The 57,671-nt window shown below is 56.8% G+C and carries 40 protein-coding genes (2 of these 40 only partly in view); 33 read left to right on the forward strand and 7 right to left on the reverse strand.

Going from position 1 to position 57,671, the window contains the following annotated elements:
• The 3 genes in view from FLT43_RS19355 to FLT43_RS19365 are tightly spaced (at most 16 nt apart) and all read right to left on the reverse strand, a layout consistent with a single transcriptional unit that may run on beyond the window.
• Positions 1-1,010: the 5' portion of a Ger(x)C family spore germination protein gene (locus FLT43_RS19355; protein WP_087444036.1), read on the reverse strand. 148 nt of this gene lie to the left of the window's left edge; the window shows 1,010 of its 1,158 coding nt (coding positions 1-1,010); it begins with the start codon at positions 1,008-1,010; its stop codon lies beyond the left edge, outside the window.
• A gap of 1 nt (position 1,011) precedes the next feature.
• Complete coding sequence (locus FLT43_RS19360) at positions 1,012-2,490, reverse strand: spore germination protein (RefSeq protein WP_087444035.1); 1,479 nt, start codon at positions 2,488-2,490, stop codon at positions 1,012-1,014.
• A 16-nt stretch (positions 2,491-2,506) separates the two neighbouring features.
• The gene (locus tag FLT43_RS19365; RefSeq protein ID WP_244194315.1) at positions 2,507-3,613 is read right to left on the reverse strand and encodes a GerAB/ArcD/ProY family transporter; all 1,107 of its coding nucleotides are present in this window, start codon (positions 3,611-3,613) and stop codon (positions 2,507-2,509) included.
• 246 nt (positions 3,614-3,859) lie between these two features.
• Between FLT43_RS19365 and FLT43_RS19370 the strand changes: the two genes are divergently transcribed.
• The 16 genes from FLT43_RS19370 to FLT43_RS19445 all read left to right on the forward strand — a co-directional run bounded on the left by FLT43_RS19370 (position 3,860) and on the right by FLT43_RS19445 (position 28,923).
• Complete coding sequence (locus tag FLT43_RS19370; protein ID WP_087444033.1) at positions 3,860-5,635, forward strand: glycoside hydrolase family 13 protein; 1,776 nt, start codon at positions 3,860-3,862, stop codon at positions 5,633-5,635.
• Positions 5,636-6,166: 531 nt separating this feature from the next.
• Entirely contained in the window at positions 6,167-7,489 is a 1,323-nt protein-coding gene (locus FLT43_RS19375) for a sugar ABC transporter substrate-binding protein (RefSeq protein ID WP_244194314.1), read from the forward strand.
• Positions 7,490-7,569: 80 nt separating this feature from the next.
• Positions 7,570-8,883, forward strand: a complete 1,314-nt coding sequence (locus FLT43_RS19380; protein ID WP_087444031.1) for a sugar ABC transporter permease — start codon at positions 7,570-7,572, stop codon at positions 8,881-8,883.
• Positions 8,880-9,710 (forward strand): sugar ABC transporter permease, encoded by an 831-nt coding sequence (locus FLT43_RS19385; protein WP_087444030.1) that lies wholly within the window; start codon positions 8,880-8,882, stop codon positions 9,708-9,710. The genes FLT43_RS19380 and FLT43_RS19385 overlap by 4 nt, the downstream gene beginning before the upstream one ends.
• Positions 9,711-9,766: 56 nt before the next feature.
• Entirely contained in the window at positions 9,767-11,401 is a 1,635-nt protein-coding gene (locus FLT43_RS19390; protein ID WP_087444187.1) for an alpha-amylase family glycosyl hydrolase, read from the forward strand.
• Positions 11,402-11,496: 95 nt separating this feature from the next.
• Complete coding sequence (locus FLT43_RS19395) at positions 11,497-12,519, forward strand: LacI family DNA-binding transcriptional regulator (RefSeq protein ID WP_087444029.1); 1,023 nt, start codon at positions 11,497-11,499, stop codon at positions 12,517-12,519.
• A gap of 196 nt (positions 12,520-12,715) precedes the next feature.
• Complete coding sequence (locus tag FLT43_RS19400; RefSeq protein WP_087444028.1) at positions 12,716-14,365, forward strand: spore germination protein; 1,650 nt, start codon at positions 12,716-12,718, stop codon at positions 14,363-14,365.
• A gap of 12 nt (positions 14,366-14,377) precedes the next feature.
• Positions 14,378-15,478, forward strand: a complete 1,101-nt coding sequence (locus tag FLT43_RS19405) for a GerAB/ArcD/ProY family transporter (protein ID WP_115057769.1) — start codon at positions 14,378-14,380, stop codon at positions 15,476-15,478.
• Positions 15,459-16,673, forward strand: a complete 1,215-nt coding sequence (locus tag FLT43_RS19410; protein ID WP_244194312.1) for a Ger(x)C family spore germination protein — start codon at positions 15,459-15,461, stop codon at positions 16,671-16,673. Before FLT43_RS19405 ends, FLT43_RS19410 begins: the two co-directional genes overlap by 20 nt.
• A 217-nt stretch (positions 16,674-16,890) precedes the next feature.
• Positions 16,891-18,543, forward strand: coding sequence for an SWIM zinc finger family protein (locus FLT43_RS19415; protein ID WP_244194311.1), 1,653 nt, complete (start codon positions 16,891-16,893; stop codon positions 18,541-18,543).
• Positions 18,540-21,452 carry a DEAD/DEAH box helicase gene (locus FLT43_RS19420; RefSeq protein ID WP_087444024.1) on the forward strand — a complete coding sequence of 971 codons (2,913 nt, stop codon included), beginning with the start codon at positions 18,540-18,542 and terminating at the stop codon, positions 21,450-21,452. Before FLT43_RS19415 ends, FLT43_RS19420 begins: the two co-directional genes overlap by 4 nt.
• A 1,079-nt stretch (positions 21,453-22,531) precedes the next feature.
• The gene (locus FLT43_RS19425; RefSeq protein WP_087444023.1) at positions 22,532-23,209 is read left to right on the forward strand and encodes an SOS response-associated peptidase; all 678 of its coding nucleotides are present in this window, start codon (positions 22,532-22,534) and stop codon (positions 23,207-23,209) included.
• Between the two features lie 287 nt (positions 23,210-23,496).
• Entirely contained in the window at positions 23,497-24,225 is a 729-nt protein-coding gene (locus FLT43_RS19430) for a DNA-3-methyladenine glycosylase (RefSeq protein WP_087444022.1), read from the forward strand.
• 459 nt (positions 24,226-24,684) lie between these two features.
• Positions 24,685-25,131: an ArsR/SmtB family transcription factor gene (locus FLT43_RS19435; RefSeq protein WP_244194310.1), complete on the forward strand. Its 447-nt coding sequence runs from the start codon at positions 24,685-24,687 to the stop codon at positions 25,129-25,131.
• Complete coding sequence (locus FLT43_RS19440; protein ID WP_087444021.1) at positions 25,097-27,373, forward strand: heavy metal translocating P-type ATPase; 2,277 nt, start codon at positions 25,097-25,099, stop codon at positions 27,371-27,373. The genes FLT43_RS19435 and FLT43_RS19440 overlap by 35 nt, the downstream gene beginning before the upstream one ends.
• Positions 27,374-27,606: 233 nt before the next feature.
• Positions 27,607-28,923, forward strand: coding sequence for an ArsR family transcriptional regulator (locus tag FLT43_RS19445; protein WP_087444020.1), 1,317 nt, complete (start codon positions 27,607-27,609; stop codon positions 28,921-28,923).
• Positions 28,924-29,034: 111 nt separating this feature from the next.
• Here FLT43_RS19445 and FLT43_RS19450 read toward each other — a convergent pair whose 3' ends face one another.
• Positions 29,035-29,814 carry a class I SAM-dependent methyltransferase gene (locus tag FLT43_RS19450; RefSeq protein WP_087444019.1) on the reverse strand — a complete coding sequence of 260 codons (780 nt, stop codon included), beginning with the start codon at positions 29,812-29,814 and terminating at the stop codon, positions 29,035-29,037.
• 237 nt (positions 29,815-30,051) lie between these two features.
• On the opposite strand from FLT43_RS19450, the gene FLT43_RS19455 reads away from it, so the two are divergent.
• The 5 genes from FLT43_RS19455 (at position 30,052) to FLT43_RS19475 (ending at position 36,301) form a co-directional block, all read left to right on the forward strand.
• The gene (locus tag FLT43_RS19455) at positions 30,052-30,780 is read left to right on the forward strand and encodes a DsbA family protein (RefSeq protein WP_244194309.1); all 729 of its coding nucleotides are present in this window, start codon (positions 30,052-30,054) and stop codon (positions 30,778-30,780) included.
• Positions 30,781-30,800: 20 nt separating this feature from the next.
• Positions 30,801-31,223, forward strand: coding sequence for a disulfide oxidoreductase (locus tag FLT43_RS19460; RefSeq protein WP_087444017.1), 423 nt, complete (start codon positions 30,801-30,803; stop codon positions 31,221-31,223).
• Between the two features lie 41 nt (positions 31,224-31,264).
• On the forward strand, positions 31,265-32,536 hold the full coding sequence (locus tag FLT43_RS19465) for a methyl-accepting chemotaxis protein (RefSeq protein ID WP_087444016.1): 1,272 nt from the start codon (positions 31,265-31,267) through the stop codon (positions 32,534-32,536).
• 204 nt (positions 32,537-32,740) lie between these two features.
• Entirely contained in the window at positions 32,741-34,492 is a 1,752-nt protein-coding gene (locus tag FLT43_RS19470; protein ID WP_087444185.1) for a glycoside hydrolase family 35 protein, read from the forward strand.
• Positions 34,493-34,555: 63 nt separating this feature from the next.
• Positions 34,556-36,301 (forward strand): DUF4091 domain-containing protein, encoded by a 1,746-nt coding sequence (locus tag FLT43_RS19475; RefSeq protein WP_087444015.1) that lies wholly within the window; start codon positions 34,556-34,558, stop codon positions 36,299-36,301.
• Positions 36,302-37,250: 949 nt separating this feature from the next.
• On the opposite strand, the gene FLT43_RS19480 is transcribed toward FLT43_RS19475, so the two are convergent.
• Complete coding sequence (locus FLT43_RS19480; RefSeq protein WP_087444012.1) at positions 37,251-38,297, reverse strand: alpha/beta hydrolase; 1,047 nt, start codon at positions 38,295-38,297, stop codon at positions 37,251-37,253.
• A gap of 177 nt (positions 38,298-38,474) precedes the next feature.
• Here FLT43_RS19480 and FLT43_RS19485 point away from each other — a divergent pair, with 177 nt between their 5' ends.
• Positions 38,475-40,007, forward strand: coding sequence for a cobyrinic acid a,c-diamide synthase CobB (locus FLT43_RS19485; RefSeq protein WP_087444011.1), 1,533 nt, complete (start codon positions 38,475-38,477; stop codon positions 40,005-40,007).
• A 148-nt stretch (positions 40,008-40,155) separates the two neighbouring features.
• A complete protein-coding gene (gene asnB / locus FLT43_RS19490) occupies positions 40,156-42,006 on the forward strand; it encodes an asparagine synthase (glutamine-hydrolyzing) (RefSeq protein WP_087444010.1) in 1,851 nt (616 codons plus the stop codon).
• Positions 42,007-42,435: 429 nt separating this feature from the next.
• Here asnB and FLT43_RS19495 read toward each other — a convergent pair whose 3' ends face one another.
• Positions 42,436-44,052 (reverse strand): MDR family MFS transporter, encoded by a 1,617-nt coding sequence (locus tag FLT43_RS19495; protein WP_087444008.1) that lies wholly within the window; start codon positions 44,050-44,052, stop codon positions 42,436-42,438.
• 247 nt (positions 44,053-44,299) lie between these two features.
• Here FLT43_RS19495 and FLT43_RS19500 point away from each other — a divergent pair, with 247 nt between their 5' ends.
• The 7 genes from FLT43_RS19500 to FLT43_RS19530 all read left to right on the forward strand — a co-directional run bounded on the left by FLT43_RS19500 (position 44,300) and on the right by FLT43_RS19530 (position 54,921).
• Complete coding sequence (locus FLT43_RS19500; protein WP_087444007.1) at positions 44,300-45,031, forward strand: energy-coupling factor transporter transmembrane component T family protein; 732 nt, start codon at positions 44,300-44,302, stop codon at positions 45,029-45,031.
• Between the two features lie 171 nt (positions 45,032-45,202).
• Positions 45,203-45,805: an ECF transporter S component gene (locus FLT43_RS19505; RefSeq protein WP_087444006.1), complete on the forward strand. Its 603-nt coding sequence runs from the start codon at positions 45,203-45,205 to the stop codon at positions 45,803-45,805.
• A gap of 12 nt (positions 45,806-45,817) precedes the next feature.
• The gene (locus tag FLT43_RS19510) at positions 45,818-47,428 is read left to right on the forward strand and encodes an ABC transporter ATP-binding protein (RefSeq protein WP_087444005.1); all 1,611 of its coding nucleotides are present in this window, start codon (positions 45,818-45,820) and stop codon (positions 47,426-47,428) included.
• A gap of 125 nt (positions 47,429-47,553) precedes the next feature.
• Entirely contained in the window at positions 47,554-49,056 is a 1,503-nt protein-coding gene (locus tag FLT43_RS19515) for an MDR family MFS transporter (protein ID WP_087444004.1), read from the forward strand.
• Between the two features lie 244 nt (positions 49,057-49,300).
• A complete protein-coding gene (locus FLT43_RS19520; RefSeq protein WP_087444003.1) occupies positions 49,301-51,124 on the forward strand; it encodes a S41 family peptidase in 1,824 nt (607 codons plus the stop codon).
• A gap of 66 nt (positions 51,125-51,190) precedes the next feature.
• Positions 51,191-52,039, forward strand: coding sequence for an alpha/beta fold hydrolase (locus FLT43_RS19525; RefSeq protein WP_087444002.1), 849 nt, complete (start codon positions 51,191-51,193; stop codon positions 52,037-52,039).
• 128 nt (positions 52,040-52,167) lie between these two features.
• Positions 52,168-54,921, forward strand: coding sequence for a putative bifunctional diguanylate cyclase/phosphodiesterase (locus FLT43_RS19530; RefSeq protein ID WP_087444001.1), 2,754 nt, complete (start codon positions 52,168-52,170; stop codon positions 54,919-54,921).
• Positions 54,922-54,978: 57 nt separating this feature from the next.
• Here FLT43_RS19530 and FLT43_RS19535 read toward each other — a convergent pair whose 3' ends face one another.
• On the reverse strand, positions 54,979-55,452 hold the full coding sequence (locus tag FLT43_RS19535; RefSeq protein WP_087444000.1) for a MarR family winged helix-turn-helix transcriptional regulator: 474 nt from the start codon (positions 55,450-55,452) through the stop codon (positions 54,979-54,981).
• Between the two features lie 185 nt (positions 55,453-55,637).
• On the opposite strand from FLT43_RS19535, the gene FLT43_RS19540 reads away from it, so the two are divergent.
• The 3 genes in view from FLT43_RS19540 to FLT43_RS19550 are tightly spaced (at most 38 nt apart) and all read left to right on the forward strand, a layout consistent with a single transcriptional unit that may run on beyond the window.
• The gene (locus FLT43_RS19540; protein ID WP_174818151.1) at positions 55,638-56,627 is read left to right on the forward strand and encodes an NAD(P)H-quinone oxidoreductase; all 990 of its coding nucleotides are present in this window, start codon (positions 55,638-55,640) and stop codon (positions 56,625-56,627) included.
• A gap of 38 nt (positions 56,628-56,665) precedes the next feature.
• Positions 56,666-57,364: an ABC transporter ATP-binding protein gene (locus tag FLT43_RS19545; protein ID WP_087443999.1), complete on the forward strand. Its 699-nt coding sequence runs from the start codon at positions 56,666-56,668 to the stop codon at positions 57,362-57,364.
• A protein-coding gene (locus FLT43_RS19550; protein WP_087443998.1) for an ABC transporter permease crosses the window boundary here: on the forward strand, positions 57,361-57,671 show its 5' portion. It continues 991 nt past the right edge of the window; 311 of the gene's 1,302 nt are visible here — the first part of the coding sequence; the start codon lies at positions 57,361-57,363; the stop codon falls past the right edge of the window. The genes FLT43_RS19545 and FLT43_RS19550 overlap by 4 nt, the downstream gene beginning before the upstream one ends.

The raw sequence follows: 57,671 nt of genomic DNA on the forward strand, positions 1-57,671 counted from the left end.
TTCAAGTTATAAATATCAATGCCATCCTCTAATCCCTTCTCGAATGTTTTCCGGATATCCTTTTCGATTTTGTCGTTCAGCATACGGCGGAGCTTCGCAAGCGGCACATTTTCCAGCATTTCATCGAGATGTCCGGACACTTTCAGTTTGATGTGAAAGACGGGCTGATTGTTTTTCATCGATACTTGGATCCGGCTCTTCGGATAATACATCGACAGGACAGCGTCTGGCTTGCGTTTATTGCCGACGACGACGGGCGTGCGCGCCGTTGTCCTTGTCAGCCAGCGCAGGCCCATCAGATCTCTCCATGACAACCATTTTTTATGCTTGCCGTTCACGAGGATATAAGCCCCGTTGAGTAAGTACTGTCCGCTCGGCTTCCCATTCTTGACCCATTGCGTGTCTTGCGTGATCAGGGACGGGAGGATAATGGCAGAGTTGGGCTCTCCCAGCTCCGCCGCCATCTTCTGTAATTGAATCGGGGCGATGAAGGAGCTCTGTTGATACACCTCCTCCGGGTGATGAAGCAGAGATGTGATCGGCGATATATTGAACACATTCGTAACCGACAACAGCTTGTCCAGGGGCTCCTTCGTCCCGAATACCCACGGCGTATACCGGACTTCCCGGTATCTCCGCAGCGCGTCCAACATATGATTGACATTATGCTTCATCGCTCTCTCCGTAATAATAACGGCGGATGTGTGCTCGAACAGGACGCGCAGCGGGGAGGCGTTGTAGATGGCATTAATGGCCATCTCCAACGTGTAGCCCGTCGCGCGTCCAACCCAGATCGGAGCGGGCTCAGCCGATTTGGTCTCTTGCTTGGCGACGTTCATGAAGTCGAGCGATTGCGTGTAGATGACGTATTTCCCGCCCTCGTAGTCGATCCCGATGGCCGCGATATAGTTCATGTCCTGAATATTTTTGGCATCCCAGCAGCCGGGCAGACCGACAAGAATCACTGCCGCGAGCGGGAGGATGATAACCTGTTTCCATCTAGCGTTCATCTCAAGAATCGTCCCCTTTTCTCGTGTTGTCCTGCTCTCTCGTCAGATAAGAGGGACGGTACTTGTCCATATTGAGCGGCACGCGGAGCAGCGCCTTCCACATGTCTCTCCATTGGGGCGGCGATACGGGGGCAAGATACGGAATGCCGTAAGACATTATCGATGATAAATAGAGCAAAATGGTCATTACGGCCAGGAAGAAGCCGAACATGCCCAGCAGCGAGCTGGCCAGCAGCACGCCCAGCCGCAGCACGCTAACCGTTCCGCTCAGAGATTGGTTGATAAGCGTGAATGTTGCGACGGCTGTGACCGCCGCGACGACCAGCGTCGTCGGAGAAGCCAGCCCCGCACGAATCGAGGCGTCTCCCACGATGAGGCCGCCGACAACTGCCAAGGTTTGGCCTACCGCCTTCGGCAAGCGAATGCCGGCTTCACGGAATAATTCGAACATGCCCAGCATGAACAGCAATTCCATCGTCGCCGACAACGGGAGGCCAGTCCGGGTATTCGACACGGTCGCCAGGAGCGGGAACGGAAGCTGCTCCACATTGTAGGCGGTAAGGGCAAGCCAGAAGCCGGGAGTGAAGAGAGAGATGATCAGACCGCTTAAGCGGATGATGCGCTGGAGCACCACGAAGAACACCGGGAAATGGATATCCTCCGGCGACTTCAGCAGCAGCCACAGGCTGGAAGGACCGATAAGCGCCATAGGCGATCCGTCGACGAGAATGACGAATCGGCCTCTGCTTAACGATTCGACCACATAATCGGGGCGTCCGATGTAATCCATCAGCGGGAACATGGAATAATTGGAGTTCAGCATCAATTCACCCAGTTGGGAGCTGCCGACGATGATATCGGTGTCAATCGAGTAGAGCTGCTTCCTTACGGTATCGACCAGATGTGGCCGAATGACATCCTGCATGTAGAGCAGTCCGACCTCGGTCTGCGAGCGCCTGCCGATAATAAACGTTTCGTAGTTCACTGACTGGGTGCGAAGGCGCTTGCGGACGAGCGCCACATTCGTGGCCAGATTCTCCGTAAATCCATCCTTTGGACCTTTGATGGAAACTTCCGTATTGGATTCTTCCGGCTGCCGCTCTGGCCGCTCGCAAATATCGATGAAGTAGACTTCATTGTCGCCATGCACATAGACAAGCAGCTCTCCAGCGAACAGCTTCCGTTCCATCTCTATCAATCCTGCCCCCGGAGGCAAAGGAAGCAGAGGGATGAGCCGGTTGCGGCTCACCGCTTGGGAGACGGAGGAGGCCTCTTGCAGCATGCGATGCAGCGCCGGAACGACAGCCTGGTTCAACTGCTTCATATCGGTGAGCCCGGAGCAGTAGATTAAGGTGATCTGGAACGTCCTTTCCGCTGAACCGAATTCGTAGTTTTCTGACTTGATATCGGAGCATTCCGCGAAATAATCGTGAATGACTTTGAGCGTAAGCGGAGTAGGGGATGACGAATTGGCGCCCATAGTTGCAGCCTCCTTGCTATAAATCTTTGGGGCGCGGCTTCGTGCCGCGCCGGGAACGGAACCAGCTCATCAGGAACAGGAACAGGGACAACAGGAGAAAGATTGCTGTCGTTCCAGGCAAAAAGAAGATTTCGAGAAATTTGAAAAACAGCATATCGTTTAGGTGCAAATTGACGGCAATCAGCAAGGTCACTCCCGAAAATATGCACATGAGCAGCCGGTGGTACAGTGACTTGAGCGGAAGCAGCTCCACGATCAGAAAGACCATGAACGAAATGCGGATAAACGCGCCCGACATCCATTGATAAATGGACAGAAAATCGATATGTTCGATATATTTGCTGACCGTAACCAATCTCCACTGCTCGAATGCCGGGTAACGGATGTTGGCCGCTTCCTTGATGCCGAAATTCGTAATCGAGCCAATAAGCGGCCCTATTGTCAACCCGCATAAAATAAGAGCAAGCACAGCGAGTCCCCGGAAGCGGGGCGTCTTGGAAATCCGGTGCTGGATAAGAAGCAGGAGGAACAGTTCGGCCAAACCCGCTCCGATGTACACCGTTCCGCGAACCACCGGCATATACCCGTGCTCGAACAGCGGGAACATTAAGGAGTAGTCTTTGTATCTGGCATTGGCGAACATGATGAAGTATCCGAACAGGACGACAAACGGAAGCAGGATCCCCGAACAAATGGCAATGGATCGAAGCCCGGCTAGTGCCCCGAAAATACAGAGAAGCAAGAGCGATACCGTAATAAGGAAAAAGGGGGTCTGCGGCAAATACGATGTTTTGGCCCAGTTCGCGGTATCCTTCACCGTGACAAACGCGCTGATCCATAGGTACAGCCCAACAATGGCCGTGACGCACCAGGCAACCGCCGGGCCGAAGGTAGCCTTCATCCAAGGGAACAAGGCCTGCTGTCCCTTGGCCTTCATCAGCCTCTGGAGCAAGGGTATCCAAGCCAGAACGATAAGCGCCAGCATAATAACGCTCAACCATCCGTCACGGCCGGCTTGCTGAAGCATGAGCGGAATAATGATGACATGATTCAGTAAGCCTGTTGACAGCATCATGATGAAGCAAAGCTGCAGATAGGTGATAAACTCAGATCCGCGGTTCATGGAGATCATCCTTTTTGGGTCTGATTGACATCCTTAGAATGAGCAGGCAAGGAAAAAATTAATCATAAAGCGGAAAAAGCTATAGCCAAACCGGACGGTTCCGGCTATAATACAGCTAAATAACTTAAAGGCAATGCTACCGGACAGGTACAACCTCGTGATTTATCGCGCTGGCTGTGCCTTTTTTTGTTGTCCGGCGACGCCTCGGTTATGGCATATTGAGATGATGTACAAGGGAGTGGGCACATGTTAAGGGAAGCGGTGTATCATCGTTCCAAGCAAAATTGGTCGTATGCCTATGATTGCGAGACGATTCATCTCCGGCTCCGCACGAAGCGGGATGATGCCGTCAAGGTGGAAGCGATCGTGGTGGACAAATATGCGTTCAAAGATTCGACAGAGTTCATTCCGATGCATATTTTTGCTTCGGATGCCTTGTTCGATTATTGGGAGGCTGCGTACCGTCCGCCATACCGGCGGCTGCGCTACGCGTTCCGAATTCAGGGCAAGGACGAGCAGGTGTATTTGACGGAACGCGGCTTTTTCGAGGACCTGCCTTGGGATTACTTCGAATCGTTCGAGTATCCGTTCCTCCATCCGCACGATATGTTCGAAGCGCCTGCGTGGGTGAAGGAGGCCGTCTTCTATCAGATTTTCCCGGAGCGGTTCGCGAACGGCGATCCAGCCAACGATCCGGAGAAGACCGAGGAATGGGGCGGGGAACCGAAGCCGGGGAATTTCTTCGGCGGCGACCTGCAAGGGGTTCTGGATCATCTGGATTATTTATCGGAGTTGGGCATTAATGCCATTTACTTCACGCCGGTCTTCGAAGCGACGACGAACCATAAGTATGACACGCGGGATTATTTGAAGGTGGACAGGCATTTCGGCACGAATGAAAAGCTGAAGGAATTGGTCGAGGCGTGCCATGAACGGGGAATCCGGGTTCTGCTGGATGCCGTGTTCAATCATGCCGGCCGGACGTTTCCTCCATTCGTCGATGTGATGGAGAAGGGGAGCGAATCTCCGTACGCGGACTGGTTCTATGTGAAAGACTATCCGCTCCGCGTCGTGGACGGCAAGCCGACCTATGAGACGTTCTCCTTCGAGCCGCTGATGCCGAAGCTCAATACGAGTCATCCAGAGGTGAAGCGGTATTTGCTGGAGGTGGCGAGATATTGGGTAGAGGAGATCGGCATTGACGGCTGGAGGCTGGATGTGGCCAACGAGGTCGATCATCAATTCTGGCGCGAATTCCGGCAAGTCGTCAAGCAAGCAAATCGTGACGCCTATATATTGGGAGAAATATGGCATGATTCGATGGCGTGGCTGCAGGGGGACCAGTTCGATGCCGTCATGAATTACCCGTTCACGGATGCGGTGTTGAACTTCTTCGCCCGGCAGACGACAGATGCCCGCGTATTCGCGGATTCCATCGGGTCGATACTGGCCAGCTATCCGCAGCCAGTGACCGAAGTGTCCTTCAATCTGCTCGACAGCCACGATACGCCGCGCCTGCTGACGCTCTGTGAGAGAGACGTTCGTCCGATGAAGCTGGCGGCGCTGTTCCAGTTCACTTATCCGGGCACGCCTTGCATCTACTATGGAGACGAGATCGGCCTGGAGGGCGGACCGGATCCGGGCTGCCGCAAATGCATGGTATGGGATGAAGCGGAACAAGACCGCGATCTGTTCGCCTTCTATCAGCGCATTATCGCGCTTCGCCGCAAGCATGAGGCGCTCCGCTCCGCGCGCATTCGCTTCCTGCATGCCGAAGCGGATGGAAGGACTCTGATGTATGAATTAACAGGAGCCGATGGCAGCTTCTTAATCGCGATGAATGCAGGCGATGCTCCGGCAGAGCTTCGGCTGGAGACGGGAACGGAAGCAGAGCGTTCATGGTCGCTGGAATATGGAGAAGGCATTCGCATCGATGCCCAGCCAGACATGCTGGAGTTGGCCTTGGATGGCTTCGGTTTTGCGGTCCTTCATATGAAAAGCGATATTGACAATGCTCAATGAAAACGTATATAATGCAACTAAGCCAGACGACAATTTAAGGGCAATGCTTTCGGCAGCTTAGCCGAACAACCCCGGTATTCTCTTTGAAGCTTGATTAAAGAGATACCGGGGTTATTTTGTATAACGATGTGCCAGCGAAGCTATTGCCGGATAAGGGGATGATGCGGACGGCAGGGTGTCTTTTGTCCATTTGTGCAAGCGTTTGAATGAATCGGGTAGTGAGGCCGTCTGATGCGGCGCCGAAGAAGACCCTCCCGGCTCGCGATATGGACAACCGACGAAGCGGACAATGTGCACAAGAAATAAAGCTGTTGTTTTCACAAGGGGATTTTTTCGATTGTATAGGGGGGGTTGCCATTTTCATCAAATGAATAAATGTTCATTTTATCCGATCTTTCATTTTTTTCTTTAAATGGATCTTATTTGGAATTTGAAGGATTCAAGCGAAAAAGAAGAGATAGTACATCGAGGAAGACAAACGTTTGCATTAAAAAGACGTCATCCGAACTAACCAGGGAGAGGGGTATGAACATGAAGGGAAGAAAGCTTGGAAGCATGTTCATCGTAATGGTCATGATGTTGTTGATGATTTCGGCGTGCGGACCGCGGGATAGCGGGGCGCCTGCAGCAGAGGAGCCGGCGGCACAGGGCGAGACCAATGAGACGGCGCCGGGCGGCGAAGCGGCTGGCGACGAGGAGCTTGTTCCTGAGCCGGGAGCGAAGCTGGTCATCTGGGAAGGTCCGGAGCAGATGGAGTTCCTGGAGACGATGGCCCAGGAGTTCACGGCGAAGTATGACATTCCGGTCGAGATACAGGAGATCGGATCCGGCGAGCAGATGGCCAAGGTGAAGACAGACGGGCCGGCCGGGCTTGGCGCTGATATTATGGTGATGCCGCATGATCATTTGGGGGAGGCGGTAGCTGCGGGTCTCGTCATGCCGAATGATTTCTATGCGGAAGATACGATGAACAATTTCGCGCCGGCTGCTGTGGAAGCGGTATCATTGGACGGTATCATCTACGGCTATCCGCGCAATATGGAGACGTACTTGCTGTATTACAACAAAGACTTAGTGAAGGAAGAAGAGCTGGCCTCATGGGACAGCATCATCGCTTTTGCGAAAAAATACAACGATGCGAAGAACAATAAATTCGGGTTCTTGTATGAAGTCAATAACTTCTACTACAACTATGCCTTTATGGCCGGCAACGGCGCTTATGTCTTCGGCAAGAACGGCACCGATCCGGCCGATATCGGCCTGGCGACGCCGGAAGCGATAGAAGCGTTCCAATTTTTCCAGAGCTTGAACGAAGCGATTCCGATCAAGGCAGCGGACGCGAGCGGAGATGTCAAAACAAGTCTGTTCCAGACCGGCAAGCTGCCGATCAATATGGACGGCATCTGGCAGCTGAGCAACTTCACGAAGGAGAAGCTCGGCTTCGAGGTCGGCGCAGTGCCGATGCCGGCGATGCCGAACGGCAAGGCGCCGAAGCCGTTCCTGGGGGTCAAAGCCTACTTCGTGAGCACCTTCTCCGAATATCCGAATGCGGCGAAGCTGTTCATCCATCATGTCACCTCTCAGGAAGCGATGGTGAAGAACTACGAGCTGTCAGGCATTATCCCGGCGCGCAACGGCATGGAGAACGAGCCGGCCATCCAGGCGAATCCGAACGCGCTGGCGTTCCTGGAGCAGTTCAAACACGTGGAGGCGATGCCGTACATTATTGAAATGCGTTCTGTGTGGGGACCGCTGACCGCCACGCTGGAGCCGATCTGGGATGGCGGCAACGTAGAGGCCATTCTAAAAAAAGCGGTGGAGGACGTCAAAACCGCGATTGCCCAACAGGGCTGATAAGATCGGTCATCACTTCGAGCGCCGTCACCTCCCCTTTGCGGGCAGGTGACGGTCTCATTCATCGGGGGGATTGAATCATGAACAGACACCGCGGCATCGCCGCCGTGCTATCCGCCGTTATTATGGGCGCTGGTCAGATCTACAATCGGCAGTTGGGTAAAGGCCTCGTTCTCCTGGCCATGTATGCCGGAGGCTTGTATTTCGCCGTTATGAATCTCGGGCATGCATTATGGGGTCTGGCTACGCTTGGGGAACGGAAGCAGGAGCTGAAGCTGGTCGGCAAAGTGTATCAACGGGTTGCCGGCGATCACTCGATCTTTCTGCTGATTGAGGGACTCATTATCGTATTCGTCGTCATCGTCTTCATCATGCTCTATATTTACAACATTCGGGATGCCTACCGGAACGGGGCCCTGAGGGAAGCCGGCGGACGCCCGCATACGTTCGTGGAATCGTTGAAGCATGTGTTCGAGAAAAATTTTGCGCAGCTGATTTTGTTCCCGCCGCTCTTGTTCGTGTTTTTCTTCAGCGTGCTGCCGCTTATATTCAATATCTTGATTGCCTTCACGAACTATTCTTCGCCGAAAAATCTGCCCCCCGCGAATCTGGTGGATTGGGTCGGGTTATCGACCTTCAAAGATTTGTTCGCGCTCAGCGCCTGGGCCAAAACGTTCTACGGCGTCTTCTCCTGGACGGTCGTATGGGCCATTCTGTCCACCGTGACGACGTTCTTCGGCGGCTTCGCGGTCGCCTTGCTCGTGCAGCAGCCAATTACGCGCTTCAAGGCGATGTGGCGCACGCTGTATATGCTGCCGTTCGCGATTCCGGGCTTCGTCTCCCTGCTCATTATGCGTAATATGTTCAACGCGCAGTTCGGGCCGGTGAACCAGTATTTGCGCTGGCTCGGGCTGGAGGGCCCGAATTGGCTCTCTGATCCGGTCTGGGCGAAGGTGACGATTCTGCTCGTCAATCTATGGCTCGGGTTCCCGGTGTCCATGCTGCTCATCATCGGGATACTGACGACGATTCCGCGGGATTTGTACGAGGCGGCCGAAGTCGACGGGGCATCGCCGTTCCAGAAGTTCCGCAAGATTACGTTCCCGAGCGTCATGTTCTCGCTTGCGCCGATTCTGATCGGCCAGTTCGCCGGGAACTTCAACAACTTCAATGTCATCTATTTGATGACGAACGGGCGGCCGGCCAATAGCGACTACCAATTTGCCGGCGAGACGGATATTTTGATTACATGGCTGTACAATTTGTCGATTAACAACGGCAAGTACAATTTCGCTGCGGTCGTCAGCATTATCATCTTTGTCATTCTCGCTACGATCTCATTGTGGAATTTCCGGCGCACGCGCTCGTTCCGAGAGGAGGATGTTTACCGATGAACCGATGGAGAAAAAAGACTTGGTCCGTCATTACCCATATCCTGCTTGTGCTTATCGCCCTGTTCGCCCTGTATCCGGCAATTTGGGTGATTCTGTCCTCCTTCCGGCCAGGGACATCCTTGTTCAGCGAGTCGCTGATCCCGGATCGGTTCACGCTCGAGCATTACCGTCAGCTGTTCATTAAGTTCCCGTTCGCCGACTGGTACGTTAACACGATCAAAATCGCCGTCGTCTCGATGGTCTTCAGCACCTTGTTCGTCCTGTTGACGGGGTATGCCTTCTCGCGCTTCCGCTTCTACGGACGCAAAGGAATCATGAGCTTTCTGTTCATACTCGGCATGTTCCCTTCCTTCATGAGCATGATTGCCGTGTACATTTTACTGCTGAACATGAACCTGCTGAACAAGCACTCGGCCTTGATGCTCGTCTACTCAGCAGGCGCAGCGATGGGGTATTTGCTGGTCAAGGGCTACTTCGACACGATTCCCAAAAGCTTGGAAGAAGCGGCGCGGATCGATGGAGCGAACCATCTTACCGTGTTCTTCCGCATCTTCCTGCCCTTGTCGCGCCCGCTGATCGTCTTCCTCAGCGTGACCTCGTTCGCTGGCGCCTTCAATGACTTCATCTTCGCGCAGATGGTGCTGCGCACGAAGGAGAAGCAGACGCTGGCAGTCGGACTGTACAGCATGGTCAGCGATCAGTTCGCGACGCAGTTCACCATCTTCGCCGCGGGCTGCGTGCTCGTCGCGCTGCCGATCACGATCCTGTTCATGTCGATGCAGCGTTTCCTGGTCGAAGGTCTGACGGCGGGAGCGGATAAGGGATGAGGACATGGAACACCTCATGCCGGAATCGGCAGGGTACGGCCGTCTTCATCCGGCGGATGCTGGGCGCCTTGGCTGCGTTCTGTCTGGCGGCGGTGTTAGCCGCGGGATGCGCGTCTACCGAGCCGGGACCGGGACCTGCTCCGACGGATAGCGCGGCGGGCCAACGGGCGGACAGCGCAGCAGGCGCAGCCGCCTTTGCCCTGGACCGCGCTCAGCCGGCGATGGGGAAGAGCCGGGGCGTCTATTACGAGATCTTCGTCCGCTCCTTCCACGATTCGGACGGTGACGGCATCGGCGATCTGCGCGGTGTGATCGAACGGCTCGATTATTTGCAGGATCTCGGCATTAAGGGCATCTGGCTGATGCCGATCCATCCGTCACCGAGCTATCACGGATATGATGTCACGGACTACTATGAGGTGAATCCGGAATACGGGACGCTGGATGATTTCCGGGCGTTGACGGAAGCGGCGCATGAGCGCGGCATCGAAGTCATTATCGATCTGGTCGTGAACCATTCGAGCAGCGAGCACCCGTGGTTCAAGTCCGCACTTGGGGACAAGAACAGCCCGTACCGGGAGTGGTATATTTTTGCCGACGGCACCCGCCCGGAGGAATCCCAATTGGGGGCCTGGGGACAGCAGGCATGGCACGGAACGGGCGCCAACAAATATGTCGGGGTTTTCTGGGAAGGAATGCCGGATCTGAATCTGGATCATCCCGCTGTGCGCGCCGAGATGATCAAGATCGGACAATTCTGGCTGAAGCAGGGCGCGGACGGATTCCGTCTCGATGCGGCGAAGCATATCTATGAGGACTTCCAATCGTCTGTCAACAATCCGGACGTGGTGAAGAAGAACCAGGCCTGGTGGCAGGAATTCCGCCGCGGTCTCAATGAGATCAATCCCGATGCATATCTGATCGGGGAGATATGGGATTCCGCGAGCGTCGTCGGGCCATATCTGAATCACGCGCTCGATTCGGGATTCAACTTCGATCTGGCGAAGATGCTGGTCAACGCCGCCAAGCTGGAGCGCGCCTCCACGATCCCGTCAGTGCTAAGCAAGACATACTCCTTCTTCAGCAAGCAATCGGACGGCGCCTTCGTCGACGCCCCGTTCCTGACCAATCATGATCAGAACCGGGTGATGAGCGAACTGGACGGCCATGGGGAACGGGCGAAGATGGCGGCCTCGCTCTTATTAACGATGCCGGGCACTCCATACATCTATTATGGAGAAGAGATCGGGATGCGCGGAGTGAAGCCGGATGAGCAGATTCGCGAGCCGATGCTCTGGTCTTCGGACAGCAAGGCCGCGGGACAGACCCGATGGCAGCCGCCGAAGCATGCGGATGGCGTCGTGCCGGTCGAGGAGCAGCTGAAGGATCCGTCCTCGCTGCTGCGGCATTATCAGACAATGATCGCGTGGCGCAACGAGGAACCGCTGTTGGCCGATGGGGCGATCCTGCCGTATGCAGGCGTGCCGAATGAAGTGCTGGCCTTCATTCGGCTGAATGAGAACGATCAAGTGCTCGTCCTTCATAACTTGTCCGTCCGTGAGCAGACCGTCGACCTCGGTGCCCGCCCGGATCTGCCGTTCGGGGAGATGGTCCGGTCGACGAAGGAGATGGCGGCGCTGCGCGACGGCGTCGTGACGCTGCCGCCTTATAGCTCCGTGCTGTTGAAGTAGAGGGGGCATGGTCTGGGCAGGGAGGAACATGTCTTATTTCTTATAATGGTTTACGATAATATCAAGATAGATACAAGACGAAGGAGGAAGCAGTTATGTCCGTAACAATCATCGATGTCGCCAAGCAAGCGGGAGTCTCTCCTTCGACGGTATCGCGAGTATTATCCAACCACCCCCGTATCAGTGCCAAAACGGCACAGCGGGTGCGCGAAGTGATGGCTGATCTCGGCTATCATCCGAACGTGATGGCGAAGAGCCTGGTCTCCAAAGTAAGCAATACGATCGCCGTGCTGCTTCACCGGCCGGCGGAGGAATTATTTCTGAACCTGTTCTTCTCCGAAGTGATGCGCGGCTTGGTCACGCAAGCGAGCCGCGCGGGCTTCGATCTGCTGATGACGACGGGAGCGACGGAGCAGGAGGAGCTTGAAGCCATAACCCGGCTGGTCAAGGGCAAGCGGGTTGACGGGGTCATCCTGCTCTATTCCCGGCGCAACGACCCGATCGTGTCGTTCCTGGAGGAGCTGCAATTTCCATTCGTCCTTATCGGGCGGAGCGAGGAGCACCCGGATATTTTGTCCGTCAATAATGATAATGTGCAGGCCGCCTATGACGCGACCCGCCATCTAATCGATCAGGGGCACCGCCGCATCGGCTTCGTAAGCGGTCCTTCCAATCTGATGATTTCGAAGGATCGGATGGCAGGATATCAAGCCGCGCTTAAGGAGGCGGGCATGGAAGGCCGGCCGGAATGGATTGTGGAAGGCGAGTTCCTGCAGGAGAGCGGTTACCGGGCCATGTCGTTCTTCATGAGCCTGCCGGAGCGCCCAACCGCTCTGGTCGCTATCGACGATGTGGTCGCCTTCGGCGTGCTGCGGGGGTTGATGGAGCTTGGCTACCGCGTGCCGGATGATCTGAGCCTCGTCAGCTTCAACAATATCCCGCTGTCCGAGCTGGCGACGCCGCCGATTACCTCGGTAGATATCGGCATCTACCAGTTAGGCTATACTGCATCCCAGACGCTTATCCGGTCGATCAAGGGCGAACCGATGCAGCAGCGGCTCATCATTCCCCATCGGTTGATTGTGCGCGAATCCTCTTTGCGGATGATTAAGGAATAAGAGCCGCTCCGGGCTGGATTCGGCATGGGACACATCCAAGCGAATTCGGCTATTACCACATTATAGCTTGCATGGAAGGCTGACAACGGCATAGTGCCGGTGTCGGCTTTTTTGGCATGGGAGAGGGACGGATTCCGCCCGCGCCGGATGAATAGGATGATTAGCAACGATGCATAGTACTGACAGGTGATCATGAATGTGGAATGCGATAGTGTCCTATTTTCCAAGCTGGGAAATATGGCTGCAGGCCGTAATCGGGCTGTGCGTGCCCTATGGAATCTCCCTGGCCGTAAGCAAGAGCAGGCATCCGAATCGGGATCAATCAGAGCAGGAGGACGGAATAACAGACCAGCCTGCACAGTTTGCCGGGGATCTGCGTGCCGATATGGCGCTGGTTCAGAATCAATTCAGTCATCAGAGCGATGTTTCCATGCGCGCATTTTGTCTCGGCAAGACAAGCCAGCAGGCGGCGGTTTTTTTCGTCAACGGCATTTCTGATAAGGATTTAATTGAAACTCATATATTGAAATCGCTCATGGGCGATTTGGCGCAGATGGAGAGCGGATCGGAAGCCTCCGGCCCGCCGTACTCCAAGACCTTTATTGTGGAGCATGTGCTGGCAGTCAGTACGGTGAAGGAAGCAGACACCTTGGACCAGGCCGCCTCCGAGCTGCTGCGGGGCAATACCGTGCTGCTGATCGAACATTATCCGGGCGCCCTCATTCTGTCGACGAAAAAAGAAATTACGCGGGGCATAGAGGAGCCGCCGTCCGAATTAATGGTGCGGGGACCCCGTCTTGGCTTCAATGAGAGTATTGACGAGAATTCCGCTCTGCTGCGGCAGCATGGCGACAACGAGAATCTGGTTCTTGCCCGGATCCGCGTCGGCAAGCGAATTCAGAAGGACCTGCTAATCACCTATATTTCCGATATTGCCGATCCCGATCTTGTGCGCGAGGTGATGGCAAGAATCAAGCGTCTGGATATGGGTGATATTCAGGATACCGGCTATATCGAGCAGATCGTGGAGGACAACTTCCTGTCTCCGTTCCCGCAGGTGCAGAGCACGGAGCGGGTTGACCGCGTGCTCGCCGCCCTGCTGGAAGGGCGTGTGGCGCTTATGTTGGACGGAACCCCGTTCGCCCTCATCGTCCCGGTCACCTTCCATATGCTGCTGCAGAGCCCGGAGGATTATTATGAACGCTGGATGCCCGCCACGCTGCTTCGCATCCTTCGTTATTTCGCGGCATTCATTTCAATGTTCGCTCCATCGTTATATATTTCCTTCATCTCCTTCCACCAGGGCTTGATTCCGACGAAGCTCGCGCTGTCCATTGCCGAGACGCGGTCGGGGGTGCCGTTCCCGGCGCTGATCGAAGCATTGATAATGGAAGTGGCCTTGGAAATCTTGCGGGAAGCCGGTCTCAGGCTGCCGAAGCCGATCGGCCAGACGATCGGCATTGTCGGCGGCCTGGTCATTGGCGAAGCAGCAGTCCGAGCCGGCATCATCAGCCCGATTATGATTATCGTCGTTGGCCTTACCGCGATATCCTCCTTTGCGATCCCGCAGTACAACGCCGGCATCACATTGAGGATGCTTCGCTTCGCGGCCATGTTCTTCGCCGCCGTCTTCGGCCTGTATGGCGTCGTGCTGTTCTTCCTGGCGCTGTGCAGCCATATGGTGAAGCTGAAGAGCTTCGGCATCCCTTATGTGAGCCCTGCGGCGCCCTATCAGATTCAAGATTGGAAGGACTTTCTCGTGCGGGCGCCGCTGCGGTGGATGACCCGCCGGCCGAAGATGTTGCACGTCTTGGATAAGAAACGCAAAAAGCAGCAGGAGGAATGAAGAAACGTGGAGATGGGCAGAGAGCAGGGCATCACGACGCGGCAAGCGGCCGTGTTCATCGTGAACTTTATACTTGGGGTCGGCATCTTGATGCTGCCCCGGACGGCGGCAGAGAAGGTGCAGACACCGGATATTTGGCTCTCCGTTATTATCGGCGGCTTGCTGGCGATGCTGGCCGGCATCATTATTGTCAAGCTCGGACAGTATTACCCGGGCAAGACCTTCTATGAATACAGCGAATTGATTATCGGGAAATGGCTCTCCCAAGTCATCAATCTTATTGTCATCGCCTATTTCATCGCTACAGCCGGAAATGTCGTGCGTTCGCTGGCCGAAGTGACGGAATTGTTCCTGCTGGATGGAACCCCGCGGTGGGCGATCATGCTGTCCTTCCTGTGGGTCGGACTGTACCTGATTCTTGGCGGCCTCTTCGCTATTGGCCGATTGTTCGAGATCATTTTTCCAATTACGGTCATAATCTTTGTGTTCACCGCCGCCATGAGCTTCAAAGTATTCGATATCGACAATTTGCGCCCAGTGCTTGGCTCTGGCCTCACGCCCGTACTGAAGGGCGTCAGGACAACGGGACTGTCCTTCACCGGGTATGAGATTATGCTCATTTTGCAGGCTTATATGCTTCGTCCTCGGCAAGCGGCCAGAGCGGTGGTGTTCGGGGTGTCCATTCCGATTCTCTTCTATGTAACGACGGTCGTGATGGTGATCGGGGCGTTGTCGGTAGAAGGCGCTGTAACCCGCGCGTGGCCCACGATTACATTAATCCGGAGCTTTGATTTTCCGGGTGTTTTTTTCGAACGGTATGAATCGCTGTTGCTCGTCATCTGGATTATGCAAATTTTTGCAACGTATGTCATTACGCATTATGCAGCGGCTCAGGGGGTGGCGACCATGCTAAAAAAAGAGATTGGCCCGATACAGTATGTCATGCTCCCGATCGTGTTCATTGTCGCCATGCTGCCGAAAAATATTGACGATCTGTTCCGGTTCGCCGGCAATATCGGGAATGCCGGAATCGTGCTGTTCGGCGTGCTGCCCGCCGTCCTGCTCGGGATCGTGAAGCTGCGGGGTGGGAAGCGTGAGCTGGACACGACATAGTTGGAAGACCTCGCTGTCATGTGCGATGATTGCGCTGCTCGTCCTGACGGCCGGCTGCTGGAGCGCAAAGGAGATCGAGGAGTTGGGAATGGCGGTCGCAACCGCAGTGGATGTGGGCGAGGAGACGATGCTGCAGCAGGGTCTGGAGCAAAAAGGCGGCGATTATCCGAAGAAGAACGTGCTGATGATGACCTTTCAGGTCGTCGATCCCGGCTACAGCACGGGCGCGGGGACAGGCTCCTCCAGCAAGCAGAAAAATTACACCAATATCTCAATAACGGGAGACTCGCTTTTTGAGATGACGCGGGAAATCGTATTGAGCCGCGCCCGTCCGATTTTCGGCCAGCATCATAAGGTCATCGTGATCAGCGATAAGATGGCGCGGACTTACAGCCTTCATAGGCTGCTGGACTTTTTCCTGCGGGAGCAGAAGTTCCGGCCGAGCTGCCTCCTCTTCATCAGCAAGGGAGAGGCCCGCAAGACGCTAGAGCTCAAAGACAAAACGGATTTCCCGGCCATGCGGCTGAACGGCATCACTAACAACCGGGACCGTAGCAGCCGGCTGCTGCCACCGGTGTCGTTGACGAAGGTCATCCCCAAGATGAATACGTCGTCCAGCTTCCTGCTGCAGAATGTCGCTGCGGCGGAAGGGGAAGTCAAGCTAGCCGGGGCGGCGGTCATCTATGGCAAGACGGGCAAGCTGATCGGATTTCTTGATGAGGAGGAACTGGAGGCCGTTAACTGGCTCACCGGGAAAGTAAAAGGAGGAATCCTCAAGTCTCATGACAAGCGGACTGGAGAGGTTATCGCCTACGAAATTATGTCGCTCAAGAGCCATATCCGTTCTCGCATCGACAAGGGCAAGATTGCATTCGATATTCAGATCGAATCTGAAGGCCGGCTTGGCGAACAGTGGTCTGGCGAAGGCAACAATTTCGACCCCCGGTATCTTCATCAGGTCGAGGCGGATACGGCCGGGCAGATGAAGAGGCGAATCGGCGAGATGCTGCACAAGGTGCAGAAGGAGTACCGGGCCGACGTTCTCGGCCTGGGCGATTATGTCCGCATTCATTATCCTCGCATGTGGGTAAAGTGGAAGCAGGATTGGGATGACATCTTCGCGGATGCCGACATCCGGTACAATCTGAAGCTGGAGGTAAAGGAGTTCGGCACGACGAGCATCCAGGCAAAGTAATGGATAGGGCAGCGTGGCGCAAGAGGGCGGTCCGGGATGTTCCCGCGCCCTCTTTTTTGGCGTGGCCTCCGGGTGCTCCCTTCGATTCGGGGATATTCCCCTTGCGCTTCACAGGCCGGTTTTTACTCTCTTTTCTTCTATCTTTCGTTGATTTTGTGTAAACTGAAAGGATACAGAATGCGGCCTTCTCCATGAGAAGCCGTGAAAGTGGAGGTACGTGCGCTTGTCACAACTGGGATTATCCGTTAAGACATTCAACCGTGTCACCGAGCAGATGAAGCGCCGTTTTCGCTACGCTACTTTGGAACAGGGCTGGCGCTACTATCGCAAGCAAGCCGTGCTGGATATGACGGCGGAAGAACAGGCCGGCGGCGGGGCGGAGCCGGTTCAGTGGATAGCGGCCGAGGTGTATGAGACGAAGCGCTACCGTGTCCGGTTCAACTGCACCGCCGTCAAGCGGAGCGAGTGCACCTGCCCGGAGGAGGGCGGCTGCAAACATATGGCCGCCGTCTATTTTCAGCTGTGTGACGAGTTGGGGAAGAAGCCGGAATTGTATCTGGCGGAATTCCGCCAGGTCTATATCGAAGAAGAACGCCAACGCATGGTGCTGCGCAAGCGGGCGGAGCATAAGGCGGAGCTCGAGCGGCGGAAGAAGGCTTGGCAGATGAGTCTGTCCCCATCGGCTCCGGCGCAAGAATGGCATGATTTTTTTCAGCGAAAATATAGCAAGCCCTTCACCGATTACCATTCTCCTGTGACCGATATCGCGGCCTGGGCGCAAAATGAATTGTACCGCGAGGGAGATCGCTTTCCCAAGGAGGTTGTTCCGTTGTACCGCATGCATGTTCTGCTTTTCTTGCTGCGGCAGCTGTCCATCCGGTACGGCCAGGGCAGCTCCCGGAGCTATCCGGGGAGGGACGCTCCGGCCGAGGAGACGGTTCGGCCCTATATGGAGGAGCTGCGGCGGCTGGCGGAGTCTTACGACCTGTCCGCTACGCCTGCGCCTTACGTGCAGCATATAGCCGCCCTGGGCGAGATAGCGGAAGCGGTGGCCTTGTCGGAAGAGGAATCGGCGGTCGACGGGCTGGACGTGCTCGCCTTGCTCTGGTCGACGGTATTGAACCGTCCGGACTGGATGGAGGAGGCGCACCGCAGGCTGGAGCGGATGCTTGTCCCCGTCTCTTCGCTGCGTCCGCGGCGCCGGGACGCAATCCGGGTGGCGCTGGTCCATTTGGAGGTGCTGCTCGGACGCGAAGCCGAGGCGGTGAAGCGGCTGAGCGAGCTGACCTATCACAACGATCCTGGCCGGTACTGGGGATACCTGAGCGAGCATGAGCGCTCCGGGCGCTATGATCGGATTGTCTATTGGCTGGGCGCCCTCGCTCCCCTTATCCGGCAGTCCGGCCAGAGCGCCGATCTGGAGCAATATTGGGAATTTTGGAAGCGGGTCTACGAACGGATGCCCGGCAAGGACGGTCTGGAATCGCTCGTCCTGTCCCTCCTGCCTGGCATTTACCCGTACTTGTCTTCCTTTTTGCTGGAGCAGGCGCGGTACCGCGATTGGGCGGAAATTCAGCTGCTGCAGCGGATCTCGCCAGCCGAGATCGCCGCTGGCGAACTGGAAGCGATGGAGCGCGCCGCCCCGGAGCTGCTGCTGCCGTTGTTCCATCAGGCGATTGAACGGCATATCGAGGAACGGACGAAGGAGCATTACCGCGAGGCTGCGGGCTTGCTTCAGCGGTTGAAGCCGCTCTATGAAGCCTGCGGCGCGGCCGGGACGTGGGAGCTGTTCATGGAGCGGTTCACGGCCCGCTATGCGCGCTTGCGGGCGCTGCACAAAGAGTTACGAGAAGGAGCGCTCTTGACATGAAGGAACAGGGAGCTTGGAAGGTGGAATGCCTCTCCCGCCGGCAGGGCGGGTTTCTGCTCCATCACGGAGAGTTCAGACGGGCCTTGCGGACGTTCAAGCATACGCTGTTCGGCTGGCACCAGCCTTCCTTTTACGGCACGATGCTGGACGAGGCGGAGGAAGGGCGCGTCTCGGGGATTGCCGTCTCTCCCGTCATGCTCCTGGAGCTGGCGGAAGAGCCGATCTCCGTCCGGTGGGCGGGGATTGCATGTGGAGACAGCTTCCGCATCGCGGCATCGGCCGCCCATATCTATGCGGAAGTGCTGCGGGATGGCCGGTACCGGCCGTCATTTGATTTGTGGAAGCAGGGGAAGCGAGGCTGGGATCTGCAGCTGACGATGGAGGAGCGCCTGGCTCTGGAAGCGATGGAGCAAGAAGCGGCCGCCCTTGGGGATCCGGGCCTGGCCCGCTGGTTCGATGAACTGATGGCTGACGCCCAGGACCGGCGCGACGATCACCCGAATGTATGGCGGATGATCGCGTCTGTGAGGCCGGGTATCGAGACGCTGCGCCTTCCCGAACGGTCTGCGGACTGGTGGGAGGAGGCCGACTGGCTGGAGGCGATCGGCTGGGTGAGGGACGAGACGCCGTTCCGCCTCATGCTGCGGCTGGACGAGCCGGAGGAGGAACGCGCTCCGTGGCGGTTGCGCGTGCTGCTTCAAGACAAGCAGCAGCCTGCCGTGCAGTTGGCCTGCGCGTATATTCCCGAAGGCCGGGGCTACCGGGCTGACGCCGCGGAGGGCCAATTCCCGGAGGCGTGGCAGCCCTATGTCGACAGCCGCGTGCATCATGAGACGGACAAAATTGTCCGTCTCCTTCCTTGGCTTGCCCCGGAAGAGGCCGGCGGCGGGATCAAGACGCAGCTGACTGAGGCGGAGGCGTGGCGCTTCCTCGCGGAGGGCAGCCTTGTTCTGACCGATGCGGGCATTCTGGTCGCCGTTCCGGTCTGGTGGCAGCGGGCGCGCCGCTTGCAGACGCGGCTGAAGGCGAAGCTATCCGGGAACGGCTTCGCCGGGACGTCCTATATCGGACTGGAGCAGATGGTGCAGTTCGACTGGAAGCTCGCCATCGGCGACGCCCAGTTCACCGAGGAGCAATTCCGCGCCCTGCTTGAAGAGGATCGGCGGCTCATTTACCAGAACGGGCAATGGGTAGCGCTGAACCCGGAGGAAGCTGCGCGGATTCGGCGCATCATGATGAAGGCGGAGCGGGACGGTCTGTCGCTGGGCGAAGTGCTGGAACTGCAGCTGGCCGCTGAGCGGGAAGCGCTGGAAGAGGAGGATCCGCTGCAGCGGGAGGACGCCGTTCGCCTGGAGCTGGAGCTGAACGGCTATATTCAGACGTTCATCGACAAGCTGAAGCATCACGACTCCATTCCGCTGTGCGAGCCGCCTGCCGGCCTGCGCGGCGAGCTGCGCAGCTACCAGGTCCAGGGCTTCTCCTGGCTTGCCTTCATGCGGCGCTTCGGGCTGGGCGCCTGTCTTGCCGACGATATGGGGCTCGGCAAGACCATACAATGGATTGCCTATATGCTCCGCATTCAAGAGGAGGAACCGGAGCGGGTTCCATCCTTGCTCATCTGCCCGACCTCGCTGATGGGGAACTGGCAGAAGGAGCTGGAGCGCTTTGCGCCGAGCTTGAAGGTGCATTTGCATTACGGGCTTGATCGGGCCAAGGGAGAAGGCTTCGCTGCTGCGGCCCGGCAAGCGGATGTCGTCATTACGACGTATACGCTGGCGCTCAAGGATCGGGAGGAGCTGCGGCAGATCGTCTGGAACTCGCTCTGTCTCGACGAAGCGCAAAATATCAAGAACCCGTATGCCAAGCAATCGGTGGCCATTCGCAAGCTGCAGGCCAGACACCGAATCGCCTTGACGGGAACGCCGATCGAGAATCATTTGACCGAGCTGTGGTCCATCTTTGATTTCTTGAACCCGGGCTATCTGGGGTCGCTCGCCCATTTCCGCCAGACCTACATTTTGCCGATCGAGCGGACTCGCGACACGGAATGGATGCAGCTGGTGCAGCGGCTAGTGCAGCCGTTCCTGCTGCGGCGCATGAAGAGCGACCCGCATATCCAGCTCAATCTGCCGGAGAAGCACGAGGCGAAGGTGTATGTTCCGCTGACGGCGGAGCAGGCGTCCTTATACGAGCAGACGCTGCAGGATCTGTTCGCGCCGATCGAGCGGATGGATGAGCGGATGGATATGCTGGAGCGGCGCGCTCATATTCTCGCGGCCCTCACGAAGCTGAAGCAGGTGTGCAATCATCCCGCGATGCTGCGCAAGGAAGGGCCGCCTGGATGGAGGCCGGAACGCTCGGGCAAGCTGGTCCGCCTGCTGGAGATGCTGGAGGAGCTTCGTTCGGAAGGCGAGCGCTGCCTCATCTTCACGCAGTATGCGGAGACGGGCCGCCTGCTGCAGGCGGTGCTGGAGCGGGAGACCGGCGAACGGGTGCCGTTCCTGCACGGCGGCGTGCCGAAGAAGGATCGGGATCGGATGGTCGAGCAGTTCCAGGAGGAGGGCGATACTGGCGCTGGGCGGGCATCGGCTTTCATTCTCTCGTTGAAGGCCGGCGGAACGGGATTGAATCTGACGGCGGCGAATCATGTGTTCCACTATGATCGGTGGTGGAATCCGGCGGTCGAGAATCAGGCGTCCGACCGGGCTTACCGCATCGGCCAGACCCGCAACGTTCAGGTGCACAAGCTGATTGCGCTTGGCACGCTGGAGGAGCGGATCGATGATATGATCGAGCAGAAGCTGCAGCTGAGCGAGCAGGTGATGAGCAGCGGCGACAAATGGATCACGGAAATGTCCACGACGGAGCTGCGCGAGCTGTTCGCCCTGCGGAGTCATTGGATGGAATAACAGAGGCGTCCCCGCTTTAGGCCAGGGGGCGCCTTTTTGGCATTGCATCGCTTCCATGCCTAGCGTCTGCCGTGCCTAGCGTCTGCTGTGCCTAGCGTCTGCTGTGCTTTGCATCTGCCGTGCCTAGCGTCTGCCGTGCATAGCATCTGCTGTACCTTGCATTTGCGGGTGTCCTGGTCGGGCATTGGCTAGCGGCACGTTCCGGGTGGAAGCAAAGGGAGACGGGGTCCCGCCTCCCCCGCATTATTGGCGCGCCCAAGGATGCCCAATCCTCCGTCATTTTCTCGCAGTCTGCCTGCCCGTCATTCCTCCGTACCCTGCATGCCCCCCGTACCCTGGATACCCACGGCGGGGAAGAAGGTTCCCAATGCCGTCTGCCGGGTTATCGGGCCAATTCCTGCAATTTTACAGTATTTTATGGCCACGCCGGGCCAAAACGCGAAAATTCCTGCCGGATTGCAGGAATTTCCCTGTTTTAGCGCTGCCGGAACTGAATCGGGGTGAAATTGATGTATATTTGCAGGATTGATCTTCGGAGATTTTAATCGTAGAAAAATTCCTGCACTTCTGCAGCATTGGCGGGGCGGAACGGTGAAGGGGCAGCGCTCCAAGCCGAGGGCTCGCGAATTACGTAGATGGGCTGCCGTCTGAACCGCCTAAGAAGATGACTGATGATAGCTGCTTGCCCGGCACGTTAGAGCAGGCTGTTGTTTTCCACTGGATATCTGCATAACTTTCCTTTTTTTACAAAACCTAAGCGGAGTTCTTGTTCACGATCCGGATTTCCCGATGCCGGGGTTGGGGATGCCAGAGTTGGGGATGCCGTAGCCGCCGGTGCCGGAGTTGGGGATGCCAGAGTTGCGGATGCCGTAGCCGCCGATGCCGGGGTTGGGGATGCCAGAGTTGCGGACGCCATAGCCGCCGGGCCGGAGTTGCAGATGTCGGAACCGCGGATGCCGGAGCTCCCTGTACCGTCAGGGCACCCGATGCAGGCGCAACAAGGGAAGAGGGCTTGTGACGCCCTCAACGGACAAGGACAAGGACAAGGGCAAGAGGGTCAAGCAAAAGGAGGATGCAGGATGTGCAGAAGGTTCTCGCTCACCGCTGATTTGCCGGATATCATTGAGCAATTTGAGGTCGATAAGGTCATGATTCATTACCGTCACCGCTATAATATCAGTCCCACCCAGACCGTTCCCGTCGTGCTGCAGCGGAATGGTGTGCGGATTCTTGATGAATACCGCTGGGGAATGGTCCCATTCTGGGGCAAAGACTCCCTGAATGCAGACATTTATTCCGTGCAGGGCAATCCGGCCTATTGGAAGGTCGTCGAGCGTCAACGATGCATTATTCCGTGCAGCGGCTTCTATTATTGGCGGCGGGAAGGGAAGAAGAGCTTCCCTGTCCGGACGGTGCTTGGCGGCAAGGACGTATTCGGCGTCGCCGGGCTGTATGAGCAATGGAAGGATGCCAAGGGGCAGGCCCATTCCACCTGCACGATCGTCATGACCCGGGCGAACGATCTGGTCGCGGAGTTCGACGGGCATATGCCAGCCATTCTGGAGAGGGAGGCGATCGGCGCGTGGCTCGATCCGGCCGTGACCGAGGTCGAGGCGCTGGCCCGGCTCCTGGTCCCGTATGATCCCGCAGGCATGACGGCTTATCCTGTCACCGTCCTCGTCAATAACGACGAGTATGACACATCGGATTGCATTAAGGAAGCGACGGATTTGAAATACGCCTATGTGAAGCCGTAGCTTCGGACCCGGATCCGCTCAGCGGTAGGACTTCCGCCGCCCTCCAGGGCCTATACCGCTCAGCGGAAGGAATTCCGCCGCCTCCAGAGCCTATACCGCTCAGCGGTAGAAGTTCCGCTGCCCTTCACAGCCAATGCGGCTTAGCAGATGCGGTTCTGCAGCCATCCGGGCGCTGCTCTGTCCCGTGCTTGTTCAAGCGCGCTTCCGGATGACTCCCCTCATTCCAGGGCAAGGAATATGCTATCATAGCGTCAAGAAAAGAGCAGGAGAGGAGCGGAAGAATAGAGATGGAGCGAGAAGAGGACATCCGCAGTCAGACCGAGGCCGGGAAGGGCGAATATACGTTATGTCACCAGTTGGAGCCGGGGGAACGGCTGCCTCGGTCTCTATATCGGATGGATGCCGTGTCGCTGGCGCAGACCCTGCTCGGCATGGTGCTCGTCCGGCGCACGGAGGCGGGCATCATTCGCAGCCGCATCGTGGAGACGGAGGCCTATGTAGGCCCCGAGGACAAGGGCTGCCACGCTTACGGCGGACTGCGCACAGCCCGGACGGAGCCGATGTTCGCAGATGGCGGAACTTCGTATGTCTATTTTATTTATGGCATGTATCATTGCCTGAATGTGGTTGCGGAGCAGAAGGACAAGCCGGAGGCGGTGCTTATTCGGGCCGTGGCTCCTTGCACGCCGGAGGACGAAGCGAGGATGCGCTCGTTCCGCGTGATCCGCTCCCGCAAGCCGGCCGATCTGTGTAACGGCCCCGGCAAGCTCTGTATGGCGCTGAATATCGACAAGCAGTGCAATGCCCTGGATTTGACGGACAGCGAGGAGCTGTGGCTGGAAGCAGGGATCTGCCCGGGCGCGGATCGGATCGTCGCCGCCCCGCGCATCAATATTCCGTATGCGGAAGAATTCGCGGACAAGCTGTGGCGTTATTACATACAGGGCGATCCCTATGTCTCCGTCGTTGACAAGGAGGCCGTGCCGCTGCTGGTGGCGAATCAGACAGAGCTGTAGATGGCTGTTGAATTCGATGCAGACGGAGATGTACATAGCTGTTGAAGGCGACGCAGTGGAGCGGTAGAAGGCCTGCGGGAATCAGTCGCTAGCCGGGCAGCGGGGCAGGACGCCGGAACGATGGCGCCGCATGAAGTCGCTGCGGACGGCAGGGACAAATGGAATAGAACCGTCAGGAGAGAGTCCCTCGTTCCTGGCGGTTTTGTGCTGTATAACAAGATAAATCGGAAACTGGGAGATAATGAATATAAGCCTTGCTTGGTTGCGGAGATAGGGCCCTCGCCTAAAAATAAATTCATAGTCAAACAATCACTTGAATGTTAGAAGGAGATCGGATATAGTACAGATAAGGACATATTCAATCATTCGTTTGATTGTTTGAAGAGTGCTCCATTTTACTTATCCTTTTACGATTTCATGTTCTACATTAAACCTCACATAACGAAATGGAATGGAGTGGTGACCTTGTTGGAAGAGAAGCGGCAGCAGGCCGATATGAATGGCTCCGGAACAAGCAAAGACGACGTGTGCGATATTGTATGCTATGACGCGGAGAAGATTCGGCAGCTGCAAGGACGTGTGCAGGAGGAAGAGGTTCAAGGCATGGCGCAGATGTTCAAGGCGCTGTCCGATCCGACGCGGATGAAGATGGCGTGGCTGCTGGATGAGGGCGGCGAGCTGTGCGTATGCGATATGTCTATTCTGACGAAGCAGTCGATTGCGACCACGTCGCATCATTTGCGCTTGATGAAGTCGCTGGGGATCGCGACCTCGCGCAAGGAAGGGAAGAATGTCTTCTATTCCCTGGCGGACCACCATATTCGGACCTTGATTCGCATGACATTGGAGCATATGAGGGAGGAACATTGCCATGAAGACACAGGAGCGGGAGAGAACAGACGCTGACGAACGCGTTGTGTACAAAGTGCAAGGGCTGTCTTGCGCCAATTGCGCGGCCGGGCTGCAGGAGGAGATCCGCAGGCTGGAGTTCGGAGAAGATACCGTGCTCAGTTATAACAGCTCGACCTTGAAAATGCATCGGCGCGTTGATATGGATAAAGTGCGGCGTATCCTTCGTTCGGATGGGGCGCGACTGGTGGAAGCATCGCAAGCGGCCGGAGCGGCAGCCGCAGGCGCCCATGCCCATGGCCATTCGCACGGCGACGGCTGCTGCTCCGAGGGAGCGCACAGCCATGTTCATGGGCATCACGATGAGGAAGGACACGGCCATGGCCATGATCACAGCCATGGCAACATGAATCGGATGAAATGGTTTCTCGGCATTTCCGGCGCCTTGTACTTATCGACCTTCGTACTGGACGGCCGCCTGCCGGGCCCCGTCCTCATTGTCATCTATCTGGCTGCGATGGCGCTTAGCGGCTATGTTACGTTTTTGAAGGGCGCCCGCAATCTGCTGCGGTTGCGCTTTACGATGGATACATTGATGACGGTTGCGTTGACCGGAGCAGTGCTCATCGGGGAATGGAAGGAAGCGACGCTGGTCGCAATTCTCTTCGGGCTGAATGAGATGCTGGAAGGCTACGGTATGGAACGGGCCCGCCGTTCGATGGAGACCCTGCTTGCCGTCGCTCCGAAGGAAGCAACCGTCATCCGGAATGAGCAGACGGTGTCGATTCCGATCGAGCAGTTGGTCGTTGGCGATGTTGTTCTCGTCCGTCCGGGCGAGAAGATTCCGTCCGACGGGACGGTCATGGAAGGGCGGAGCGCCGTCGACGAAGCGGCGATTACGGGCGAATCGCTTCCCGTCGCGAAGGAAGTTCAGGATACCGTATTCGGCGGCAGCGTGAATACGGACGGGGTCCTGAAGGTGCGGATCGACAAGGCGTATGAGGATTCGTCGCTCGCCAAGATTTTGCACCTCGTGCAGGAGGCGCAGGACACGAAGACGCCGACGGAGCTGTTCATCGACCGCTTCGCCAAGGTATATACGCCGATTATTATGGCTGTCGCGGCGCTTGTCATCGTTATCCCGCCTCTCTTCTTCGACGGGGATTGGTATAAATGGCTGTATCAAGGCTTGGCGGTGCTGATTGTCGGTTGTCCGTGCGCCCTGGTGCTGTCGTCGCCAATCGCCATTGTGAGCGGCATTACCCGGAACGCCCGCAACGGGATTCTCGTCAAAGGCGGCGTTCATCTGGAGCAGCTTGGCAAGATCGAAGCGCTGGCCTTCGACAAGACCGGTACGCTGACCAAAGGCGAACCGGCCGTGCACGAGGAGGCCGTCTACGATGCGGGCCGCTTCTACCGGATTGCCGGCGCGGTCGAGCAGGCTTCGCTTCACCCATTGGCGAAGGCGATTATACGCCATCTGGAAGTGAAGCGGGAGACGGCGTTCGATGAGCCGTCGGAGAGCGAGACTGTGCCCGGGGAAGGCATCCGGGCGGTCGTCGGAGGTTCCGTGTATTGGGTAGGCAGCGAGCGCGTGCTGGACATCGTCCAGGCGAGCGGAGCAGCCGCCGAGCGCATCCGGCAGGCCCGGGACGAAGCGGAACGCATGAAGGCGAAGGGCTTGACCCTGGTCGCCGTCGTCTCCGAGCAGGATGGAGAGCCGCTTGGCCTGTTCGGGCTCGCGGACGAGATTCGTCCGGAGAGCCGCGCTACCGTGGCTGCGCTGCATGAAGCCGGCGTGAAGCATACGGTGATGCTGACGGGCGACCACGCTCAATCAGCGAAGCAGGTCGCGGATGCGGTTGGCGTGACCGACTGGTTCGCGCAGCTGCTGCCGCAGCAGAAGGTCGGCAAGATTAAGGAACTGGCCGCGAAGTACAAGGTCGCCATGGTCGGCGACGGCATCAACGATGCGCCGGCGCTCGCATCCGCCCAGCTCGGCATCGCCATGGGCAAAGGGACGGACAGCGCCGTCGAGACGGCCGATATCGTGCTGATGCAGGATCACCTCGGCAAGCTGCCGAATGCGATCCGGATCTCGAAGCACGTTAACCGGATTATCCGCTGGAATATCGGCATCGCGCTCGGCTTGAAGATCGCGGCGCTGCTGCTCACCATTCCAGGGCTGCTCACGCTGTGGATCGCCATCCTCTCGGATATGGGAGCGACTATCCTCGTTACATTGTTGGGCTTGACCATCCTGCTCGGCAAAGATAAAGATGTCGGCGGCGTCAACTAAATCCGAACTTGCCATAACGCAATATTCAGGCCTTCCCTTGACGTCTCGGAAGAGACGCGAGGGGAGGTCTTTTTTTGCCGTTCGGGCGCAGTTGGCAGGAATGGCGGAGGATATAAGGGGAAGAAAGGGCAGCGGGTGGGCGCCGGAACAAGAAGCTGGAGGCCGGATCGTGTAAATGGGGACAACTATGGAAATAACTTTACAGAATGTATGAAGTAAGGAGTGGGTTTGTAATGACGACAGTCGAACAAGGCGATCGCTCCAACCGCCGCAGGACCCGGGAATCGGTCTGGAGGGCAGGCCTCCGTTCGCTGCGGGGTCACGGTCAGGGCATCGGGCGGATTGCCCGTCTGCCTTGGGCAGCCGTACTGCTTGCCGGCGTCCTGCTGCTTGCTGCCGGCTGCGAGAAGAGCGAGCCGGTGACCGGAGAGGCCGCATTCCATGCCGGCGAGCCGCTGGCGGAGGAGCGGGCACATGATGCGCCCTGGATCGCCACGAAAAATATGGTCCGCATTAATACGAACGATCCGGTGAAGGCCGCCGTCTACGTGTCGCGTACGGTATGGCCTGCCGAAACGGATAATCAGCGGCCGAACGCCGTCGTGCTGGTGCCGAAGGAGGATTGGGCCGTTGCGATGGCGGCAGCCGATTTAATCCACTTTCCGAATAACGGGCCCTTGCTCTATCTTGATGCCGATGGCATTCCCAACGATACATTGGCCGAGCTGAAGCGGCTGAAGCCTGCCGGCTCTCCCGACAATAACGGCGTCCAGGCCATTGTCGTCGGGAAGGTGAGTGATGACGTCCTCAAGGAGCTTCGCGGGCTGGATCTGAAGGTCGATGCGATTCAAGGCGATGATCCGGCTCGCGTCGCCTCGGCCATCGACGCCTATTATACGCGCGTAAGCAAGGAACAGCCGTCCTCGGTCATTATCGCTTCCAGCGAAGAGGCGGACTACGCGATGCCGGCTGTCAGCTGGATTGCCCATATGCCGGAGCCGGTGCTCTATGTTAGCAGGCAGGGCATTCCGCAGGCGACCGCCGATGCCCTCGCCAAGCGGCGCAAAAAAGCCGTAATGTATGTGCTAGGCCCGAAGGAGCTCATTCCCGAGGAAGTGCTGGAGCAATTAAAGGCTTTTGGCAGAGTGGAGCGGATAGCGGCGGACAGTCCGATCGAGCTGGCGATCGCGTTCGCCAAGTACTACGATCCGCAGACAGGCTTCGGATGGAGGATTAGGACGCCGGGGCACAATTTCTCCTTCGTGCGCGAAGGAGATGAAGAGCTGGCGGTCATTCAGGCGCCGTTCGCTCATCTGGGCAAGCACGCTCCGCTGCTGTGGACGAGCGGAAGCAAGGTCCCGCCGCAGCTGCAGGCCTATCTCGAATCGGTTCGGCCCCGCTATAAGGAGACGCCGGTCGAAGGGCCGTTCAATGCGGCCTGGCTGACCGGAGCGGAGGAGACGGTCATGCCGAGCGTGCAGAGCGCCCTGGATGCGCTGCTCGAAATCGAGCCGCAGTCCGGAACGGGGCATGGCGGCCACGGCCACTAAGCCTCGATTCGCCCCGCGCCCCGCTAAACGCTGAACGCTAAACGCTGAACGCTGAACGCTGAACGCCAAGAGAAGAGCGCGAGCCGGATGAACCGCTCGCGCTCTTGTGCTTCATTCGCGCAGCGTCTTATGCGCCGCGAACCGAAGCCTTGCGTAGTCCAAGGTCCATTCGTCCCCGCTGTACAACGAAGGACGACACCGTTCCTTAACGAGACGGAACAGGCGGCCTGACTCCTTCTCTCCTACGGCGCGGACGAAGGGCTTAGCGAAGCTCTCCAGCCAGCAATCCATTCCGGCATCGCCATCCGGAAGAGCGGTAGGCCGATTGAAATGAACGGCCATATCGACCTGGAAGCCGGCCGCCTCCAGCCGCGCGGCATACTCTCCCAAGGAAGGGAAAGACCACGGATGGAAGGCAGCGGCATCGATTCCGTATTCGGCAAGCAGCACATCTTCGATAGCTTGCTCCACGGTGCGGATATTCCCCCGGCCGCCGAACTCCCCGACGAACCGCCCTCCCGGCCGCAAGCATCGCCATATCTCGGCGAGAACATGGTCCGCCGCCTTCATCCAGTGCAGCGCCGCGTTCGAGAAGACCGCATCAAACGCTTCCGCCACCGCTTCAGGCAGGGGGCATTCCGCGTCTGCGACGATGAAGCGCAAATCCGGGTATTTGCTGCGCGCCTGTGCAATCATCGCTTCCGATTTGTCGATGCCGACCACATGAGCCCCGCTCTCCCGGATGCGGGCCGTGAGATCGCCGGTGCCGCAGCCGACATCCAGCACGGATTCTCCCGCTTTCGGCTGGAGCAGTCCAATCACATGTTGTCCATGGGCGGACACGAATCCAAGCTTGCTGTCATACAGTTCAGGACGCCACTCGTCTGCCATTCCTGGCTCGCTCCTTTTCGGCTTCAGTATGGTTTGATTATGGCACAGATCTCTTTATTGCTGAAATATATAAGTCCTATCATATTTATAGCCAATCGCAATAACTTGATTTGTTATGTTAACAAACAGTGACATACCTCACAGATTTGAAGAGAAATTTATTAAAACAAATGGAAAATTGTCCGTATATCTATTAAAGTTAAGAAAGGAAGAAACAAGTAGAAAAGGGTGAATCCATTGGCAAAAACTACGAAACACCGAGCGACCTCAAGCTCGCGCAAAGGAAAAAAAGGAAATGACCGGGCCTTTTTGTTAATGATCCCCATCGCGATTGTCGTCTTGGCCGTTCTCATTTATGTATTGAATCAGCAAGGGGAGAAAATGAAGCAGGAAGAGATAGCGAACCAGCCTCCGGTTGAATTCAACATCGAGGGACAGCCTACGCTTGGGAATGCCGATGCCGCTGTATCGATAGTGGAATTCGGCGATTACAAGTGCCCGGCCTGCAAAATTTGGAATGACACCATATACCCTCAATTGAAAGCGGACTATATTGACACTGGCAAAGTGAAATTCACGTTTTTGAATAAGCTCGTCATTCCGGGCTCCGAATTGGCGGCCGAGACGGCCGAAGAGGTGTTCCGCCAGCAGCCGGAAGCGTTCTGGTCGTTCCATCATGAGCTGTACCGTGCACAGCAGGAAGAGAGGCAAGACTGGGCCACAGCGCCGTTCCTCATCGATTTTGCCCAGCGGACGGTGCCGGATCTCGATACGGCCCAGCTGGAAAAGGCGCTTCAGGATCGCACAATGCGGGATGAAGTGATGAAGGACGAGCAGCAGGCGGCTCAGGCCCGGGTTCACGGCACGCCGGCGGTGTTCGTGGACGGCGTGGAGTTCAACGGCAATTATCTAGATTATGAAAGCCTCAAAGCGATGATCGATAAAGCTTTAGAGAAGGCGCAATAAACGGAACTGGGGGAACCGCTATGTCGAGCATTCGAAGATATGCTTTGCATCTCGCTTGGCTCGTCGCGATCATCGCGACGGGCGGCAGCTTATACATGAGCGAAATTCTGCTCTGGGAGCCATGCAAGCTGTGCTGGGTACAGCGTATCTTCATGTACCCGCTGGTTCTGCTGCTGGGGATTGCCGCTTACCGCGGTGACCGGGGGATTTTCCGCTACACCTTGCCGCTGTCGATTATCGGAGGCTCGGTGTCCATTTATCATTACATGGTGCAGAAGGTTCCAGGCATGGAGGAGATTTCGCCTTGCCGGACCGGCGTGCCTTGCGGTTCCGATTACCTTGATTTATTCGGTTGGATTACGATTCCGTTGTTGGCTCTCGTTGCTTTTGTCTTGATTACGATCCTGTTGTTCACCGCGAGTAAGGACGAATCCGAAGAGTAGAGACAAACCATACCGTTCATCAATCATGGGGAGATGACAAGATGAAATTCGGATTTCAGACGAAAATGGTGTTGGGGTTGCTGATCGTATCGGCGGTCACGTATGCGACCAGCGGATTTTTCATCTTTATTTTGAAGCCGGTATTGGCGCCGGATATGAACGCCGTTGTCTATGATGCCATTATTTTTGCGCTTGGCATCTTCTGGACATGTTTTCTCGGCTGGCTGGCCGCCCGCTTCATCGTCAAGCCGCTGACCCAGTTGGCGAAGGCGGCTGACGAAGCGGCGCAGGGCAATCTGAATGTCGACATACCGGCCTACCGGTTCCATGATGAGATACGCATACTCGTCGAATCGTTCGGGACGATGATACGGAATCTGCGGAGCATGATTGCGGAGATTAAGCTGAGCGTGGAGATTACGACGCGCAATACGGAGATGCTGGGGGATGCGATGTCGGCGGCAGCTGAGCAGATTGAGCATATTTCACGGACGGCGGAGGAGATGAACCGGGGGGCTGAGCAGCAGGCCGAATGGACGGCCGAATCGGCGGCGACGGTCGAGCGGATCCACGAATCCGCGGTGGACGTGCAGCGCCAGGCAAGCGACACCGAGCGGATGACCTCCGACATGCTGGGAGCGCTGGCCAACAGTGAGGACATGCTCAAGTCGATTATCGACGGCATGCTTCATGCCGCGGAATCCGGCCAAGCCTCCATCCAGACGGTGGAGCGCTTAAATGATCAGGCCGCCCAGATTGGGGATATCTCCATTGCCGTACGGGAGATCGCGGATCAGACGCATCTTCTCGCCCTGAATGCTTCCATTGAAGCGGCCCGGGCCGGAGAGCAGGGTGCCGGCTTCGCGGTTATCGCCTCTCAGGTGCGCAAGCTCGCTGAACAGAGTGCAGAAGCTGTCGGCAGCATTAACGAGCGCATCGTACATATGCAGTCCCAGGTTGAGGAAGCGGTTCGGCTCATTACCGCACAGGTGGAGATGGTCAGCGTCGAAGCGGGGAAAAAAGACGATGCCGCGGAAGCGCTTCACACGATAGCGGAAGTGACCCGGCGGGCATCCTCCTCGATGCGCGACATTGCATCGGCGGTCGGACAGCAGACCGAGCAATTTGCCGCTACCCTCGGGCAGACGAAGCAGATGGCCGTCGTCGTGGGAGAGATGGCGTCAGGCACAAGGCAGGTGGCGAGCGCCACGCAGGAGCAGACCGCGATGATGCAGGAAATCGCGGCATCCTCGGAGGTGCTGCGTGAGCAGGCAGTACGCTTGAAGCGTCAGACGGAAGTGTTCCGAGGCTGAGCTCAAGCCGAATGAAATAATGAAGTTGAACGAGACTTGCACCGGTATGAGCGGGGCAAGTCTCTTTTTGCAACATTTGTGCATGCAGGTGGTAAAAAAATTGCATGTTCATTTGCTGGAAAACCGCTATCATGAAGGTAAGGTCTGCTGCAGATCGAAGGAGCAGGTATGATTCAGGATGATATCGGCGAAGGAGAGAAGCCAATGACAACGCTTTCTTATGACGAAGGGCAATTTAAGATGGGCGACCGCCCCATTCAGCTTATTTCCGGTGCGATACATTATTTTCGCATCGTGCCGGCCTATTGGGAGGATCGGCTGCGCAAAATCAAAGCGATGGGCTGCAACTGCATCGAGACCTACGTGGCCTGGAATGTGCATGAGCCGCGCGAGGGCGAGTTCCATTTCGAACGCATGGCAGATGTGGCGGAGTTCGTCCGTCTCGCCGGCGAGCTTGGCTTGTATGTGATTGTCCGTCCAAGCCCGTACATTTGCGCCGAGTGGGAATTCGGCGGCCTGCCGGCTTGGCTGTTGAAGGATGACATGAGATTGCGTTGCAACGATCCGCGTTTTTTGGAGAAGGTGTCAGCTTATTATGATGCGCTGCTCCCTCAATTGACACCGCTGTTGGCTACCAAGGGCGGCCCGATTATTGCTGTTCAGATCGAGAATGAGTATGGGAGCTACGGTAACGACCAAGCGTATCTGCAAGCGCAGCGGGCGATGCTGATCGAGCGTGGAGTCGATGTGCTGCTGTTCACCTCGGACGGCCCTCAGGATGACATGCTGCAGGGGGGCATGGCGGAAGGCGTGCTTGCGACCGTTAACTTCGGTTCCCGACCGAAGGAAGCGTTCGACAAGCTGAAGGAGTACCAACCGGATGGCCCGCTCATGTGCATGGAATATTGGAACGGCTGGTTCGACCATTGGTTCGAACCCCACCATACCCGCGATGCGAAGGATGCGGCTCGCGTGCTTGACGACATGCTCGGCATGGGCGCCTCCGTTAATTTCTATATGGTGCACGGGGGGACGAACTTCGGCTTCGGCAGCGGCGCCAACCACAGCGATAAATATGAACCGACCGTTACAAGCTATGATTATGATGCCGCGATTAGCGAGGCCGGCGATTTGACCCCGAAGTACCATGCGTTCCGTGAAGTTATTGGCAAGTATGTCTCTCTTCCGGAAGGTGAGCTGCCGGCGAATACGCCGAAGGCGGACTATGGCTCCGTCCCGGTTACCCGCCGCGTGAAGCTGTTCGATACGCTGGAGCCGATGACGGAGGTCAAGGATAGCATTTGTCCGGAACCGATGGAGAAGTACGGCCAGAACAATGGCTTCATCGTGTATTCGACTCGCATCAGCGGACCGCGTCCGGAGAGCCGGTTAACGATTCAGGATGTGCGGGATCGGGCACTGGTGTTTCTCGATCGCAAGCTGATTGGCGTCGTGGAGCGCTGGAATCCGCAATCGCTTCCGGTCACGGTACCGGAGGACGGCGCCCAACTGGACATTCTGGTCGAGAATATGGGGCGGGTCAATTACGGGCCTCAACTGTATGACCGCAAAGGCATTACGCATGGGGTGCGCCTGAATGGACAGTTCCTGTTCCATTGGGAGGTTCGTTCGCTGGAGTTGGAGACGCTGGCCGGCTTGAGCTTCGATACAGCGGGGGCTAGGGCATGGGAAGAGGAGCAACCGGGATTCTATGAGGCGAAGCTCGTTATTGAGGATGAGCCGAAGGATACCTTCCTTCGTCTGGAAGGATGGAAGAAGGGCGTTGTCTTCGTGAACGGCTTCAATCTGGGCCGTTATTGGGAAGTAGGCCCGCAGCAAGCGCTCTATGTTCCGGCCCCGGTTCTGCGCCAGGGCGAGAATGAGATTGTCGTGTTCGAGCTGCACCGAGAAGGGGAGCCGCTGCGCTTTGAGGCAGCTCCGTCGCTGTCGAAATAAATAGGCTTTAGTTCGGTTCGCCAGCGCTGTGAACTATGCGAGCGGCAGAGGAGTGTGAGCTTAATGTATATTGGCTTGAAAAATATGTTCCATAAGGAAATGCGCACATGGAAGGGATGGAGCCATTACACCCAGCATGAGGCTGACGGCAATTCTCCTCATGAGATAGCCAGCTGCAGGCGGGACAGCGCCGCGTTCCAGGTGCTGGTGGCGGATGATCAGCCTTTCCTGCTGACGACACGGCCGGATGCGCTCTTCTGGAAGGGGGGCGCGCTTCGGATCGCCCGAATTGAAGTGACGGCCGAGGGCGTCCATGTGCAGCCGGAGATCAAGCTTGTCGGCTTCATCGAAGATGACGACGGCACGCCGAAGGCCGATCTGCTGCTGGAGGATGCCCATATTCATGTGCAAGCCCGGCAGGTGCAGCCGGTATGGGTGGAATGGCATGCGGACGAGAAGATGAAGCCGGGAACGTACGAAGGCAAGGTGCGCATCTACACGCATACGTTGTTCGAGGACGAACAGCTGACAGGAGAATGCGACTTCCGATGGACCGTCTTGCCGGAGAGGTTGCCCGAGCCGCGCGATTACCGGTTTTTTCTTGATTTGTGGCAGCATAGCTCCAATATTGCGCGCAAATACCATACCGGATACTGGACGGAAGAGCATTTCTCCGTGCTGGATGGTTACCTGGAGAGCATGGCCCGGCTAGGTCAGAAGGCATTGACCGTCATCGTATCCGAGATTCCGTGGTCCGGGCAATTCTCGCATAACGACCGCGAGCCGTCCGATCTGTTCGAGTACAGCATCGTCGCCGTTAGCAGAAGCGCGGACGGAGTTTTTCATTATGATTTTTCCGCCTTGAACCGCTACATTGCGCTGGGAGAGAAGCATGGCATTTGCGAGGAGATTGAGGTCTTCGGACTATTGAACATTTGGCAGGAAGCTGAATCGGGATACGGTTCCGTTGTCGAGGGTGCTCCCGACGGGGTGCGGGTTCGTTACTACGATGAAGCGAGAGGAACGTACCGTTTTATACGCGAAGAGCAGGATTTGAAGGCGTATGTTGAGGCGCTGGAGCAGCATTTTGTCACGACTGGCCGTATCGAGCGCGTCCGCATTTTAGCAGACGAGCCGGCAGAGTATGATTTGTTCAATCGCCGCCTGACCTGGCTGCGCGACGCAGCACCTTCCTTCCGTTACAAGGTCGCGATCAACCATGTGGAATTTGTGGAAAAAGGCTTGGAAGGCGTATCCGACTATGTGCCCTTGTTCAATTGTGCCGTGAAGGAGCATCAGCGGCTGATGGATCAGCGTGCGTCGATTGAGGGCAAGCTGCTCTATTACGTCTGCTGCAACCCGGCACGCCCGAATACGTTCCTGGCTTCCCCGCCGCTGGAGAGCCGGCTTATCGCCTGGTTCGCCGAGCGCCTCGGCACGGATGGCTTCTTGCGCTGGAACTACACGGTCTGGCCGGATAAGCCGCTGGAGCGGATCGCTTACCGCTCTGAAATATGGAAGGCCGGGGATACGAACTTCATCTACCCGGGCCCGCTCGGCAAGCCGCTGCTGTCCCTGCGTTACAAATGGCTTCAGCGCGGCATCCGCGACTACGAATTGATGCAGATCATGAAGGCCGAGGGCAAATCCGCCCAGGTACAGGCCGCCCTCGATCGCGTCTTCCGGTACGGAGACATACAGGAATGCGATCCGGAACTAGGAGCTTCTCCCGAAGCTCTGTACAGCCTCAAGGCTGAAGACTACGACATCCTGCTGTTCCAGCTCGCAACCGCCCCGGCTCAGACTTAACAGATTGAATACATAGCGGCATCCAGACTTGCGGGTGCCGCTTTTTATTTTGGAGGATGGGAATAGTGGTGGAGGGGATATGCCTCTTATGGACGTTCTCCCCGTGGCTCAGAAAGGTAGCAGGTGGGGGGCGGTGCTTATGGTCAATCTCCCAGCGGCTCAGGAAGGGAAGCAGGTTCGTGTGATCCTTACGGTCAGTCTCCCCACGGCTCAGAAAAAGGAACTAGTGCATGCGGCCCGGTCCTTATGGTCAATCTTCCCAAGGCTCAGAAACGGGAAACTTGTGCGTAGGGTCCTTATTGGCAATCTCCCAACGGCTCAGGAATAAAATCGTCCGGTATGAATGTAGAGACGAGCTACTTTTATTCAGCGTGTTTTCTCGAAAATAGGCCTTCATCCGTCAGGTGCAGGGGGACATGTAGCGGCGAGAAAAGAGTTGTGGGCAAGAACGAGACAGACATGGAGATGCCACGTTGATGTACCGCCTTCCCCAAATTTATGAGCCGATGGGATTGTGACCAAAAGGACTTGAGAGGGGAGCTCTGCGGAGATGTAATCGTTGATGGGGAGGCCATATGGGAAACGCACATGCGGGCAATCTGCCAGCGGCTCAGGAACGAGAACAGTCCGGTAGGACAGCAGGCGCAAGGGATGGAGGAATTATTGAGGCAAACCAAGAGAAAGGCGTCCAACAATATTGCCGTGCTGATGTACAGGTTCTCCCGGGAGCATGAGCCGATGGGATAGTGTCCAAAAGGGAATAAAGAGGCTGCTGTGGAAGAGGAGTCGTCGATAAGAGGATGGAGGCGCGCTACCCGTGAGACCGTGATGCCCGTGATACTCGTGATACTCGTGATAACCTTCGGTAATCAGGCTCTTAACTTCTGAGGGAAGGGGATATCGGGGAGTTGATGAGCATGTACTCCCCGGTTAGCTTGGCTGTCAATCGTCATGTAGCGCGATGCATGGATGCATGCGATGGTTCTTCTTGGACCTGGTATACAGGATACGGCTGCTGAACCGAGGCGGCGTCTTGGTGCTTGCTCGGATCGATTTCCTCCATTTCGCGGGCGGTGGGGAGGCCGGTATGTTGGATAACGAATTGGGTTACTTTGTCGGCATACCGTTCTTTGTCGTAGCAGTAGGCAACCCCATGGGTGGCCTCGTCGATCAGCAGCAGTTCCTTCGGCTCGGGCTTAGCCTCATACATATCGATACTCATATGAGTCGGGACGAAAATATCCGCTGCTCCGTGGATGAACAGGATGGGGAGCTTGCAGGTCTCCATTACCTTGAGCGGGCTGACATCTTTCATGCTGAATCCGGCTTTGCTCTCCAGCAGAATGTCGATCAGCTTCATGAAGGGCCAGGCCGGAAGGCGATTCAGTACGGAGACCTGATGGCGTATGAGCTCTGTCAGATCGGAATAGGGACAGTCGGCCACGATGAATTTCACGAACGGATGTGAATTGGCTGCGTACTCCAGCACGGTGCCCCCGCCAAAAGACTGGCCATGCAGCCCGATGGTGCAGTCCTTTCCTTTATTCGCGATAATCCAGTCTACCCAGGCTTCGATGTCGCGCTTTTCCTTCAATCCGAAGGTGGTGCGGATCCCCTCGCTCTGTCCGTGCCGCCGCTGATCGATAAGCAGGGCATTGTACCCGAGCTTGAAGAACATGTCCATAAATTGGGCCGACCACGGAAGAGCGGATGTGTAGCCGTGGACGATAATGACGATCCGATCAGAATAGGGGTGCTTTTCAATGTAATTGCCGTGAAGCTTCAATCCGTCGTGGCTGCGAATAAAAATTTCTTCTTTATCGCAATCGTCGAATTCTTGCTTGCTGAAGACGCGGTACCGCTCCAGCAGGTCGAAGCAATTGTCGTAGGTGGCCGGTCTTTTGCGGGTCATCTGGAAGACGGCATATCTTGGAACGATCCAGGCGATGAGAACGAAGATAATGATGAGCGTGCAGGCCAGGAAGATGTAGATCATATCCGCTTGTTCCCCTTGTCAGTTATTGTCGATACGATGGTATTAGGGTGTGCAGGAAAATGGCAATTTACACATCCCCGGATAAGGCTGCTGCCGCGCGCCTGCGCAATCCCGGTTGGCGTTCACGGTGGAGGTTCTGTACAATGGGGAAAAAGAGATGCGAAAGGATAAGACACCATGTCCGAACTTCATTCAACTCATTCGACATTTATCGAGCGGAATCCGAAAAAGGGGCCGCGCCGGCTGCTAATTGCCGGAACCGGAAGCGGGACCGGGAAGACGACGGTCACCCTTGGGCTGATGCGGGCGCTTACCCGTCAGGGCTGGAAGGTCCAACCGTTCAAATGCGGGCCGGATTACATCGATCCGACTTATCATACCGCCGTATGCGGAGCAAGTTCTCGCAATTTGGACGAATGGATGTGCGGATCGGAAGCGATGAGGTCGACCTTCCTCCGCCACTCCGCAGAGGCGGATATCGCGCTTATCGAGGGCGTGATGGGGATGTACGACGGGCGCCGCGCCGACAGCGATGAGGGGAGCGCGGCTTCGATTGCGAAGCAGCTCGACTGTCCGGTGCTGCTCGTCATTGATGCGTCAGGCATGGGACGAAGCGCCGCGGCGATCGTCCTCGGCTTCCAGCAGCTTGATCCCGAGGTGCGCCTGGCGGGCGTCATCGCGAACCGGGTTGGCAGTGAAGGCCATGGCAAGCTGATCCGTGAAGCGGTAGAGCAGGTATGCGGCGTGCCGCTGGTGGGCTACGTGCTGCGGGAAGACGGATTGCAGGTGCCGGAGCGGCATCTCGGCCTTGTGCCGGCTGTGGAGCGAGGCGGGCTGGAGACGCTGTTCGACCGGATGGCCGACGCTGTCGAGGCGCATACGGATATGGAGGCGCTGCTTCGCATCGCGACGGTCTATACGGCGGCTCGGGAGGAAATTGCCAACGGCGGCGGCCCCAGGGAGCGGACGGACACGGAGGCTATACCCGCTGGAGAAGCGCGCCCGGCGGAAGGAGCCGGCACGGCGGCGCTGACCGGCGGGGCGGAGCGGCGGCTGAGGTTGGCGCTCGCTCATGATGCCGCGTTTCATTTCTATTACGCGGATAATCTGGAGCTGCTCGAAGAGGCCGGCTTCGAGCTGGTGCGGTTCTCGCCGCTCCTGGACGAGCCGGTGCCCGAGGATGCCGACGGGCTTTACATCGGGGGCGGCTTCCCGGAAGCTTTTGCCGAGCAGTTGGCGCGCTGCGCCCGGACGCTCGGATCGATTCGGGAAGCTGTGGAGGCGGGCATGCCGACGTTCGCCGAATGCGGCGGATATATGCTGCTGATGGAGCGGCTCATCACCGTTGACGGCGAAGTCTGCCCGCTGGCCGGCCTGCTTCCGGGCGAGACGCGGATGGGCATGAAGCTGGCCGCGCTGGGCTACCGGGAGGTGACCGGCACGGACGGCAACTTCCTGCTGCGGGACGGGACGGCGAGAGGACATGAGTTCCATTATTCGACGATTGAGGAGCCTAAGGCCGGGCTGAAGCAAGCTTATCCTCCGGCCTATCTGTCCCGGGGAAGGGCCGGAGAGAAGCCGGAAGGAGCGGTGCATCCGGCCGGGCTGCCGCTCGTAGCCGGGTATACGCATCTGCATTTCGCGTCGAATCCGGAGATTGTGGCGAATTGGCGCGAGGCCTGTGTCGCATTTCGTCAAAAACGTATATAATGAATCAGTACGGGTCTAAAAATGTCAAGGCCTGTATACGATATCCAGCTAGCAATGCCGCGATTGCGGCAAGTGCCGACTAGCGCCAACTATATGTTGACATACTTCATGCATATACGTATGCAATGATCGAAAGGATTTGGAACCGATGTGTGGCATTGCCGGAATCTATCATTTTCATGATCAACAACCATCCGAACATCTCATTCGCAGCATGATGGATTTGATCCATCACCGGGGGCCGGACGATGCGAAGCTGTGGATCGGCGACCGGGTCGGCCTGGGCTTCCGCCGGCTGTCCATCATTGACGTTGCTGAAGGCGCGCAGCCGCTAAGCAACGAGGATGATTCGGTATGGATTATTTTTAATGGCGAGATTTATAACTATTTGGAGCTGCGTGAGGATCTCCTCAGCCGCGGCCATCAATTCAAAACCAATACAGATACGGAATGTATCCTGCACCTGTATGAAGAATACGGAACGAAGTGCGTCAACCATCTCCGGGGGATGTTCGGCTTCGCGATCTGGGATCGGAACAAGCAGGAGCTGTTCCTGGCCCGCGATCATTTCGGCATCAAGCCGCTGTATTATTACATGAACGACGAGATGCTCGTCTTCGGCTCGGAGATCAAGAGCATTCTGGCCGTTCCGGGCGTGGCCCGTCAGGTCAATATGAACGGCTTTTACAACTATTTGACCTTCCAATATGTTCCGGATCCGGAGACGATGTACGCCGGCATCTATAAGCTGCCGCCGGCTCATTCGATGACGATTCCGCTGGGCGAGCAGCCTGTAATCGAGAAATATTGGGACCCGATGTTCGAACCGGTGGATCGCCCGCTTACTCAGGTTCTCGACGAGATTCGTCACGTCATGCGCGACTCGGTAGAGCATCATCTGCACAGCGAGGTGCAGCGCGGGTGCTTCCTGTCGAGCGGCATCGACTCGACGATTACGTCCACGCTCATGCGTTCCATCGAGCCGATCAAGACATTCAGCGTCGGCTTCGAGGGACCGAACGATGAGACGATTATCGCCCGCGATACGGCCCGGCAGATCGATACCGATCACTACGATCGGATCATTACGCAGGAGATGTATTTCGACGCCGTGCCGCGCGCGATCTGGCATCTGGACGAGCCTGTGGCCGATCCGTCCGCGATCGCACTGTATGAGGTCGCGCGGCTGGCGAAGGAGCATGTTACGGTCGTGCTGTCCGGGGAAGGCGCGGACGAGCTCTTCGGCGGCTACCGCATCTATCGCGAGCCGCATTCGCTGCGCTATCTGTCCTGGATGCCGGAAGGAATGCAGCGCGTGGTGAACAAGATGGTGCGTGCCGTACCGTTTTCTTTCTACGGGAAAAACTACTTGCTCCGGGGAACGACTCCGCTGGAGGAGCGCTTCCTGGGCAATGCCAATATTATGACCGACGATGCGAAGGCGGAGCTGCTGCGCGTCAGCGCGGATGAGATTGCGGCCTATCAGAAGCCGTTCGAGATCGCGGGCCGTTATTATGACCGTACTCGTCATCTGGATCCGGTGTCGCGGATGCAGTATATCGATATGAATCTGTGGATGCCGGGCGACATTCTGATGAAGGCGGACAAGCTGACGATGGCGCATTCGCTGGAGCTGCGCGTCCCGTTCCTGGACCGCAAAGTATTTGACGTGGCCCGTACGATTCCTGCTTCCTACCGGATTGCCGAGAAGACGACGAAGTACGCGCTGCGCAAAGCGATGGAGGGCATTATTCCGGATTCGGTGCTCCACCGGCCGAAGCTCGGCTTCCCTGTCCCGATGCGAGATTGGCTGCGCACGGAGCGGGCCGGCATCATGTGGGAGGAGCTGGCTGCGAGCGGCATCGATCCGCTCGTCAACCTGAGCGCGGTAGAAGAGATGTTCACCCGCCACCGCAACGGCCAAGGCGACTACTCCCGTAAAATCTGGGTGCTGTACGTGTTCGGACTCTGGTATCGGACGTATATGCGCAAGCAATAATCCGATGCTAGTGTCGTGTAAAGCATGTTATAAGTTGAAAGGCGCTTCTCCTTGGAGAGGCGCCTTTTTGTCTCATTAGAGGGGAGATACTAACATGAAAAGCCAGCCTGAAGTGGGCTTGGTGCATATCGTATAAGGATGATGCATGAAATCATCCCAAAGAGGGACTGAGTCGTATGATGATGATATTCGCCCAAAATTTTATGCTTGCGTTTGGAATCAGTATTTGTGTAAGTGTTGTTGCCTCAATTAGTCATCATCCCAAGCCGGAATATCGGTTCGGGCTGCACGATATCAAGCACAGTTTTCTGTTGGTTTTACCCCTCTCAATCCTTTTTACGATCCCGGATATTCTCTTTTTTCGATGACATAAGAAATCAAGCTGCAGGCCGGTCTCCCCTCGGAGATACAGCTTGCAGCTTGCTGTCTCTAGGCCGGTTGGGCTGAATTCCTCTCCGAGCCTTCCGTGGCAGAGCCCGGGTTGCGCTTACGGCCTGGGTCGTCGCGGGAGATGCGGCCGCTGCCGATCAGCAGGGAAATGACGATGCCGGCGATGATGAACCCGAGTCCCGTCAAAAAGACGGTTGCGAAAGATGCCGACCACGCTTCCTTGAGCGTGTCGAGCACGGCGATTTTGGCTTCGCCTTCGAGCGGCAGCATAGCTGGGTTAATCAGAAGTTGGTATAGGGTGTTCGAATCCGTCCCAATTCGGTCGAGGACGGCTTGCGTCACCGGATCGGCTTTCTGCATGGCCGCGGTGATGTTCCTTGCGATATCGGCGTTCATGATGACGTTGAATAGCGTTGTGCCAATGGTGCTGCCAATGGAACGGAAAAAGGTCGTGGCCGAGGTGACGGTTCCGAGCTGCTCGCGGGGGAAGGCGTTTTGGACCACGATGGTAATGAGCGGCATGACCAGACCCATGCCGAAGCCGAGCACCATCATGAAGCCGTAGGCCGTAAGCGGGGTCGTATGGATGCCCATCGTGGACATGAGCAAGAAGCCAAAGGCGCTGATCACCATCCCGGAAGCCATGACGGTGCGGTAAGGGAGCTTCAGCACAAGCCGGCCACCGAGCACGCTGGCGATAATGAGCGCGATCATCATCGGGGTCATGGTGGAGCCAGCCTGGGTCGGCGTCACCCCGAGGACGCCCTGCATGAACATCGGCACGAACATAATGGCGCCGAACATTCCAAGTCCGACCAGGAAGCCGAGTCCGACGGCCACATTGAAGACGCGGCTGCGGAACAGCGACATGTCGATCAGCGGATCGGCCGCCCGGTGCTCGATCGGAATGAAGACGAGGAACAGGATCAAGGCCGCGCCGAAAATAAACAGGCTGTAAGGGGATGTCCAGGCATACTTCGCATGATCCAGTGACAGGCCATACAGCACCAGCACGATCCCCGGAATGAGCGTGAAGATGCCGAGCCAGTCAATATGAACCTTTTTGCTCTTGCCGCGTGGGCTGCCCATCGATTTCATCCCGATAAAAATGAGCGCCGTCGAGACGAGGCCGAAGGGGACGTTGATGAGAAAGATCCAGTGCCAGCTAATATGATCGACGATCAAGCCGCCGAGAAAAGGCCCGACGATGGAGCTAAGCCCGAAGATGGCCCCGAACGCGCCCTGCCACTTCGCCCGCTGCGCCGGGGTGAACATCATCCCGATAATCGTCTGGGACATCGGCATCAGCAGGCCGCCTCCAATCCCCTGAATGGCGCGGTAGCCGATCAACTGTCCCATGTTGACTGCGGTGGCGCACAGAAATGAACCGATGACGAAAATAATCCATCCGGTCAAATAAATAAACCGGCTCCCGAACAGATCAGCCAGCTTGCCGGAGAGCGGGATGACGGTAGTCGAACAGATCATGTACGCCGTTGTCACCCAGGCGAAGATGGCGAATCCGCTTAAGTCCTTAATAATGGTCGGCATGGCCGTGCCCACTACCGTCTGTTCGAGTGAGCTGAAAAACATCCCCATAATGAGACCGATGAGAACCATGTTGCGACGCGACTTCGCTATGTCTTGCACCGCCATGACTGGACTCCTTTCCATACGCTGCGGCGCCTGCGAAAGGGCTTTGCCGCGTTTGCTCCATCTTTACTTTCTTCAGGTTAAGCGGTATGATGCTAAGTGAATTTTTCGGCGGACGGGCAAGGGAGGCGCCGGGTCCTCCCAATCTGTATTAAGTTGGGTTAGGCCGTATGTTTTTATGCGTTCGTGCCGGTTCCGAAGGCTGGAAGCCCGCCCCGGCGGACGCTTGTAAGATAAGGGGGGAGGACTTATGAGCTGGCTGCTTCGCATCGACCCCTTGACGAAGGGCGTCTGGCTGCTAAGCACCGGACTGGCCGTCATGATCAGCATAAAGGTGGAGTGGCAGGCCGGCTGGTTCCTTGCCATCCTGCTCATCGCGCTGAGCGGAAGCGGGTGGACAGCGCAGCGCTGGAGGTTGGTGAGCTCATGGATCGGCGGATTCGCCCTTCCGCTTCTGCTGTTCCAGTGGCTGGTCCTGCCTGGCGATACGCCGTGGCTGACGGCAGGGAAGCTGACCTTGACGCGGGAAGCCGGTCTCCAGTCGGCCGCGCTGACGCTCAGGGCGATGACGTTGTTCCTGTCATCGCTCGTCTATGCGGGGACGACGGCGCCGCGCGATGTCGTCCTCGCCATGTCGCGCTACTTGCGGCTGCCGTACCGCTTCGCGTACGCGGCGGCGATCGCGCTGCGCTTCGTGCCGATTCTGTTGGCCGAGACGGCCCGCATCCGGCACGCCGAGCGCCTGCGCCGCCTCGTTCCGCCGTATAGCTCGGCGGAACGGCTTGAGCGGCTGCAGCGCGTCATCGCTGGAGCGGCTGCGCACACGCTTCGCCGCGTGCAGGACATTGCCACGGCGATGGAGGCGAAGCGGTTCGGCGCCGCCCCGCGGACGTATCGGCGCCAGCTTGTCTTCGCGGCGCCGGGCATCGGACTGGCTCTCGCCTCGGTGCTAGGAGCCGCCGCCACCTGGTGGTGCGGCTAGCAGCGGCCGGCAGCCTTTGCCGGCCGGGGGCTTCAGGCTCAGGGCGTAGACAGGCCCCGCTTTTTTACTTGCATTTCCAGCGCATGACTTGTAACGTGTATAGAAGACAAGGGATGCCGGACCATCGTATCCTTTCGCATTCGGGAGAACATAAGGGAGAGTTGACCACAGATGACATCATCCAATACGCGATTATGGCGTTCGCTGACCTTGAGCGAATGGGTGCTCATGGCCCTGCTGGCCGCGGCGAACGGGGTGCTGACGAGCGGCTTGTCCTGGCTGAACAAGCTGCTGCACTCGTTGGGCGGGCCGATACTGACGTCATCCATCGTTGGGTTATATATGATTTACGGCCTGCTGGCCGCCTATATTATTCGCAAGCCAGGCGCGGCGATGCTGACCTACGCGCTCGGCGCCGTCGTGCAGATTCTGGTCGGTACCGCCTACGGCCCCTGGTCGGCGATTGCGGCCGCGCTATGCTACGGCATCGCTATTGAGCCGCTGCTCTATCTGTTCCGTTACCGGCGATACGACTGGCCGTCCATGCTCTTTATCGGCTTGGCGGCGGTGCCGATCTGGTTCGTCGTCTCCGCCTTCATGTTCGGCTACATTTATTATGAGACGTGGGTATTGATTGCGACGCTCGTGATTCGCTGTCTCAGCGGCCTTGTGCTCTGCGGCGCATTAACGAAGCTGATTGGCGATCGGCTGGCACCCGCGCGGGCTGTCCGCCCGTTCGCTCTGGGGAAGGCCTGCCGCGAGCATCGGAGATAGGGGGCTGCCACGATGGAATTACTGCGTGAAGAGGTCATGCGCATCGAGCGCGTGACCTTTACCTATTTGGGCGCGGACGAGCCGGCCCTGCGCGATTGCAGCTTCACGCTCCACCGGGGCGATATCGTCTATATCGCCGGAGCGAATGGCAGCGGCAAGACGACGCTGTGCAAGCTGCTGGCCGGCGTGATGCAGCCCCATGAAGGCACGCTGCAAGGGAAGACGGAGCCACCGGAGGGCCAGCCGCCCGCAGTGGCCGGCTTGGCCTTGCAGGATGCCGATTCGCAGCTTATCGTCGGCACGGTGGAGGACGAGTTGGCCTTCGCCCCGGAAAATATGGGTGTGTCTGCAGATGAGGTCATGCGCCGGGTGGAGGAGCAGCTTGATGCGTTCGGGCTCCAAGCGCTGCGGGAGGCGCCGATCACGGATCTGTCAGGGGGAGAGAAGCAGCGGACGGCTATCGCTGCGGTCAAGGCGATGGAGCCGGAGCTGCTCATCCTGGACCAGGCGTGGAGCCATCTGGATGCGGCATCCCGGGAGCGTCTCCTGAAGACGCTTCGTACAGGGCAGCAGGCCGGGCGCACGGCGGTGCTGGCCGGGGCCCGGCTGGAGGATTGGATCGGGCAACTGCCCGATGTGCGGCTGCTGCTGCTTGAGGAAGGCCGTATCATCTTAGATGGCGCGCTACAAGAAGCGGAAGCGGCAGGCGCCCTGAACAAGCTGCGGACGTCCACCGCGGCACGCCCGTCTTGCCAGCCGATCGCCGTACCGGATGACAGGGGCTCCGGAGTCATCGCACATAGGTCCGCCCAACTGATCGGGGAGTATTCAGGGGAAGCGCCTATCCTGCAAGTCAGGGACGTGTCGTTCCGTTATGGGAAAAGGAGGAAGGATAAGGATAATGCCAGATCGAACGTTCGGGGGCAGGCGCTTCGCGAGGTCTCGTTCGAGCTGTATCCGGGACAATGCATGCTTCTTCGCGGACCGAACGGAGCAGGCAAATCTACCTTGTTCAAGCTCCTGACGAAGGGAATGCCACGACAAGCGGGGCGAATGTCCGGGGAGATCCGGCTGGCCGGCAAGCTGCTGCCGCGCTGCTCCGTCTACGAAGCGGCCCGGCTGATCGGGTATGTGCCGCAGCAGCCGGAAGCCGGATTGTTCGGCCGTACCGTCGAAGAGGAAGTGCTCGATGCTGCCGCCATGGCTTGGCGGAGCACCCGCTTGCATGCCCCGTTACCGCCGGCGCAGGCCTACAGGGAGGAATCCGTTGCGGCGATGGCAGAGGAACTGCTCCGTGCTACGGGCCTATCCCGTTACCGCCGCCGCCATCCTCACGATCTGCCTGCCGGAGCGACCCGGCTGCTCAGCGTTGGGTTGGCCGGCCTGCACCGGCCCGCCCTGCTGCTGCTCGATGAGCCGACAGCAGGTCTCGATGCCGGGAGCGCCGCGTTGATACGCGATTGGTGCCTTGCACAGGCCGAGCGGGGCTGCGGCTTGATCGTCATCACCCATGATGACATATGGGATGAGGCCGCTTATCCGCAGCTGGCTGCAGCCTATATGGAGGCGGGCTGCTGGCTTGGCGCGGCCGGACAGCGGAGTGCCGGGCCGGAACAGCGTTAAGCGATTCCGCTTGGATCGCGGCCCGGACAAGGCATGCTAAGATAGCAGATAGCGGCAACATGCGTGACGATATACAGGACCATTGTGAATGGAAGCGGAGAGCAAGAGAGAAGGGGAATGAGGCAATGGGAAGCACTGCAACGATGCAGGCCGGGCGCGAACGGAAGCTCGTGACGCTGGCCTTGTTATTATCTACATTTTTGGCGGCGATTGAGGTTACGGTCGTCAGCACCGCGATGCCGCAGATCGTCTCTGATCTGGGCGGACTCAAGCTGATCAGTTGGGTCTATTCTGCCTACTTGCTGACGACGGCCATCTCGACGCCTTTGTTCGGCAAGCTGGCCGATCTGTTCGGCCGCAAAAAGATCTTTATTTTCGGCTCTATTTTATTCGTCGGCGGATCCATGCTGTGCGGCTTATCTTCGAATATGACGCAAATGATTCTGTTCCGGGCTATACAAGGCATCGGCGCCGGCGCTGTCATGCCCGCCACCTTCACCATCGTGGCGGATATCTTTACTTTGGAGGAACGCGCCAAAATCCAGGGGCTGTTCAGCTCCATCTGGGGCATAGCCGGTCTGGTCGGCCCGTTGGTCGGCGGATTTTTTGTCGATTCGCTCTCCTGGCACTGGATATTCTTCTTCAACGTGCCGTTCGGCATTATTTCGGTATGGATGATCGCCAAGCTATTCCATGAGAAGGTGGAGAAGAAGGACAAGCCAATCGATTACGCTGGTGCGGCGACCTTCTCGATCGGGATGACGGCCTTATTGTTCGCCATTATTACCGGCGGGCAGAACATTGCCTGGACATCCCCCTGGATGTTCGCGCTGCTCGGCTTGGCTGTGGTGTTCCTCATCTGGTTCTACCGTATCGAAAAAACAGCGCAGGAACCGATGGTTCCGTTCCAGCTGTTCCGCGTTAGGGACATCGCCATCTCCAATCTCGTCGGCTTCCTCGTCAGCAGCGTGCTGATTGGCATCAATTCGTACATGCCGCTCTGGATTCAGGGCGTCATGGGGCATAGCGCCACCAGCTCCGGGATGGCGCTGACGCCGATGTCCATCGGCTGGCTCATCGGCTCGATCATTGGAGGCCGGATGCTGATCAAGAGCGGCCCGCGGTTAACCTCCTCCCTCGGCATGACGCTAATTGCCGCCGGATCGATATGGCTGGCCTCCATCACGGGCGCGACGTCGATGTGGGTCATCGTCGCGCTGATGACGGTATCGGGACTTGGCTTCGGGTTCTCGATTACGGTGTTCACGATTATCGTCCAGTCGTCGGTCGACTGGAATATGCGCGGCGCTTCCACGGCGCTGAACACGTTCGTGCGGACGCTCGGCCAGACCATCGGTATCGCGGCGCTCGGCACCTTCCTGAATGAACGCATCGCGTCCATGGTCAGACAAGCCGGGCCGGACATCGCTTCCCGTATTTCGGACGATGACCTGAACAAGCTGTTGAACCCGGAGAGCGCGAGCCAACTGGCGCCGGATGTCATGAACAGCCTGCGCACATTCCTGGAGACCGGGCTTGAGAATGTGTTCCTCGTGATGGCGGCCGTCGCCGTCATCTGCCTCGGCTGCACCTTGCTGATGCCGAAGGGCAAGCTGAAGAGTAAATAGCACGGAACCGACCGTCCCTTACGGGGCGGTTTTTTATGTCTAAAGATGGAGCTTTGAGTAAAGGTCTAGTCCAAATCCTGGGCGCAGGTCTAATAATAAACTGGCCTGGCGGTCATTACTTGGAAGAATATTACTCATTATAATTAGCACTTGAGGAGGTAGTTGGTGTGTGAAAAAATAGTCGGTTAAAGAAAGCAATGAATACATAGCTGGCTGACCAAAATAGGGACAAGGAGAATGGCAAGTGAAAAAGGCAAGTCTTCTCGTTTTAACCGCAATCGTTTTTCTCATGTCAGCGGTACCCGCTTTGGCGAAGGAAAAGGAAAGCAATTCTCATCAAGAGCTTATGAACATTCGGGCGTTTGCCAAGCTGTATGGATATGTAAGGTTTTTTCACCCAAGCGATGAGAACACGCAGATTGATTGGAAGCGTTTTGCTATCCATGGGGTGGGCAAAGTAAGGTCTGCAAAAACAAAAGATGAATTAACGACAACATTGGGAGAGCTTTTCTACCCGATTGCTCCGACGATGAACCTCACGAAGCAAGACAAGGCAACTCGGCTCAGCCCGCCTGCAGAAGCCAAAAATTTGACAGCGTGGCTTCACATTGGCGTCGGATTGAAGGCTGAGAATTCTATATACAAGAGTTTACGGCTACAATCTGACGATCCTAGTAGTCTTAAATTCATAATTGAAGAATTTAAGCTTACGGATCGGGTCTTGCAGGCAGGAGAAACGGTTACCAAACAGATTACTCCGGATGTATATGCACACATCCCGCTGGTTTTATACCGGAACGATAAGGGAACGCTCGGCGCAACACCAAAATCGATACACGCATTGAAGCAGCTTCAAAAGCAGTTGGCGAGCATCGATGTAACAAAAGCTCCATTAGATGATGAAAATGTCCGTTTAGCAGACATTGTTATAACTTGGAATGTACTTCAGCATTTTTATCCTTATTTCGATGTAGTCAAGGTTGATTGGGAGCAAACGTTAACGAAGACATTGGAGCAAAGCTTGAAAGATAGCACAGCAGATCAGTTTTTTCAAACGATGAGACAAATGTTAGAGAAAACGCAAGATGGGCATAGCTTGGTTCAGCATATAAATCAGAGTCGTGAGCAGGCTTACCTCCCTATTAGCGTTCAATGGATTGAAGAGCAAGTCGTCATTGCGAATGCAAAAGAAGGCATTGATCTGAAGCCGGGGGATATCATCGTAAATATTGACGGGCAGAGCGCCACATCTTATTTTAAGCAACTGGAAAAATATATTTCCGGCACGATGCAATTTAAACGCTGGACGGCTGCCCAGCAATTTGTGGCCGGGTACATCGGAAAGGAAGCAAAGCTGACGGTTCAACGCGGAGAAAGCAAATTTAACATCTGTATTCCTTTCTCGGACAGGGATAAAGTGGTCGATGAATTTGTTCGCTCTGTCTCTATTGATAAAGTTGCAGACGAAATATATTATGTCAACACAGCACAAGTAACGCCTGACCTATTTAAGGAGAGGCTTAATGAGCTGGCAAATGCAAAAGGAGTTATATTCGATTTAAGAGGCTATCCTACCCGGAACGAAATTATTCACCCAGAAATGTTGTCTTATTTAATCGATTGGCAGATTACAACGCCAAAATTCGATATCCCTATATTTCTATACCCGGACCGCGATCAAAGAAATGACTCTTACCTTAACCTGCAATCGGCGATCGAACCGCTGCAACCCAAATTCAAAGGGAAGATCGTGTTTCTTACATATGGCGCCTCCTATAGCTTAGTAGAAGTGGTAATGGGCAGCGTTGAACATTACCGATTAGGAGAAATTGTCGGAGAAACGACGGCAGGCGTAAACGGGAACATTAACCATATTAACTTACCGGGTGGCATTGATGTTCGATGGACAGGAATGAGAGTATTGAAGCATGACGGCAGCCAGCATCATCTCATCGGTATTCAGCCCACGATTCCGGTGAAGCGAACGATTAAAGAGCTTCGTGAAGGGCGCGATATCTATATGGAAAAAGCAATTGAAGTCATTAATGCTGCCAAGAGTACTCGATAGTTACTTTATGGATATTACTCCTATTCTCAGATTGCCAAGAAAAAGGCCGCGTCGTAGAACAATCCTATTGTAATCTTTGTACACGGGGGTCCAGGTGTTTCCGAAATACCCTATGTAACCAAATACCAAGACCTATTGGAGAAGAATTTCACGGTTGTCCGTTACGACCAAAGAGCTAGCGGGAAATCATATCACTTTGGAGAAGATTATTCCAACCTTTCGACTGATCTATTAGTGAAAGATTTATTAGCTTTGACGGATTACATATCCAATCGTTTCAGTCAACAGAAGGTCATACTAGCCGGACATTCCTTTGGAACATATATTGGCATCCAGGCTGCGCAACAAGCTCCTGAAAAATATGAAGCCTATATCGGCATTGGACAGATGGCCAATACGTTAGACAGCGAATTGCATGGTCTGAATTTCACGATTGATCAAGCAAAATTGAGCGGTAATACAACCGACGTCGAGTATTTACAAGGGTTAACTGAAAAAGTTCAAAGCGGCGCTATGTTAACTCCGCGCCATTATGTCCGAAAATATGGCGGTGCTGCAAGACGGATCGATGCTAACGCGGACATGGCTAATGGTTTGTTGTTCGGACCGGAGTATAACTTATTAGATCGCATCCGTTATAACCGTGGCGTATCCTATGTACAAGAAATTTTAATAGGGCAGGCATTCAAAAAACCTCTGCCTACGATCATCACAAAACTAGATTTACCGGTGTATTTTATAATGGGACAATACGACTACATGACTTCCATGAAATCAGCCAAAACATACTTTGACCAGATTGATGCAGATAAAAAGGAATTTATTACGTACGACCAATCCGCTCATTATCCGCAATTTGAAGAAAAAGAAAAATTCTCAAAGTGGATGGTGGATTCGTTCGCACCGACTGAATGAACCGCCTGCCAGCATTTGCCGTCCCTTCCGGGGCGGTTTTTTTATGCATAAAGTAGGAAAATATGGATTTGTGTCGAATGGATATAGGGGAATTGTCGAACTACCTTCAGCCAAAGGAGTCGTCCTCTATGCCGTATACCTCGGTACTGCCGAACTCAAGCCGTACGGGTCTTGTTTACATCTCGCTTATTCTGCTGGGGGTTATCGGCTCCCAAGTGGCAATCAAGTTCCCGTTCGGCGTGGAATTTGCTCTGAGCGGGGCTTTCTTCCTTGTGGCTCTCGTCTTATTCGATGCCGTCCGAACGATGGCGTTCGCCGGACTGGCCGCACTGGTCCTCTATGTCGCTGGTTATGATATCGATACACTGGCGTTCATCGGAATGGAGCTTGCCGTTGTGGGTTTCCTCTATCAGCGCAGACGGAGGCTGTTGTTCTGGGACAGCTTGTTCTGGCTTGCGGTCGGAGCTCCGGGAATCGTGCTGCTGTTCTTGATGCGAACCGGCGTGTTCGGGACAGAGGCCATGCTTCAATATATGATGTCCGCTGTGAACGGCATCGTTAATGCGTTTCTCGCCGATATGCTGCTTGCCTATGTACCGTGGCAGCGCCTGCTCGGACGCAGCGCCAACCGGCCGATTTCTCTTCAGCGCGTTATCGTTCATCTGGCGCTGGCCGCTGTTCTGCTCTCCTTCCTCTTGCATATTAAGCTGGGCAGCAGCGGTTTGCTGACCGAAGTGGAGCGCGAAGCATATGCCCTCTTGGAGGAGCAGTCGATCCGGGTCGAGGAAGCGCTGCGTGAGCTGGAAGGATCGAATCGGCGGCTCCCGGCGAATGCGCCTAGCGTATGGGGGAATGTATCGCTGGTGGAGAGCCTCCTGAAGGAGGAGTCGATGTACGGCGTCATCAAGTTCGCGTTGACGGACGAGCATGGCGAACTGTTCGCCTGGAGCGACCGGATGTGGGCAGATTACCGGCAGCGATTGTATGAGGAGGCGGGAGCGGTGCGAACCGTTCTTCCCCTGCCCAAAACGTTAGCGTCAGGAGATGGAGTGGATCGGATCCGGGTTGCCGGCTTCTATCGCGTCCTGCCGGGGACGGAGAACTACCATTACGCAACCGGCCGCTGGAAGGACGGCTATTATGTATTGGCACGCTATGGCGAGGCCGGAAGGGCTGGGGCGGTTACCGCCTTTCTTCCGAATGATGCGTTCCTTCCGGGGATTCTCTCTTCATATGTCTGGGAACTGGCTCTTATGCTGGTTGTATGGGGCATTGTAGCAGGGATAGCGGTCATGGTCAGCCGTCCTCTCATTCGTTCTCTTGACGGATTGAACCGGATGACGAGCGTTGATCCGGATACGATCACGGACTGGGAGAGGCAAGCATGGCCGCATAGCCGCATCCGGGAGCTTCGCTCCCTGATGTTGAATTTCCGCGCCATGGCCGAGAGGCTTACCGCGCAGTTCCGGGAGCTTCGCCTCATGAATGAGCATCTTGTGCAGCAGACGAAGCTGCTGGAAAAATCGGAAGAGCACTTGCAGCGGTTGGCCTATTATGATCCGCTCACCCAGCTGCCGAACCGCCATTATTTTACGATAGAGATGGATAAGGCGCTGGAACGGGCGGATGTAGATGCCACACCGATGGCTTTGCTGTTCATCGATCTCGATCGCTTCAAATACATTAACGACTCGCTCGGTCACAAGATCGGCGATATGCTGCTCGTTCGAGCCGGGCAGCGCCTGCTCCATTGTCTGTCGAAGCAGGAAGGAACCCATCTGTGCGCCCGGCTGGGCGGCGATGAGTTCGTCATTTTGCTGGAGCAGGGAACACGCGAGGAGGCCAAAAAATTGGCGCAGCGCATCCTTCAGCACTTCCGCGAGCGCTTCTGCATTCACGCGCATGAGCTGTTCGTCTCGGCTTCAACCGGGATCGCGCTTTATCCCGATGACGGGAATACGCTGACCGCCCTGTTCAAGCAAGCCGATACGGCGATGTATGCGGCGAAGGAGCGGGGCGGGCAGACCTATATGTTCTTCGATCAGATTCATCCGGATCTGGCTTCCGGCCGCATGCTGCTTGAAAGCTTGCTGTACAAGGCGATGGAGCGCGATGAGCTGACGCTTCATTATCAGCCGATTGTCGATTGCGCAGGGAAGGTCGTGGCCGCCGAAGTGCTGCTGCGTTGGCTGCACCCGCAGCAAGGCTATATTTCGCCTTCGCAGTTCATTCCGGTCGCGGAAGAAACCGGTTTAATCATTCCGATTGGCGAGTGGGTGCTGCGCAGCGCATGCATGCAGCATCGCCAATGGAGGGAGCAGGGTATGCCGCCGCTGCGCCTGTCGGTGAACGTGTCGCTGAGGCAGTTTTTGAATCAGGATTTCGTGGCGATGGTGGAGCGAATCGTGCAGGAGACGCAGTTCGAACCGGAGCAATTGGTGCTGGAGATTACGGAAGGCTATGTGCATAAGCATGTCGGGCAAGCCAACCATGTTCTGCGGCAGCTGAAGCGGCGCGGCATGAACATCGCCATCGACGACTTCGGGACCGGCTACTCATCGCTGGAGCGGCTGAAAACATTGCCGGTCCATACGTTGAAGATAGATCGTTCCTTCGTCAGACATCTGTCTGCGGATCCGGTCAATGCGTCGATTGTGCAGGCTGTCATTCAGCTCGGCCATAGCTTGAATCTTACCGTCATCGCGGAAGGGGTGGAGACGGCCGAGGAGTTCCATTACTTGGAGTCGTTAGGCTGCAACCATTTCCAAGGCTACTATATCAGTCATCCGCTGCCTGCTGCGGAGTTCGCGGCGCGCTTCCGTCAATTCTCCCAATATGCGGACAGGAGAGCCATCGCGGAAGCGGCGGGAGGACAGGCTTAATATGACTCGCAACAAGCAAAGAAACGGCCTTCGCAACCGCGGCCGTTTCTTCTTGTTTTACCCCTCTTTTTTTGTGACAAGACTGAGCTTTTCCGCCTGAATACCCAGCTTTTTGAGCAGAAGTATCGCTTGGGCCTTCTCTTCCAAGGTCAGTCCGCTTAATGCCCGGCGCAGGGTCTGAGCCTGCTTCGGCAAAATTTTCTGCATCTCTGTCCGGCCCTGTTCCGTCAATTCGGCGAAGATGACCCGCCGATCCTTGGAGCATGGGTGGCGCTGCACCAGGCCGTTGCGTACGAGCTTGTCGATGACATAGGTGACATTTCCGCTCTGCAGCAGCAGCTTCGCCCCAATTTGTTGGATCGGCTGTGGTCCTTTATGATAGAGCATTTCGAGTACGGCAAAGTCGGTCGGGTTGTAGCCTTGTTTTTTGCAGCCTGCAGCGGCATGATCGGAGACGCTCTTGAAAGCTTTGGAGAATACGCGGAACAAATGCAGGGCTTCGTCGGTATCGCGTTGCGCCCGTTCAGACATAGTCCTTTCCACCTCGCTTTACTGGTTACCTCTTCATCGTATAAGCTTAAGTTGATGTCCAACATGTCATAGATCACACTTTTGGGCTAAAAGTGCAATAAATTTTGAATATTAAATTTGATCGAGATCGTTCAGCTCCATTCGGTGGATAATGGAGAAGAGCATACCTAAGGAGGCGGAACAAAATGACCAATCCGACCAATATGCTGGCTTGTCATGTGGAGCCGGACCTTCACCTGACATGGAAGGAGATGGAGGCGCCGCGCTGCGGCGAAGGAGAATTGCTCGTCCGGGTGCATGCCACGGCGCTGAATCGGGCCGATCTGCTGCAGAAGCGCGGAAAATATCCGGTGCCGGCGGGGGCGTCTCCCGTACTCGGTCTCGAAATGGCGGGTACGGTGGAAGCGGCCGGACCGGGAGTAACGGGATGGGAGCCGGGAGACCGGGTCGCGGCGCTGCTTCCGGGAGGAGGCTATGCTCAATATGCGGTGATCCCGGCCGATATGGCGCTGCCCGTCCCGGCGGCGTTCACCTTGGAGCAGGCCGCGGCGCTGCCGGAGGCTTATTTGACGGCCTATTTGAACCTGTTCCAGCTTGGGAGGCTGGAAGGCGGGGAAGCGGTGCTGATTCATGCCGGGGCAAGCGGCGTGGGGACGGCCGCGATTCAGCTCGCGCGGGCTGCGGGGGCGAGAGTCGCCGCCACGGCCGGGACGGAGGAGAAGTGCGAGCGGCTGACGGCATTGGGGGCAGAGCTCGTCTTGAACTATAGGACTGAGCCGTTGGCAGAGACGGTGCTGTCCTGGACGGAGGGCGCCGGCGTAAATGTCGTGCTGGATCCGGTATGCGCCGCGTATTGGAACGATCATATGCGCTGCATGGCGATGGACGGCAGGCTGGTCCTGATTGGAACGCTGGGCGGCTCGAAGGCGGAGGTGGACTTCATGTCCGTCATGCTGCGCCGCTTGCATGTTATCGGGAGTACGCTGCGCGGCTTGCCTCCGAAGCGCAAGAGCGAATTGACGAAGGCGTTCTGGAGATTCGCCGGGCCATGGCTGGAGCGTGGAGAGTGCCTGCCGGTCATCGACTCGGTCTGGCAGCCCGAGCAAATAAATGAAGCGCATCAGCGGATGGAGCGTAATGAAAATGTAGGGAAAATCGTTCTCTTAGTGCCGTAAGCCGATAAGAGAACAAGCAAGCAGAAGAAGGTGCTGGCATGATCGTATTGGATACACGAATCGAAGAAGCGGGCTATGACAAAGGAGATCCGACGATACGCAACATCTCCTTTCAAGTCCAAGCGGGGGAGCTTGTCGGACTCATCGGGCCGAACGGGGCCGGCAAGAGCACGACCATCAAGTCCATTCTTGGCATTATGCGCGAGGTCAAGGGGACCATTCGCATCGGGGACGGATCGGGGACCTACGCCTATGTGCCGGAGCAGCCCGTTCTGTATGATTCGATGACGCTGTGGGAGCATCTGGAGCTGGCCGCTGCTGCCCATGAGCTGCCGGAAGCCGAGTTCCGGGAGCGGGCAGAGGAACTGCTGGGCATCTTTCAATTAACCGAGGTGAAGCATCATTTGCCGACCAGCTTCTCCAAAGGAATGCAGCAGAAGCTGATGTTAATTATCGCCTTCCTGCTCAAGCCTTCCTTATATATTGTGGACGAGCCGTTCGTCGGCCTGGACCCGCGGGCGACCCGGCGCTTCCTCCGGATGCTGGAGGAGGAGCGGAAGCGGGGAGCCGGCGTCCTCATGAGCACGCATGTGCTGGATACGGCCGAGCGGGTCTGCGATTCCTTCGTGCTGATCCATCAGGGGCGCATTGTCGCCTCCGGCACGTTGGAGCAGGTGCGTGGAACGAGCGGGCTGCCGGAAGGGACGCTGTTCGACTGCTTCGAGGTGCTGACGTGAAGCGGCCGGTCTCCGGGCCGTGGAGGCTCGCTCAGTACCGGTGGCGGACGAATGCCGAGTACCAATGGAAGGCGCTCCGCTCCGCGCTGGACTGGACCGTGTGGCTCTATATCGCCATTCCGGCGCTGCTGCTCGGCATCAAGTTTTACTATGATTGGTGGACCCTTCCGCTGCCGGCATCCTGGGTGGCCTTGCCGAGGGAAGTATGGCTGCTGCCGTTCCTCCTGCCGGTGCTGACCGGCACGCTTCATACGTGGAGCGAAGCGGGCGACGTGCTGTTCCTCAGGCAAAAGAAAGCATGGTGGAG

Origin of the sequence: Paenibacillus thiaminolyticus (assembly GCF_007066085.1) — a bacterium.
Taxonomy (GTDB): Bacteria; Bacillota; Bacilli; order Paenibacillales; family Paenibacillaceae; genus Paenibacillus_B; species Paenibacillus_B thiaminolyticus.

Bases quoted from the DNA above. Each gene is read 5' to 3' on its own strand.
- FLT43_RS19360 (WP_087444035.1), bottom strand. From the start codon at position 2,490: ATGGGCGCCAATTCGTCATCCCCTACTCCGCTTACGCTCAAAGTCATT.
- FLT43_RS19365 (WP_244194315.1), bottom strand. From the start codon at position 3,613: ATGAACCGCGGATCTGAGTTTATCACCTATCTGCAGCTTTGCTTCATC.
- FLT43_RS19370 (WP_087444033.1), top strand. From the start codon at position 3,860: ATGTTAAGGGAAGCGGTGTATCATCGTTCCAAGCAAAATTGGTCGTAT.
- FLT43_RS19375 (WP_244194314.1), top strand. From the start codon at position 6,167: ATGAAGGGAAGAAAGCTTGGAAGCATGTTCATCGTAATGGTCATGATG.
- FLT43_RS19380 (WP_087444031.1), top strand. From the start codon at position 7,570: ATGAACAGACACCGCGGCATCGCCGCCGTGCTATCCGCCGTTATTATG.
- FLT43_RS19385 (WP_087444030.1), top strand. From the start codon at position 8,880: ATGAACCGATGGAGAAAAAAGACTTGGTCCGTCATTACCCATATCCTG.
- FLT43_RS19390 (WP_087444187.1), top strand. From the start codon at position 9,767: ATGCTGGGCGCCTTGGCTGCGTTCTGTCTGGCGGCGGTGTTAGCCGCG.
- FLT43_RS19395 (WP_087444029.1), top strand. From the start codon at position 11,497: ATGTCCGTAACAATCATCGATGTCGCCAAGCAAGCGGGAGTCTCTCCT.
- FLT43_RS19400 (WP_087444028.1), top strand. From the start codon at position 12,716: ATGTGGAATGCGATAGTGTCCTATTTTCCAAGCTGGGAAATATGGCTG.
- FLT43_RS19405 (WP_115057769.1), top strand. From the start codon at position 14,378: ATGGGCAGAGAGCAGGGCATCACGACGCGGCAAGCGGCCGTGTTCATC.
- FLT43_RS19420 (WP_087444024.1), top strand. From the start codon at position 18,540: ATGAAGGAACAGGGAGCTTGGAAGGTGGAATGCCTCTCCCGCCGGCAG.
- FLT43_RS19425 (WP_087444023.1), top strand. From the start codon at position 22,532: ATGTGCAGAAGGTTCTCGCTCACCGCTGATTTGCCGGATATCATTGAG.
- FLT43_RS19430 (WP_087444022.1), top strand. From the start codon at position 23,497: ATGGAGCGAGAAGAGGACATCCGCAGTCAGACCGAGGCCGGGAAGGGC.
- FLT43_RS19440 (WP_087444021.1), top strand. From the start codon at position 25,097: ATGAAGACACAGGAGCGGGAGAGAACAGACGCTGACGAACGCGTTGTG.
- FLT43_RS19445 (WP_087444020.1), top strand. From the start codon at position 27,607: ATGACGACAGTCGAACAAGGCGATCGCTCCAACCGCCGCAGGACCCGG.
- FLT43_RS19450 (WP_087444019.1), bottom strand. From the start codon at position 29,814: ATGGCAGACGAGTGGCGTCCTGAACTGTATGACAGCAAGCTTGGATTC.
- FLT43_RS19460 (WP_087444017.1), top strand. From the start codon at position 30,801: ATGTCGAGCATTCGAAGATATGCTTTGCATCTCGCTTGGCTCGTCGCG.
- FLT43_RS19465 (WP_087444016.1), top strand. From the start codon at position 31,265: ATGAAATTCGGATTTCAGACGAAAATGGTGTTGGGGTTGCTGATCGTA.
- FLT43_RS19470 (WP_087444185.1), top strand. From the start codon at position 32,741: ATGACAACGCTTTCTTATGACGAAGGGCAATTTAAGATGGGCGACCGC.
- FLT43_RS19475 (WP_087444015.1), top strand. From the start codon at position 34,556: ATGTATATTGGCTTGAAAAATATGTTCCATAAGGAAATGCGCACATGG.
- FLT43_RS19480 (WP_087444012.1), bottom strand. From the start codon at position 38,297: ATGATCTACATCTTCCTGGCCTGCACGCTCATCATTATCTTCGTTCTC.
- FLT43_RS19485 (WP_087444011.1), top strand. From the start codon at position 38,475: ATGTCCGAACTTCATTCAACTCATTCGACATTTATCGAGCGGAATCCG.
- asnB (WP_087444010.1), top strand. From the start codon at position 40,156: ATGTGTGGCATTGCCGGAATCTATCATTTTCATGATCAACAACCATCC.
- FLT43_RS19495 (WP_087444008.1), bottom strand. From the start codon at position 44,052: ATGGCGGTGCAAGACATAGCGAAGTCGCGTCGCAACATGGTTCTCATC.
- FLT43_RS19500 (WP_087444007.1), top strand. From the start codon at position 44,300: ATGAGCTGGCTGCTTCGCATCGACCCCTTGACGAAGGGCGTCTGGCTG.
- FLT43_RS19505 (WP_087444006.1), top strand. From the start codon at position 45,203: ATGACATCATCCAATACGCGATTATGGCGTTCGCTGACCTTGAGCGAA.
- FLT43_RS19510 (WP_087444005.1), top strand. From the start codon at position 45,818: ATGGAATTACTGCGTGAAGAGGTCATGCGCATCGAGCGCGTGACCTTT.
- FLT43_RS19515 (WP_087444004.1), top strand. From the start codon at position 47,554: ATGGGAAGCACTGCAACGATGCAGGCCGGGCGCGAACGGAAGCTCGTG.
- FLT43_RS19530 (WP_087444001.1), top strand. From the start codon at position 52,168: ATGCCGTATACCTCGGTACTGCCGAACTCAAGCCGTACGGGTCTTGTT.
- FLT43_RS19535 (WP_087444000.1), bottom strand. From the start codon at position 55,452: ATGTCTGAACGGGCGCAACGCGATACCGACGAAGCCCTGCATTTGTTC.
- FLT43_RS19540 (WP_174818151.1), top strand. From the start codon at position 55,638: ATGACCAATCCGACCAATATGCTGGCTTGTCATGTGGAGCCGGACCTT.
- FLT43_RS19545 (WP_087443999.1), top strand. From the start codon at position 56,666: ATGATCGTATTGGATACACGAATCGAAGAAGCGGGCTATGACAAAGGA.